Genomic DNA, 57,671 nt, shown 5'->3' on the forward strand with positions numbered 1-57,671 from the left:
AGGCGACAACAAACAGTATTTAGTGAACAGTCGATTGTCTCTAGTCATGCGTGAATTCAATGCAGTGGATATAAACACCTTTATAGACGACGCAATATCAGGTCAGAATTTGACCTTAACTGAACGAGCACTAGATTCAATGACGACCAACGAAACCTTTTGGTTTCGAGATGAATACCCCTATCAAATTCTGACTAATGAACTACTCGGCAAAATTGCCAATCACCGAAAAACATTACGTATTTGGAGCAGCGCCTGTTCGTATGGCCAAGAACCATATTCTATAGCCATGACCGTCCTTGAATATCAGCGCCAGCATCCAGGTGCGTTTTCTCAAGGCGTGGAAATTATGGCGACGGATATCTCCCAGCGAGTATTAAGTTTTGCAGAAAAGGGTATATATGACCAGTTGGCTATTGCCAGAGGTTTACCTGTTGACATGCAAGCCAAGTATTTTTCGGTTGTTGATACCAGTAAGTTAAGTGTAAAACCGGCTTTGCGTGCTTTGGTTAAATTTAAACAGACGAATTTAATGGACAGCTTTTATGCTATGGGTAATTTCGACGTTATTTTTTGTCGTAACGTGCTGATATATTTTGATAACGTCAATAAGGCAAAGATACTGCAAAAACTTTCCGCTTTGTTGCCAGCCCATGGCGCAATCCTGTTAGGAGCCGCAGAGTCAATTGCCGGTGCTGAAGACACTTTGAAAATGGAAAAATGCTCTCGCGGCCTTTATTACTCTAAGCGCAGCTAATTAATTTGTTCAATCCTCTCTAAAAAATCCCAATCTTTTTCTATTTGGCATAGCAATTGCTCATCTGTGAACATTCAAGATAATTAACGCAATCGTTCAGGTATTTGTTTATGGCCATTAACTTAGACCGCTTAGCAGGCTTTCACCACAATGCACTTAAAGTTCGTGCAGATAAGATGGAAGTGATCGCTGGAAACTTAGCAAACGCAAACACACCAGGTTACAAGGCTCGTGATATTGATTTTCAAAGCGCTATGAACAGCGCAATGCAGTCGTCACAAACCACTCAAGCTGGTCCATCAAGCATGGTGAGAACCAACGATAAACATATCGCTGGCTCCTCGGCGCCAAGGTTTGACGTGCAGTTTCGGATGCCAGATCAGCCTGATACTGGTGATGGCAATACGGTTGACGTGCAGGTTGAGCGAAACGCTTTTCTAGAAAACGGCATGCGTTATGAGGCAAGTTTAATGTTACTAAACGGCAAGTTTAGCGGAATGAAAAAAGCACTTAGCAGTGGAGGTCAATAATGAGTTTATTTAATGTAATGGATATATCTAGCACCGGCATGGCGGCAGAAAATGTCCGCTTGAACACCACTGCTAGTAATATTGCCAACGCTAACAGCGTGAGCAGCAGCTATGAAGATACTTACCGAGCCCGTCACCCTGTGTTTGCAGCGGCGATGGACAAGGCCACAGAGAACCAAGCTAAAGGCGTCGGGGTTGAAGTCAAAGGTATTGTTGAAAGCAACAAACCACTGCAAATCGAATATGCCCCGGGTAACCCAATGGCAGACGAAAATGGATACATATACAAATCGAACGTCAATATCGTGGAAGAAATGGCAAATATGATGTCTGCTTCTAAGGCCTACGAGACCAACGTTCAAGTAGCGGATACTACCAAGCGTATATTTCGTAGAGTATTGCAATTAGGTCAAGGTCAATAGTCAGCATAGCTGTCATTAAGAGGATATTTTCATGAACTTATTAGAGCAACAAGGCCTGAATCGCGACCTGTATTGGAATACGGATAAGCAAGTCAAGATTGCGCAAAACGATGATCAAACGCTTAAGCAAGAAGACTTTTTCGCGCTGCTTACTGAGCAGTTGGCGAATCAGGATCCAACTAAGCCAGTTAACAACGACCAGATGGTGGCGCAGATGACATCATTCACTACCGCTGACGGTATCTCTCAGCTTAATGAGCAATTCAGCAGCTTTGCTGCTTCGATGACCTCCAACCAGGCTTTGCAGGCATCTAGTTTAATTGGTCAACAAGTTTTGGTTACCGGCAACATTGGCTTTAAAGATGGTGCTGATGGCTCAATCAGCGGTGTCATTGTTAATGAGCAAACCACCCAGAATACTGAAATTAATATCTACAATACTGCAGGCGAGGTGGTTCGCACAATGCAGATCGGTACGCAACCAGCAGGCAATATTGAATTTAATTGGGATGGCACTGACAACAACGGCAACAGTTTGCCATCAGGTGACTATGCGGTGCAGGTTCAAGGTGATATTTTTGGTGAGGTACAAGCGTTGCCTACCGCAATCAATCGACACGTCGACAGCGTCAGTTTATCTGGCTCAGGTCAAGGTGTTGTTCTTAATTTAGATGGTGATGTCAGTATCAAGTTAGATGACGTCATACAAATTGGTAAATAATAGGGGAATTTAGATGTCTTTTAATATCGCACTAAGTGGTGTATCCGCTTCTCAAAAAGATTTAGATACTACGGCTAACAATATTGCAAACGTTAACACGGTAGGTTTTAAAGAGTCACGCGCGGAATTTGGTGATGTGTATGCTTCGTCTCTTTTGGCCTCAGGTAAAACCAAAGTCGGTGACGGTGCTTTGACTCAAGAAGTATCCCAGCAATTTTCTCAAGGTAGTTTGAGCTTTACCAATAACTCATTGGATTTAGCTATCACCGGCAATGGTTTTTTTGCTACGGTTCCTGAAATTACCTCACGCGACTTTTCGTTTACTCGTGCAGGTCAATTTAAACTAGACAGCAATAATTTCGTGGTAAATTCAGCGGGCGACAATTTACTTGGTTTCCCGGTTAACCCAGACGGTACATCGGCGTCGGTTGCCTTGAGTACGACGGTGCCAGTGCGAATCCCTGACTCATCGGGCTCACCGCAAAAGACCTCTGAAGTTGATTTACGATTTAACTTGCCTGCAGGTGACCAAGTTAGAGATCCCGCCGCTTTTGATCCAACAGACCCTTTAACCTATAGCGCGGCGACGTCGGTTACTATTTATGATTCATTGGGCGATAGCCATGTCATGACCTACTACTTTATGAAGGACAACGATCCAGCTGCGGTAAATGAGTGGTATGTTGCGGCAGCGGTAGACGACCAATTGGTGGATATAACCAATTCGGATGGCTCCGATGCAGACCCAGCTAGCGCTGTTAATACTATGGGCACCGCTACGGGTAATGCTGTTGCAGCAGCGAAATTAAGATTTAGTGATGGTGGCGATTTCATTGGCATAGAGTCTGCTGATGGTCTACCGCAGCCAGATCGAAAAATTATGACCGAGGCGCTTGGGGGCCTAATTCTTTCGAATGGCTCAGATGCAACCCAACAAATCGGCATCGATTTCAATTTAGACCCCCTCGGTGCTAATCCAAACGAACCGACTCAGTTTGCTTCTGCCTTTGAAGTTACTTCCTTAGAGCAAGATGGTTTGCCTGTTGGTCGACTAACGGGCATCGATATTGGACCCGACGGTTTAGTGCGAGCCACATTTTCGAACGGAACCTCTGAACCCATTGTCCGCGTAGCCTTGGTAAGATTCTCAAATGAACAAGGTCTAACGCAGCAGTCGGGTACAGCTTGGAAAGAAAGTATACTTTCTGGTGAGGCGTTGGCAGGTGAGGCAACTACCGGTACCTTCGGTGACATCAACTCCTCTGCGCTAGAGCAGGCGAACGTGAACTTAACCACTGAATTAATCGATATGATCATCGCGCAAAGAAACTTCCAAGCAAACTCAAGAGCCCTTGAAGTCAATAACCAGTTAAACCAGACTATCCTTAACATTCGATAATCTAAAGCGGTGAAAGCCCTCAAGGCTTTCGCCGCTGCTTCCCCCTTTATTACTTATTTTTTCTATTCATTGTATAGCTTCCAAATTTCATTAAACGGATTGGCATTTTAATTGCTTAGTCTTACATATCGTCAATATTTGACATGTGAAGGCAAGTTATATGGATAAGTTACTCTACATTGCAGCAAGCGGGGCCAATCAAGACCTACTGGCCACTGCCGTGCGTGCCAACAATCTGGCGAATGCCCAAACCAACGGTTTTAAAGCGCAGCTTGAACAGGCGCGCGCAATGCCGGCATACGGCGAAGGTTTGCCGTCTCGGGTATTTAGCATGACCGAAAGCCCAAGTAACAACTACGATGGCGGTCCGATGATCACCACCGACCGCCCACTCGATGTGGCCATACAAGGTGAAGGTTGGTTTACCGTACAAAGTCCTGAAGGCGGCGAGGCCTTAACCCGCAACGGTAATTTCAGCATGACCGCCGAGGGCGCCTTGCAGGATTCAAAAGGTAATTTAGTCCTCGGCGAAAATGGCCCAGTATTCTTACCCATTCCGATTCAAAATATCACTATAGCCGGTGATGGCACCATCTCAACTCAACTCCAAGGCGCGCCTCAAAATGCCATTGAAGAAGTGGGCCGTTTGAAACTAGTGAATCCTGAAATTGATCAAATTAAACGCAGAGAAGACGGCCTTTTTGAATTAAAAGACGGCGGTTTTGCACAGCAAGATATTAATGTGGGCGTGCGCTCAGGCATGCTTGAGGGCTCAAACGTCAACGCTATTGAAGAAATGGTGCAGATGATCAGCTTGCAGCGTCATTACGAAATGCAGGTAAAACTAATGAACAAAGCGGATCAACTATCGATGCGCGGCAACATGTTACTCAGATTCATTTAATAGCGAATATTAATCGCTTAAGGTATTTAATATGCATCCAGCTCTATGGATTAGTAAAACCGGTTTAGACGCCGCGCAAACAGACGTTGCGGTAGTATCAAACAACCTAGCCAACGCCAGTACTATCGGCTTTAAAAAAGACCGTGCGGTATTTGAAGACTTGCTCTATCAAAATATCAATCAGCCCGGTGGCCGCAGTTCAGCTGACACTGAATTGCCCTCAGGTTTAATGCTCGGCGCAGGCTCTAAAGTGGTTGCTACGCAAAAGACCCATACCCAAGGGAATTTGCTGACTACGGAAAATGCTCTTGATATGTCTATACAGGGGAAAGGCTTTTTTGAAATACAAATGCCAGATGGCAGTTTGTCTTATACCCGCAATGGTCAGTTTACGCTGAACGATCAGGGGCAGATGGTTACGCCGGGAGCCGGTTTTGTGCTCCAACCAGTCATTACGCTGCCGCCAGATGCACAGCAAATCACCATTTCTCAAGACGGTGAAGTATCCGCGCAGTTAAGAGGGCAGGCCGAGCCACAGGTACTTGGACAGCTTAACATTACCGATTTTATTAACCCTGCAGGCTTACAGCCAGTTGGACAAAACCTGTATGTAGAAACCGCAGTATCGGGTGCGCCAGTGCAAGGTGTCCCTGGACTTGAAGGTTTAGGCACAGTAGCCCAAGGCACCTTGGAAACATCTAACGTCAACGTTACTGAAGAGCTAGTGAACCTAATTGAAAGCCAGCGCCTGTATGAAATGAACTCAAAAGTTATTTCATCGGTTGACCAAATGCTTGGTCAGGTTATTCAGCAGTTATAAGAGGTTTAAGATGAAAATTCACTCAATACTATTGCTTGCTTGCATGATTGGCTTAAGCGCTTGCAACACCACACCGGTGGAACCGATTGCCGCAAACGATCCGTTTTATGCGCCCGCTGTTCCGGTGTTTAAACGTGAGCAAATTGCACAAGATGGCAGCTTGTTTACTGCAGCCATGGCAAACAGTCTGTATTCAGACGTAAAGGCCCGCAGAGTAGGTGACATTATCACTGTGCGTCTGAGTGAGAATACTAATGCAACAAAACGAGCGGGTACGGTATCGTCTAAAGAGACCAACGTAGACGTTCAACCTATTATTGGTTTAGGGGGCAATGCCCTGCAGATTGGTCCTGAGGCTATTCAACTCGGTGTTGATTCACGCAATGAATTTAATGGCGATGCACAAGCTACCCAGAGTAATAGCCTGCAAGGCAACATCTCAGTTACGGTGGTTGATGTTCTGCCTAACCAAAATCTTATAATTCGCGGTGAAAAGTGGCTAACTTTAAACAATGGTGACGAATATATTCGTTTAACCGGCGTCATTCGACCCGCAGATATTACCCCAACCAATGAAGTGCAATCTAATAAAATCGCCAATGCCCGTATTCAATATAGCGGCACCGGCAGCTTTGCAAGAGCCCAAGAAAAAGGGTGGCTATCGCAGTTCTTTTCTTCTACATGGTGGCCATTATGAGTCGTTTAACGAATGTTTATGCTTGGGCGCTAGTGCTAGTTTTTACTTTGAGCGCGGTGTTTCCAGCATACAGTGGACAGCGTATCAAAGATTTAGCCAGCATTCAGGGCGTGCGTTCAAATCAACTCGTAGGCTATGGTTTGGTAGTAGGTTTGCCGGGTACGGGAGAAACCAGTCCGTTTACCGAACAATCATTTAGAACCATGCTCGAGAACTTCGGTATTAGCTTGGATGCTAATGTAAAACCCAAAATACGCAATGTAGCCGCGGTAGCGGTGCATGCAGAGCTACCTGCGTTTACCAAACCAGGCCAAACAATTGATATTACGGTGTCATCAGTGGGCGAGGCAGCAAGTCTCCAGGGCGGTACTTTATTACAAACGTTTTTGCGAGGATTAGATGGCGAAGTCTATGCCGTTGCCCAAGGCTCTTTAGTGGTGTCTGGGTTTGGTGTGCAGGGCAACGATGGCTCTCGAATTGTCAGTAATACGCCAACGGTGGGCACCATTGCCAACGGCGCAACAGTTGAGCGTTCAGTGCCAAGCGGTCTGATGCAAAATGATTATTTGACCTTGAACTTGCATAGTCCTGATTTTAGCACCGCGCAAGCCATGTCTGATGAAATAAACCGACGTTTAGGTGCTGATCCGAAAAATGGCTTTGCTATTGCATCGCCTTTAGATGCGGCATCAGTAAGAGTCACTGCGCCTCGCGACGTTGCCCAGCGTGTAGGCTTTTTAGCGACTATCGAAAACTTCGAGTTTGTGCCAGCAACCGCACCGGCACGCATCGTGGTAAACAGCCGAACAGGCACCATTGTGATTGGACAAGACGTCAGATTAATGCCGGCTGCGATCACCCATGGTGGTTTAACCGTTACTATTTCAGAAGACCCTCAGATAGTTCAGCCTAACGCCTTTGCCGGTGGCGAAACCGCCATAGTCTCTCAATCGATAGTAGATGTAAGCTTAGATGACAGCAGAATGTTTAAATTTGATCCGGGGGTAACTCTCGACCAGTTAGTGCGCGCAGTCAATGAAATTGGTGCGGCGCCGGGCGACTTAATGGCCATATTAGAGGCGCTTCGTCAGGCTGGTGCTTTGCAGGGCGAATTGATAGTTATATAGGCTAGGCCTTTGCAATGAATTGCAAAACGTACATCGAATTATGGCTACTAGGGTCTAACAAAAATAGATAACGGAAATACCATGGACTTATCTTCTAACATGAAATCAAAGCTCGAGATGTCGCGGTCAGTACATGACCTTGGCAGTCTTGATACCTTGCGTTCTGCGGCTAAATCAGGAGATGAGGGCGCACTAGAGGAAGCGGCTAAGCAATTTGAAGCGATATTTGTACAAATGTTGCTGAAGTCTATGCGTAAAGCCCAAGAGGCCCTCGCCGACAAAGACAGTCCATTTAATTCTGAGCAAGTAAAATTTTATCGCGGCATGCATGATCAGCAGCTAGCTACTGATTTGTCTACGCAAGGCAGCATTGGCTTGGCAGATGTCATCGTGCAGCAAATGAGTGTCAATAAAGGTGTAATGCCAGCTGGCGCGGTACGTAACGACGCCGATCTGTCTATTCTTAATCGCAATGCAGCGTTAAGAGCACAATATCGGGAAACTGAAGCTCTGGAGCTTGCTGCACTTAAAACAGCAAACCTAGGTCTTGATCAACAGCTGCAAGAACCATTGAACATACCAACAAAGCGGGCTGCGTTCGACTCACCTAAAGAGTTTGTGCAGTCACTTTATCCTCAGGCACAGGCTGCCGCTGAGCGTTTAGGCATATCTGCAAAGGCGTTGATTGCTCAAGCTGCAGTTGAAACTGGATGGGGAAAATTCATGATCCATCAGGGCGATGGCAATAATGCTCACAATCTATTTGGGATCAAAGCAGACAGGCGCTGGAATGGCGATAAGGCTGTAGTTGACACTCTCGAATTTGAAAACAATCTGCCGCAAAAGCAACAGGCGGCCTTTAGAAGTTACAGCAATTTCTCTGATTCGCTGCACGACTATGTGGACTTCGTGCGCTCGAATCCTAGATACGAGCAAGCATTAGAGAAAACCAGTGCGCCACAAGAATACTTCAATGAACTGCAAAAGGCTGGCTATGCCACCGATCCCCAATATGCCGACAAAATTATGTCGGTATACAATAGTGCAACTATGAGTGAGCTATTACCATGATTCGAAATGCCGACTTATTTTCGATTGCTAAAACCGGTATCAATGCTAGCAACAAGTTGCTCAATACCACTTCAAACAATATCGCTAATGTTAACAGCGAAGGCTACATCAGGGAGCGCACGACCTTTAGCAGCAGCTTAAACGGCGGTGTAGATTTTGGCTTCACTGATAGGGTGTTTGATGTTTTTGCGCAAAACCAACTGCGTCGCGACACCTCCGTTGTCGGCGAAGCTCAAGCCTTTTATGATCGCGTAGAAGGTCTAGACAGAATTTTAGCCAGCGAGGCAAACAGTATTGCCACGGCGATGACGAGCTTTTTTGGCGCCATTCAAACCGCAGCAGATGATCCAACTAACTTACCTTCTCGTGTCGCAATCATGGGACAAGCCTCTGGGGTGATGAATCGAATCAAACAGTTGGGCGAGTTCATGAAGGCCAAAGAAGATGAAGCTGAGCTACAGATACAACAATCGGTTGACCGAGCCAATGGACTGATTAACCAAATTGGCAATTTGAATGAGGCAATTCAGATAGCTAGAGGCTCATCGGTTGTTGATACGCCAGCAAAACTGATGAACCAAAGAGACAAAGCCATTTTAGACCTATCAAAAATTGTTGCGCTAGATGTGCGTAACAGTCCAAATGGGGATGCTGGTTTAGTCGTTAACCTAACTTCAGGTGAGTCATTGGTAATGGCCGACGGCACTTTTAATGTCTTTGCGGTTGGCGGTGAGCCCGACTACACCAATCGTCAGTTAACCTTACAAACCAGTTTTAATTCACCGACTAAAAACGAATCATCCATCAATATATTAGAAGAGAACATTGGCGGCGGTTTAGGCGGCTTATTTGAATATCGAGAAAAAGTCTTAGAGCCTGCTCAGCGAGAGCTTGGAAAGCTCGCGACGACCCTAGCCGATGCAATAAATACACAGAACCGCCAGGGCATGGATATTGATCAGCAGTTAGGCAGTGATATTTTTAAAATCGCCGAGTTTAGGTCAATCAATTATCCTCAAAATAGTGATTTAAGCCTGCAGGTTAAAGGGAGAGTCATTCCTGGTGGCAGCGCTGAAATTACTAATAACGATTACAAAGTAACGGTGTTAAATACGCCTAGCGGCAGTCCAGCTAGTTTTGATGTGGAAGTCATGACCGTTAAAAGCGACGGCAGACCTCAGCTAGACAGCAGCGGTAACCCTATTACCCAGACCTTAACGGTAAATGCGCAATCTGGAGTGTTTAACGCAACGATTGGCGGCATGGAATTAGAGTTTGCAAGCGGCGCTCAATATGCAGTAGGAGACAGGTTTTTAGTGCAGCCAACCCGAGTGGCAGCGGCTAACTTAAGTATGGCAACTACTCGCTCAGAGGACTGGGCCTTTGCAAAACCCATCAGAATAGACACTGGCGCAAACAATTTAGGCGACGCGAAGTTAATCAGTACTAAGATTACAAATTCGAACGTTGATCTAAGTTTTGCTACACAAGGAGCTTCGGCTTTTGATGGTGCGGGGGCATTGCAAACGCTGGCAAATTCTCCGTCAGCCACGTTTGGTGCACCAGTGACTATTCGCTTTACAGCCAATGATGAATATCAAGTCTTAGATAATTCCTCGCCGGCAAACGTCATTAGTACCGTATCGGGAGTCACCGATTTAAATAATTTGATAGGACAAGCAAAAGCTAACGGCTCGCCAGCATGGCCTGCTGAATTTAGCGCACTCACCGATTACCCGGGTTATGACTTATCTTTGCAGGGGGAGCCTAAACCTGGCGACAGCTTTGATATTGCATATAATGTTGATGGTATAAATGATAATCGAAACGCGGTTGAATTCGCACAGCTCCAACAGCTCGACATCGTTCGCCAAGGCAGCGCCTCAAATAATAGCAAAACCACCTTAAATGAAGCCTATGCATCATTGGTTGGGTTTGTCGGTTCAGCAACATCAAATGCTAGTGTGAATTTAGAAGCCGCAAAAGTAATGGAAGCACAGTCTTCCGAATGGTTTGAATCCACTTCGGGTGTGAGCTTAGATGAAGAAGCCGCAAACCTGATTCAATTTCAACAGTCCTACGCCGCAGCTGCACAAATACTTAGTTCAGCACGCGATATGTTCGATACCATATTATCGGTTACTAGGTAGTGTTTAGAGAGACTATATGAGAGTTACAACGAATTTAATATTTGACCAAAATATGCGAGCTATAAATACCAGCCAGGGTCAGCTTTCTGATATTCAGAGTCAGCTCGCTAGCGGTAAGCGTTTGCTCAGGCCATCCGATGATCCAGTTGGTGCGTCTCAGGTGATTCGCCTCACTGAAGAACTTGATAAAATCACCCAATACAGCCGCAACATTGATTTAGCAAGCAGTAATTTAGAACTGCAAGAAACGTCTTTGCGAAGCATTAATGATGTGATGAATCGTGCAAGAGTACTAACTTTACAGTCGGGAAATGGCATATTTTCTCAACCCGACCGAGAAGCGGTAGCGGCAGAGATTGAGCAAATACGCAATCAAGTTATCGATTTAATGAACACGCAGAATGCCAGCGGTGATTTTATTTTCGCTGGTTATCAATCTCAAAAGCAAGCATTTGCCTTTAATCCTGCCGATAGCACAAACCCGATAATGTTCATGGGCGATGACGGCATCAACAAAGTGCAAATTTCTGATAGTGTCAACATTCAAACTACGAGTTCGGGTAAAGAACTCTTTGAAAATGTGCAGGGGCGTCTTAATTTTAATGTGTCAAACGTTAATGGCGCGACCTTAAGTGATTACACGATCCGGAATCAAGGAACCTTCGATTCTTTTCATCGCGCCAATTTTGATCCAGTAAATAACGCCAACAACCAATATGAATTGACCATTAGTGCTGCTAATCAAATTTCAGTGCGAAACGTCGGCACAAATACAGTGGTTGAAACACTGCCATTTGTTGCAGGTGAGCTAACGTTGTTTCAAGGTATAGAATTGAACATTGATGGCGTGGCGGGTAACTCAGTTACGCTTGATTTAAATCGCCCAGAAAAACAAAACATTGCCGAAACACTGCATAAGATGACGCTAGCGTTAAACAATCCAAATCTTAGTGCCCAGGAGTTTTCATCTATCATTGATGATACCTTGGTGGGGATCGACAATGGTTTGAATAAAATGGCCCGAGAAAATTCTTCCATTGGCGCACGATTAAATATTGCCGAATCGGTCAAAAGCTCATTGTTAGATAGCGAAGTGACCAACTCCCAAGCTCGTTCAGCTATTCAAGATCTTGATTATGCGCAAGCATCGTCGGACTTTGCTCGACAAGAGACCGCACTAGAAGCTGCCTTTGCCAGTTTTCCTCGAATAGCCAACCTTTCTTTGTTTAATTTCCTTTAAAACATTTAAGTTTGTGGGTCATTTTGCATGACCCCGGTCAATCCAGTATTTTTTATTAAATTATTTTTTTCACTTAAAAAGTGGCTTTTTTTACCCTAAGCCACTGTTTTACAAACCCCAAAGCAGTGTTCACATTTTAAAGGCGGCAATTTTTTGCCGCCTTTTGCTTTTTTTTTCAAATTTAGATTAAAGGGATCCCCGGCATTGTCGATAAAGTTTTCGAGAGAGCCAGTACATGTACTTTTCAAAAGTTGAAGAGTGATGTTCTACAATTTGTAAACAATACCGGAATCCGTCCGGCTGCCAGCAAGCGCTGGACTGAGAGTGTAGGAGAGACTTATGTCTATGTTCGTCAATACTAACGTTTCAAGCTTAAACGCACAACGTCAGTTATTTAATTCAAGTAATTCATTAAACACGTCTTTTGAGCGTTTATCTTCTGGTATGAGAATCAACCGTGCGTCTGACGACGCCGCTGGTCTTCAGATTACAGACCGTATGACCACTCAAATCAATGGCTTAAACCAAGCCGTAAACAACGCAAATGATGCTATTTCATTGGCGCAAACTGCTGAAGGCGCATTGGGTGAAACGACCAACGCACTACAGCGTATTCGCCAGCTAGCGGTTCAATCACAAAACGGCATTAACTCTGCCGATGACCGTTTAGCACTTCAAAAAGAAGTGTCAGCGTTGAAGTTCGAAATTTCTCGTATTAGTACCGATACTCAGTTCAACAAAGTAAACGTTCTTGACGGTGCGTTTTCTGCTAAGTTCTTGGTTGGCGCAAATGCTAACCAAAACATCTCAGTGAACTTATCTAGAGCTGGTGGCTATGGTGCTTCAAGCTTAATTGGTGCATTGTCTGTATCTTCTGTAGCAGGCGCTTCGGCGGCTATTGCAGCGCTTGATACCGCAATTTCTGCGGTGGGTGCATCACGTGCCGACCTAGGTGCATTAACTAACCGCTTCCAGTCAACTATCCGTAATCTTTCTAACGTAGCGGAGAATATGTCTTCTGCTCGTTCACAGATTTTAGATACTGACTTTGCGAAAGAAACCGCTAACTTAACGAAGAACCAGATTCTTCAGCAAGCTAGCACTACAATCTTGTCTCAGGCAAATCAGCGTCCTCAGGCAGCATTGCAGCTTCTAGGTTAATAGCTCCTGGTAACACAAGTCGGACCCTACTGTTTGGGGAATGAAGCCAGGAGGTAGTAACTTGTATTCACAAGCCAAACAGCACAAAGAGAGCGCTTACTCTTAAACACTGAGCGACTGGCCAGGCATTGCCTGGCCGCCTATTTCCCTCTTTTTTATTCTAATTTAGTTTTATTGCTAAAGGTTTTCGCGTATCTGGACGATAACTTATTCAAGCAGGGCAAAACATCAATAATAAAAACTAAAGACTCTGCATTGCATCCACTATAAAAACAATAGATGCATGTTGGCTCAGGTCAACAATAGCGTTAGGAAGAAAGAGTGAGTCGAAGGCCAAAATAGGTTTTCTATAAAAACCCACCAAAGCGAAATAATAGGGCGGTGATATACCGATTATTACACAGGCTTTGCTGGGGAAAATTTCCTCACCCCATCATCAATAGATGAGCATCCTAATGCAAACAACACAGCAATGCAGATACATGAGTTATCTTTCGTTGCAAATAGAAAAATTTAAAAGCATGTAAACATGCAAAAACGCACATGGCGAGAAGGTTTAGTGCTGCCTGAAAAAGGTAACTCAAGGGAAGTTGAAAAATAATACGCTGAACTGCTGACTGACAAGTTTGATGCCAGGAGGTAGTGAGAGGTATGAGGTCTGGAACATCATACTTGTCTGTCAGCAAAGAGCTTACGCTCTGTACAGCATATATGCTTCATCAAATGTAGTGAACAATTGATGAAAAAGAATCAGTCCATGATTCGCATATAATACGAAGCACATTGTGTGCCAAAACTAAAAATCTAGTCGCTACAATAATAAAATCAGGTGACAGATGAATACTTCAAAAATCGTTAGGAGATTATTATGTCTTTATTTGTTAATACTAATGTTTCATCGCTAAATGCGCGTCGTTATTTAAATGACACATCCACTAATTTAAGTACGGCTTTTGAACGCCTGTCATCTGGTATGCGCATAAACAGCGCCAAAGACGATGCAGCTGGCCTACAGATTTCTGACCGAATGACGTCTCAAATCCAGGGTTTAGACCAAGCCGTACGAAATGCCAATGATGGGATTTCACTATCGCAAACTATTGAAGGTGCGATGACTGAAATCACCAACGCCCTGCAGCGTATAAGAACGCTGGCAATACAGTCACAAAATGGCATTAACTCGTCTGCCGACCGAGCGGCACTGCAAAAAGAAGTGTCTGCCTTAAAAGTCGAAATGAGCCGAATTTCTCAAACTACACAGTTTGGGGGGGTAGATGTGCTTACTGGGGGATTTTCTTCGAAGTTCCTTGTAGGTGCAAATGCTGGGCAAACTATTAGCATAAATGTATCCCGCATCAATGGTTTCGGTACTTCCGGCCTGTTTGGTGCACTTGCCGGCGGCCTTTCAGTGAACACAGCAGGACAGGCTTCTGCCGCGCTAACCCTTATTGACACGGCGATTGAAGTGGTCAATGGGAAACGTGCCGATTTAGGTGCTATTCAAAACAGATTTCAGTCGACGATTCGAAATCTTACAAACATATCAGAAAACGTATCGGCGGCAAGAAGCCGGATTAAAGATACAGATTTTGCCGCTGAAACGGCAAATTTAACCCGCCTACAAATTATTCAGCAGGCGAGCACCACTATTTTAACGCAGGCTAATCAGCGTCCGCAGGCAGCATTATCTTTATTACAGGGCTAATAGCTAAGCTTGCAAAACAGTTTTATTCCGCAGTTTTAAAAGTATATAAGAAAGAGTTTTTGAAGGCTTGAGAGGCCCTCTCCATTGCCATGGAAGGCAGCTTTTAAGTGGAATATAAGAAGTAAAAGTCGACTAACAAGACTGAGAGTGTAGACATTTGGTTGAGAGGCCAGTACTTACGTTCTACAACCCTGCCAGTCGACGGAAAAGTTTGCTCCAACTCCTAACGTGAGCAATTTGGTCGAGCCACCCCATGGCTCGGCCTTTTTTTGTATTAAGGCTTGCTTACTATTTGATACTAAGCATGCACTGTGCCACTTTTCTAAATCATGTTGTCATTAGCTAAAGATATCAACAGCGTGAATGAATCTAACAATAAAAGAATCACACACCCATTGGCTATTAAAGCTTTGCCAAAAGAGTATGCCATAACAAATGGGCGCGGCATCGACATCACCTTCACAATTATTAAAGCGACCTTTAAGTGTTTTCTTATTTTATAAAAATCAGTTATTTAAGATTATTTTATTTTTTTTTTACTCATTTTGCTAAAGATACTGGCGTGGCGGTCGATACCCTTAGTTGAGAGGTAATTCAATCTAAATTTGAATTACTAAAATTGAGGTCTGCTGGATATGGTGTAGTGAACCATAGCCAAAAGAATAAAGAAAAGTAGCCAGCGAGCGCCATGTTTAGTGAAAACAAACGCTGGTTTATGGAGGTAGTATGTCAGTATTCGTCAACACCAATGTGTCTGCGCTTAACGCGCAGCGTCAATTATTTAACTCGAGCAATGCACTTACTCAATCGTTTGAGCGATTATCTTCTGGACAGCGAATTAACCGAGCGTCGGACGATGCTGCTGGTTTGATTATCTCCGAACGCATGACATCGCAAATTCAGGGGCTTAATCAAGCGGTAAGAAATGCTAACGACGGCATATCTTTAGCACAAACCGCAGAAGGTGCTTTAGGTGAAACCACCAATGCCTTGCAGCGTATTCGTCAGCTAGCCGTGCAGTCTCAAAACGGTATTAATTCGGCAGACGATCGAGAAGCCCTTAATAAAGAAGTATCGGCACTCATTTTAGAGTTGTCTCGAATTGGCAGCGACACACAATTTAACAACAATAATATTTTGGACGGGAGTTTTTCTGCTAAATTTTTAGTCGGAGCAAACGGTGGCCAAAATATCTCTATTAATTTGTCTAGAGCTAGCGGCTTTGGAGCCTCTGGTTTGGGCGTTGGCGCAATTACGGTTTCGACGGTAGTGGGGGCGTCAGGTGCCCTTGCCACACTAGATACCGCAATATCAGCAGTAGGTGCAGCGCGAGCTGATTTAGGTGCTTTGAGCAACCGATTTGAATCTACCATTCGCAATATCTCTAACGTGGCTGAAAATATATCAGCGGCACGTAGTCAAATCAAAGACACCGATTTTGCAGCTGAAACTGCAAACTTAACTAAGAATCAGATTCTGCAGCAGGCGTCGTTGTCCATTTTAGCTCAGGCCTCACAGTCGCCGCAGTCGGCTTTGGCGCTGCTGGCTTAACAAGATAGTAGATAGAATCGCTTGATAAAAGTTGCGTTGAACGGGCGGTTCACCGGATAAATTAGGTGCAACCGTCTTTCCTTTTTTAAGGTAGGAGAACGTTATGGATAATATTAATTCGCAGATTGGTCAAAATATTGCTAGAGAACAAGCAAGCATCATAAACGAGAAAACGTTTAATAGTAGTAATTTGGTGGGTATGCAAACTGGGGCGAGTCGATTCACCGCGAGTGAAAACCCCATGGTGGCCCAGCAAGTAAGAAATTTAGATAAAAGTGTGTCGCAGTTACCTGAACAGCAGCGTATCGAAGAGCAGAAAAAGCTAAAGAATAGCGATGCTCAAGCCGATAAGCTGATGAGAGAGGAAACCATTGACTTATCTGCTGCACTTGAGGGCATAGGTAAGTTTCTGCAGTCTAAAGGAACCGCAATATCCTTTAGTGTAGATGAAGCAACCGACAGACAGGTTGTAACAGTAAGAGAAGCGGCAAGTGGCGATGTTATACGGCAAATACCTTCCGAGGAAGTACTAAATTTTGCCGAACGCATTCGCCAATTACAGTCTGATATTGGCAGCCAAACAGGAGTGTTGATAGACAGACAAGCATAATTATGAGGTAGCACATGAGTATTCAATCATTAGGCGTTGGGTCAGGTTTAGACTTAGAGGGTCTGGTTCGCCAGCTTCTAGCAGCAGAACGGGGTCCTAAAGAGCAAAGGTTGAATGCTCGTGAGCAAACGCTCGATCAAGAAATATCGGCAGTTGGCAAAGTAAAGTCCAAGCTTTCTGAATTTGAAGATGCGATGAAAGCACTGCAAGAAGTCGATAATTTGAGTGGACGAGATCCTCAAATTGAAAACCCTTCTGAATCAAACGAACCGTTTACCGCTAGCCCAGGTAATTCTGCCGTTACTGGCGATTATCAAATTGCGATTACGCAAATGGCGCGGGGCAGTCGGATAGAAACTGCCGATGCCGCATATGCGGGCTCGGACGCGGTTGTGTTATCAACAGGAACCGCAGATCTAACCTTTAAAATTGGCAACACGGGCGATCAATTCACCATTTCAGTGGCCGCCGGAACAACGCTTGAAGAATTGCGACAGCAAATAAACGACAACCCAGATAACTTCGGGGTTTCTGCAAATATCATCAATACCGGAACGGCTGCTGGTGGATCAAAGATGGTATTTACGTCGACGGTAACCGGCGAAAATAACGATCTTCAAATTGTAAATACAAACGACAATGCTGAGTTGAATGCATTATCGACCACAGACTCAGCAGAAACTGCAACATATTTAGCACCTGCTCTAATCGCTCAAAATGCGGTGGCAACAGTCGATGGCATTCGGGTAGAAAGTGATACTAATAAGTTTGAAAATACCATACAAAACGTTAGGTTTGATGCCAAGGAGCTATCAGATTTAGACGGCAATGGTGATCCGATTGCTTCGCGTCTTAGCATTGGTTTTGATACCGAAGGCTTGCGCGAAAATATCACCACATTTGTAGATAAATACAATGAGCTGATGGATGAGTTTGCTGACTTAACACGCTACGGCGAAAATGATGATGATAGTGACGGCGCGCTTGCCGGCGACTCGATGGTTAGAGGGATTCAATCAGGACTTTCAAATATTTTAGGCAACAATGTTTCAAACTCGGTGATTGGGAGTTTGTTTGCACTGGGTATTGAACTCACCGCGGAAGGCAAGCTTGAAATTGGCGCGACCGACTTTGGTTTAGGCTCTGGTTCAAAACGACTTGATGATGCCTTGACCGATAATTTTGATGATGTTGCTAAGCTATTTTCAGATACCGACGGTATCGCAACACGATTGATTGCCTTCACTGAAGAATATACCCAAAGCTCTGGATTATTGACCTCTAGGGAAGACAGCATTAAAGGTCAGCAGGGCAACCTGGAGACCGAAAGAGAGCGCTTTGAGTTAAGGATGGAGAGTTTAGAATCTACCTTACGCGCACGTTATTTAAGTTTAGATTCAACCATTGCCAGTTTGCAGTCAACCGGCAACGCATTGTTTGCAGCCTTGAGAACAGGATAGTAGCATGTCATTAAAAGCGATAAACGCATATAAAAAAGGCACATTAAAGCAAGACATTATTAATGCCGACCCCCATAAATTAACCTTAATGTTAATGCAGGGCGCACTCGATAAGTTAGCATATGCTAAAGGCTGCATCGAACGTAACGATCTAAAGGGGCGAGCTGAGCATGTTTCTAAAGCGACCGCAATTTTCATTAATTTACGAGATACCCTTGACTTAGAAGTTGGCGGTGAATTTTCGGAAAACCTGTACTCCTTGTATAATTATTTTATTGAGAAGCTATCTTCTTTATCAAGCGAAAATGGTGTGGATATTATCTCAGAGGTATCGGAGTTGTTTCACCCTATTAAAACCGCGTGGGCGCAAATACCCGAAGAGGCTAAACGCCAAGCTTATGCTCAAGCAAACGCTTGAGGCACTCTGTTGAATCTTAATCATTCTGAAACTCCTCCTGAACTTGCCGCTATCAACCAGACGCTCTCTGAATGCCTAGCGCAAGTTGAGGTGGATGAATCACACTTGAAGATATTCATTGGTCAACGCGCAGAGTTGGTCAATAAATTGCTTAATACTTTGAATAAACCGCAACGTCAGCAATTTGCTGAGCTCGAGGCCAAAATTAACCAAGGGTTAATTGAACGCATATCGGAGCTACGCACTTCTGCTAAACAAGCGTTATCTAACGTTGCTAAATCTTCTAAGGCTATTAAACAATATCAACAAGTGTGACCATGCATAATGACATAAGACTTCACTTAGCAAATAATGAAAAACAGCAATCTGATATTGAATCGCAACTCGCTACTGCTCTGCAGCAGCGTTTTGAGGCCAACATCAAAGCCTTTGCACGCCATATTCCTTCCCTCGCAGAAAAATTACAGCAAAAGCCATTAAGCAGTACGAGTATCTTTGTAGACAAAAATTCGCAAACTAATATTGTCGATGTTCGCAGTGGCAAAAGCTTCTATCATTTCAATGTAGACGACGAGATCAACAAGCAGTGTGACAATTTAGCTGCACATTGTGCATTGGTTGATATGCCAGGGAATAGTCAAAAATCTGTCAACCGAATAAAAACATTTTCAGAATTTGCTGCGTTTAGTCAGCAGCTAAATGCTCGATTAGCCGAGCCAAAAGTAGATGCTTTAGTCATATTTGGAATTGGCAAAGGCCATCATATCCCGTTACTTTTAGATAAGGTAGATAGCGAAAATGTTGTTATTTATGAGCCTAGCTGGGAGCGTTTCTTTTGCTCTTTATACTGCACAGATTGGTATGTGATTTTAGAACAAGCGGCGCAACATTCCCGACGTTTATTTTTACAAATTGAGCAAAATGCTGCTTCGCTGCATCAAGATCTTAACGAATTGGTATCGGCATTTGATGTTCGTCGAATATTGTTTTACAAACACTATAACGAAGCAAGTTTCGATATAGTGATGCAGGAGTTAAGAGCTGGTAACACCTCGGTGTTGAAGCACCCATGCCCAGAGGGTCATGAGCATGGATTTCAACATTGGGTACCTGCTTGGACGCCGTCCTTGGTGCTTTCTGACTGGCAGGAACTATCGACAAACAGCGAGACTTATATTAAGAACTTTGCTGCATTTGAGCGATACTTTCCCAACATTCATCAAAAATTTGCCGATTATCAAGCGCTTGTTTGGCAAGCGATTGTTCATCGCCATAGCGGACAAGTAAATCTATTTAATATCAATACCTGCACCATCCACACTATCGAAGATGTCACGCTGCATGCTCAGGCGATTGCCGCGCACTGTCGCCGCTATCCAAATCAAGATGGCTTGATTTTTGGATACGAGAGCGACAAATTAAAACACTATTTGCACAACACTTTCATTCGGCGCGCCAACACCATTCTGATCAATCAAAAAGATGAAAAAGGTGAACTGCCCGAGCATATAAAGTCCTTAATATTGTTTGGTTTGGAGGCTGGCTATACCTTCGAAGCACTGCTTGAAAGCACACAAATTGACAACTTATTTATTTGCGAACCTAATCCAGATTTTTTCTATGCTTCGTTGTTTGCTATCGATTGGGCGGGGATCCTAAAAAGTATTGACGATAGTGAGAGCCGATTATATTTAAACGTAGGGGAGGCAGGATCTGCTTTATTTACCGATATTAATTCGCAGTTTCTTGCTGCTGGACCGCATTTACTCGCCGATACTTACTTCTTTCAAACCTACGAGAACGAAGCGCTAGCGAGAGTGATAAGAGACGTTCGAGACCAACTAAAAATCACATTTTCTCTGAGCGAAAACTTAGACCATGCAATGTATGGGATTGCCCACACAAAATACGCATTGCATCATAAAATTCCTGCAATGGCGGCGAATGCCCCAAGTTTGATTAGCAAACATGTTAGGCAGCTTCCGTTATTTATAGTCGGAAATGGCCCATCACTAGACAACAACATTCAGATCGTAAAAGAATATCGCGAGCAAATCTTGGTGGTGAGTTGCGGTACTGCGCTACAAGCGCTGCACAGCTATGGGATTACGCCTGATTTTCATGCAGAAGTTGAACAGTGCCGAGCAACCTTTGATTGGGCATCAAGAATTAACGACCCTGATTATTTAAAAGCAATTACCTTAGTGAGCGTGAACGGCATACACCCAGATACTTGCAATATTTATAAAGAAGCCCTGTTTGGTTTCAAACTCGGCGAGTCGTCTTCCAGCTCTGCACTGTCAATTTTTGGATCGGAGCGTTTTTCTATTCTTAAAAAAGCGTATCCGACAGTCACCAATCTTGCAGTCAATTTCTTTTTAGAGCTGGGCTTTACAAATTTATATTTGCTTGGCGTAGATCTTGGTTTTGTTGATTACAACAAACACCATAGCGCTCAATCAGGCTACTTTGAAAATGGTAAACAAATTTACGACTATCAAGATAACCTTGCCAAAAGCCTGCCAGTCAAAGGCAATTTTAGAGAGCGAGTGTACACCAAAGCGGAATTTAATATTTCACGGCAAATGATGGAGCAGGTGTTAAGTAACTTTAAAGCCGATTGCTACAATTTGTCAGACGGTGTTTTCATTGAAGGCACAACCCCGCTTTATGACGATGACGTGCTCATTGCCAACAGCATAATTGACAGACAAGCCTGTTTAATCGATATCAAAAATGCATTCTTAGTGATCGATGCGGATGTATGTGAACTTTACAAACAGGCATTTAGCCAGCGTATTTTAAATCAGGAAATGGATAAGCTCCGTGCAATATGCCGACAAGACTTGTCGAGTAAAGATGATGTGGAGGCACTGGTTGCAAGCTGCCGAGAGCTGGTCACCGACAACATCATTAAAGGTAAGTCATTATTTATCTATTACTTTTACGGCTCATTAAACAATCTTTGTGCGACCCTAAGCAAAGCCTTAATGTCACAGAGTGAATCTCAGAGTTTGGTCCACGCGGAGCAAATTCTTAGCTATTGGTGGCGCTTGCTCGAGGATGCAAAGCTGATGGCAAATCAAGATGACTTTTTGTTTGACACCAGTTCGTCGTTCTCTGAAAAACGAGAGGCCCCTAGATTGACAAAAAGTCACATACCTTGCGTTGTGTATAACCCCGATTTTGCCGAGTATTTGGCGGATGCCGAAGATAAGCGAATTAACATTGCGCAAAGTATTCCGAAATTATCAGCGGGTATGAAGTCTATTGTGTTTATTACATGTCTGGCCGACATGCAGCAATTTAAGAGTGAGTGGCGCGGCTGCACAAAGTCACAGCATAGCTTCAGTCTGCTGGTGGTCTATACCGATGCAAGACTTTACAAATGTATTCAAAAGGAGCTCAGTCAGGTCTTGCCTGAGTGTGCTTGCTTAGTTTATGTGCCGCTGTGGGTCCCCCCTATAAAGTTGCACAATGTTGCACAAGGTATTGAGCCTTTAACTGACCGACACGAAGGGATTCAATTTTTGATAGCAAGATTAGATGATGCTTCGCGTTTTATGCACATAGTATTTCGTTCAAGATTTGATGAAACTGGCTTGATTCGTGCTTATACCAACAAAGAAGATGAATATAGCTCAGACGCCGCAGATTATTTGGCGACCAACCTTGGGCCTCTGCTATCAGTGAAATATGCATACTCATTCAAACGCTACATAGGGTTTGTCGAGTGCTCAAAACCTGAGCCGACTATGTTAGACGCATTGGATAATCGAGGTTTATATATTCCAAGGGCAATGGAGCCATACGAATTATTAGGTGAGTGGTATAAAACTCAGCAGGCCATTGAAATACGTAGCCATTTACAGGAGCACGTGCAAAGTGTTTGATAACAAAAGTATTCTAATAACAGGCGGAACCGGGTCGTTTGGTAAGCGCTTTATCCAACATTTAATTGACAACTATCAGCCTAAACGCCTTATTGTGTTCTCTAGAGACGAGCTCAAACAATTTGAGATGCAGCAAACTTTCAACCAAGACTGTATGCGCTATTTTATTGGCGATGTTCGCGATAAAGAGCGTTTAGTTACCGCTATGAAGAAGGTTGATTATGTTGTGCATGCTGCGGCCTTAAAACAGGTTCCCGCAGCAGAATACAATCCAAATGAATGCATAAAAACCAACATTAACGGCGCGCAAAATGTCATTGACGCCTGCATCGTAAACGGCATTGAGAAAGTCATTGCCCTATCAACTGATAAGGCAGCTAACCCAGTTAATTTGTATGGCGCAACAAAACTAGCGTCAGATAAATTATTTGTGGCAGCTAACAATATTGCTGGTGCTGACGGTCCATTATTTTCAGTGGTTCGCTACGGAAATGTAGTGGGCTCCAGAGGTTCAGTGGTACCCTTTTATCGCAACTTAATTCAACAGGGCGTGACTAAACTTCCAGTTACTCACGAGGGCATGACGCGATTTTGGATCACGCTGGATGAAGGTGTGGATTTCGTTGTAAAAAACTTTTCGCGAATGCAGGGCGGTGAAATTTACGTGCCTAAAATCCCCTCTATTCGAATTCTCGATCTAGTTGAAGCTATGCAGGGCAGCCGCGAACATGAAATTGTTGGCATTCGACCGGGTGAAAAACTGCATGAAATTATGGTGCCTGAAGAAATGGCCCATCATTCTGTAGAGTTTGAAGACCACTATGTAATTACGCCTGCGATTAAGTTCACTGGTTTGCATGTGAATTATGCTGATAATAAATTAGGTGAAAAAGGTAATGTGGTTACGGAGTCTTTTGAGTATCATTCAGGCACCAATCCACATTTTTTAAGTGTAAAAGAATTGATTGAGCTAGATAAACGTACACTATGATTCCATATGGCAAACATAATATTATCCGAGATGATATTGACGCAGTAGTTGACGTTTTGGAGCATCACTTTTTGACCCAAGGCAGCAAAGTCCCTGAGTTTGAAAAGGCGCTCTGTGACTATACTGGGGCCAAATATTGTACCGCGGTTAACAGCGGAACCTCTGGGCTACATGTTGCTTGTTTGGCTCTCGGAGTTGGCATTGGCGACTATCTATGGACATCGCCTAATTCTTTCGCTGCCTCTGCAAACTGCGGTCTGTACTGTGCAGCGAAGGTCGATTTTGTTGATATTGATGCTGTCACCCGCAATATCTGCCCAATTAAACTTGAACAAAAGCTCTTAACTGCACAGCAGCACGGCACTCTGCCAAAAGCTCTCGTTGTTGTTCATTTTGCTGGGCATAGCTGCGATATGGAAACTATTCATGCGCTTTGTAAGCCTTTAAATATTGCGATAATTGAAGATGCTGCGCATGCGCTAGGAGCAATGTATAACCATAAGCCAGTAGGTTGCTGCGAATTTTCAGATATGGCCGTGCTTAGCTTTCACCCAGTGAAATCAATCACGACGGCTGAAGGTGGAGCTATTGTCAGCAACAATAAGATTTTGGCAGATGCATGCGCGCTCTATGCAAAACATGGAATCACCCGAGACATTGATCAGCTTAGCTCAGAGTCTGAGGGACCTTGGTATTATCAACAGTTAGTGCTTGGCTACAACTATCGCTTAAGCGATTTACAGGCAGCTTTAGGTATCAGCCAGTTAAAACGAATCGATAGTTTTATTCAGCAGCGCCGAGAGTTGGCATCGCGTTACTTAGATGCTCTGCCAAACCTGCCGCTAAAACTGCCAACAAAAGACAGCCTGAAAGAAAGTAGTTGGCATTTGTTCATGGTTGAAGTAACCGAGCATGATCGAAAATCAGTGTATGAACAACTTCACCGTTTAGGGATAGGCGTCAACGTGCACTACATTCCAATTCATTGCCATCCCTATTATCGAGATTTAGGGTTTGCACCGACAGACTTTCCTATTTCGGTCGATTTTTATGAGCACGCTTTGACTTTACCGCTGTTCGTTGGCTTGAGCCATGCCGAGCAAGACAAGGTAATCGAAGCGCTGAGAAGTGTACTGCAGTGAAATTCGCGCTTATACCGGCACGAGGCGGCAGTAAGCGTATAGCCAACAAGAACATACGCTTGTTTAACGGCAAACCTATCATTGCCTATTCGATTGAAACTGCTATCGCATCAAATCTGTTTGACCAAATTATTGTATCTACCGACTGCCCAGATATTGCCGCTATTGCTGAGCAATATGGTGCAAATGTGCCGTTTTTGCGTCCTGAGAATATATCGGGGGACCATGCAAGCACCGTCGAGGTCATACAACACGCCATCACATTTATGCAGGCTCGCTATGACGATGTCACACATTGTTGCTGTATATATGCAACTGCGCCATTTTTGACTGTACAGCACTTAACACAAGCAAGAGACGCGCTGCTTTTGCAAAGCACTTCAGTTTCTTCCAAACAGTCATCGATACAAAAATCCTTTGCCTTCTCAGTGACTGAATTTCCGTTTCCTGTGCAGCGAGCCCTAAAGATTACAAACGGCAATATACAGGCAATGTATCCAGAATATCGCAGCACCCGCTCGCAAGATTTGAGCAAGGCATATCATGATGCGGGTCAATTTTATTGGGGCACCTGCGAGGGTTTTTTATCTGAAAAACCGGTCTTTTCAGAACATTCGATTCCTATTATTTTGCCTGCATATCTTGTCCAAGATATCGATACTCCCGATGATTGGACCCAAGCTGAGCTGATGCATCAAGCGCTTCAACTCAAACTAAATGCTTCGATATAAATCTACGCTCAGTTTTGAGTCATCAATGCTAGGGTGTGTATTTCGAGCTTTGTATTAAACGATTTGACGCTAATTTTTTGGCCGAAAGATTTCCAAAGCAAGCCCTTGAAAATTCCCTAATGTCATTATTTGCCCACCCTGCAGTTTTAAAAATCTCAGAAACGCGCTTTATCTGTTGAATTTTCAGGGCATTTATTCGTTCTGGTTGATTTAATAGTGTCATTAAAGCGACGTTTTCGGTAATATCAGTCGCATAAATGCGACGATATGGAAAAAACAAGCGGCCATGAGTGAAATCCTGATCATTAGTGACAATCAAACTCGAATAGACTACCTCAATATCATATTGACGTTTTTGGGTGAGAACTGTCGTTCATGCAATTACTCTGAATGCATTCAAGTTTTTGGTAAGGGTGATAATTGGTCAGCAGTGCTGATTGATGGAGAGATTCCAGAAGTCGCCGAAGATGTTGTCGAAAAATTCCCCGAAAGCCCATTTATCAACGTTGGATTCCAGCTCAGCGGCGAGCGGCAATTTAAGAACGTTGTTGGGTCACTGTTTGAGCCTATCACGTACCCTAATTTAAACGATTTACTGCAAAAAAGCCGAGACTACTATACCGCTAATCGTCCGCTTGACGCGCTGGTATCGGGTAAAACAAAACTGTTTAGAAGCTTAGTTGGCAATAGCTTAGGTATTACCGAAGTAAGAGATCTAATCGAGCAAGTTGCGCCAGTTGAGGCGAATGTGCTTATTCTCGGAGAATCGGGTACCGGCAAGGAAGTCATTGCGCGAAACGTGCACTACATGTCAAAACGTCAAAAGGGACCATTTGTACCGGTAAACTGCGGTGCTATCCCCGGTGACCTATTAGAAAGTGAGCTGTTTGGTCATGAAAAAGGTGCGTTTACTGGCGCCGTGAATTCTCGCAAAGGTCGCTTTGAAATGGCTGAAGGCGGAACGCTATTTTTAGATGAGATAGGCGATATGCCTCTGCAAATGCAGGTCAAACTGCTGCGCGTATTGCAAGAGCGAATTTTTGAAAGAGTAGGCGGCACCAAAACCTTGCAGTGTGATGTGCGAATCATTGCGGCAACCCATAGAAATCTTGAAGAAATGATCGCCACCGGAAAATTCAGAGAAGATCTTTACTATCGCTTGAATGTTTTTCCCATCGAATCCCCAGCACTACGAGAGCGCGCTCAAGATATTCCCTTACTCTTGCAAGAGCTTGTATCAAGGCTCGAAGGTAGTAAGCAAGATGCAGTAAGATTTACACAAAATGCCATGCGCTCATTAATGGCGCATCAATGGGCGGGTAATGTCAGAGAGCTTTCCAATTTAGTTGAGAGATTGTCAATCTTACATCCTAAGCAAGTGATTGACGTAGAGCATCTGCCGCATAAATATCAATACAACGAAGATGGTCAACAGCAACCTCTTGCCGCGGTGCATCAAGACGAGAACGCTGAGCGAGATGCAATCAACGCAATGTTTAAGTACGCTGAAGCAAACCCAGTTAGCACTGAAACACATTTGCCAGTTGCCGCAGATACAACCTTGCCGAATGACGGCGTGAATCTTAAAGAGTACTTATCTGACCTCGAGATAAGTCTGATTCGTCAGGCTCTTGAGAAACAAGATTGGGTAGTCGCAAGAGCAGCTGACCAGCTTGGAATGCGCCGCACCACTCTGGTGGAAAAGATGCGTAAGTATGAGATATCTCGCCAAAAAGAGACCGATGAAAGCGAATAAATATCATAATACGAATTAGTTGGCAGCCATCGCTCAATAATAGACATTTTATTGCGTTGTGAGCAGCGCGAAAGCTTAACTAACGTCGCTTCACTTATATCGTTTCATATTTTATATAAACTGGGTTTATTTTAGATTACCTCGTTATTTTAATGCCGGCTTAAACTTCCCGACTAGTCGTTTGCTTAGTCCACCTCACCTTGTTTAATTTGTGTTCTATCCGCGGTGATTTAGAGTGTGCCATCATTCGTTTTCATGACGCTAGCATTGCGTTAAAAAAACTATGTTAGCATGGCCAATTATGGCTATTACACAGTCTTTAAGCACACCAAATTACGTGTTGAGGTATAAAAATGTCGAGTAAAGGTTATCAGTTTATGTCTTTGTCTGGGATGAACGTCCTAGATAAATCATCAACAGAATTAGAAGCGTTGACGCAAACCATTCTGAAAAATCAAATCCACGGTATTTCGTTTAGCCCCTACACCGAGGGGCAAGGCCCCGGCACGCCAATTACTGAAGAGCAAATAGGCCAGAGACTCGACGTGATTTCTGATTCAGTGCAGTGGATACGTTCATTTTCTTGCACTGAGGGAAATGAACTGATCCCTAAAATTGCTAAGCAGCGTGGTTTGAAAACCTTGGTTGGTGCTTGGTTAAACGATGACCTAGAGAATAACGAAAAAGAAATCAACAATCTTATCGCGACTGCAAAAGCAGGGTATGTGGACATTGTTGCCGTTGGTAACGAAGTGCTCTTGCGTGAAGACTTAACTGAAGAACAGTTGATCAACTACATTCGCAGAGTGAAAGAGGCATTGCCTGACTTTGAAGTCGGCTATGTCGACGCATATTATGAATTTGAAGTACATCCAAAAGTTACCGAGCAATGCGATGTGATACTGGCGAATTGCTATCCGTTTTGGGAAGGCTGTGCGCTTGAGTATTCTATTTTATATATGAAAGACATGTATCGCAGAGCAGTGCGCGCGGGCAATGGTAAAAAAGTCATTATTACCGAAACCGGTTGGCCAAACGAAGGGCCAAAAGAGTGGGGTGCTGAGCCCTCTTATATTAACGCGATGAAATACTTTATTGGCACCTATCAGTGGGCCGAGGAAGACGATATTGACGTGTTTTACTTTTCTTCTTTTGATGAGACCTGGAAAGTTGAAGATGAAGGTGGAGTGGGCGCGCATTGGGGACTGTGGGATAAAGACGGTCAATTCAAATATGGGTAAATTGCAGACATGCAATGGCGTGAGTAAGTCATCATGGTTTTAGAATACGGCAGCGCGATTTGTTATTCGGGCTATCGCGAGGGGCAAAATCCTCGCGAAGGCATCTATCCCTCGCATGAAGAGATTCATCAAGATTTACTGATTCTACAGAGCCAGTGGCAACACCTGCGTCTATATGACAGCAGTACGCACGCTTATCGCGTACTTGAGGTTATTGCCCGTGAAAAGCTTCCGTTTAAAGTAATGCTCGGTGCGGATATTGGAGCTGAGGTGAGCAATCCTAATTGCCCATGGGGTGCTGATTTTGATAAGGCGACACTGGCACACAATCGTGTTGCTAACGAGCAGCAAATCAACGATATGATTGCACTTGCTAATCAGTATTCTGACATTGTTTCTAGCGTTTCTATCGGCAATGAAGCGAGCGTAGAGTGGACAGATCATCTAGTGCCCGTCGAACGCTTGGTGCACTATGCGAAAACGGTAAAAGCGGGAACCAAAGCGGCAGTTACTTTTTGCGAAAACTATATTCCATGGTCAGATAAACTAGCCCCACTTGCAGAAGTGCTCGACTTTATCTCTATCCATACTTACCCAGTCTGGGAATATCAAAGTATAGAAACTGCGATGCAATACACGCTTGAGAACTATTTAAGCGTCGTCGCCAAGTATCCAAACAAACAGGTGGTGATCACCGAAGCTGGCTGGACTACTGCCTCAAATGGCGGCGGGATTGAAATATGGAATGCCTCCCCTGAACTGCAAAAAATCTATTATCAGCAACTCACTCAGTGGAGTCGTGATAAACAGGTTGTGACTTTTATTTTTGAGGCCTTCGATGAGCCTTGGAAGGGCTCTGGAGATGAAAATGAGCCTGAAAAGCATTGGGGCTTATATTACGAAAACCGACAGCCAAAAATGGTTATGCGGCCTAATCTTTAGGCCGCTTTTTTATTTGGCTTAGCTCAAAGAAAATTGAGCGCTGATCTCGCTTGCAGAGTGAGGGCCAATCCATACATCAAACACACCTTTTTCAGCAGTGTGGTGCATGTGAATATTATAGAACTTCAAGTCCCCTGAGCTTATCACGAAGCTTATCGTTTTTTCTTCACCCGGACTCAGATGAGTTTTCCTAAAACCGATTAGCTCTTTAATTGGGCGGGTAACACTGCCAACACGATCGCGAATGTACAACTGCACGGTTTCTGTGGCTTCACACTTTCCTGTGTTTTTAACCTTAACCGATACAGTCAGTTCATCGTCTGCGCCGATGCTATCCTTATCGAGGGCTAAATCTGAATATTCTACATCCGTGTAATTTAGGCCAAAACCAAATGGATAGCGTGCAGTGTAGTGCACATCTAAGTGAGCTGATACCATGCCCAATGAGGTCTGTGCAGCGCGAACCGGCACGTCATTCATGTGAATATAGGTATCTTCGTTAACCGGTTTACCGCCATGCTTTTGTGAATAATACAGCGGAATTTGCCCAACATGTCGCGGCACCGTGACTGGCAAGCGCCCAGACGGAGTTGCTTGACCAAATAACAGCTCTACAATTGCAGGACCGGCCATTGTGCCTGGGTGCCATGCAAACATTAGTGCGTCTAGATGATCCACGATATTTTCAACAATAATGGGTCTGCCAGCCATCACCACAGCAACAATGGGAGTGCCGGTTTGCGCGAGTGCTTTAATCAGTTCGTTTTGTAATCCGGGTAACTCGATGTTTGCCCTGCAGTGCGCCTCTCCCGATAATATAGATTCTTCACCGACAAAGACCAGAGCGACGTCAGCATTTTTTGCACAGCTTATTGCCTCATCAAATAAATCGCTTTCTAAACTGCGGGTAGAGGCGAGCCCTTTTGCAAGGTGTATATTTACATCATCACCAAGATACTGCTGTAGCGCACTCAAACAGGTAATGCTGTGGCGCTCCTCGCCGTCAAATATCCAGGTACCAAGCTGCTCATAGCCGTCATCGGCAAGCGGACCAATAATCGCAACATTTGACAGTGTTGCTTTATTTAATGGTAAAAGTTGCTTTTTGTTTTCAAGTAATACGCAGCTTTCGATGGCTATTTTCTTTGCTAGGCTGCGTGACGCTGATGTAACAAAATCAGCCTCACTTGGCGTGGGTCTGAATAATCCAGAGGTATCATTTGAAAATAATCCGAGTTTAAATTTCAGGTGTAATATTTTACGCACAGCTTGGTCTATTGATGTCATATCTAAGCGCTTATCAGCGAGCAGAGACGGTCCATGATATCGGAAAGTGGCGCTAGACATTTCCATATCGATACCTGCGGTAATTGCAGCATGGGCTGATTCTTCATCATTTTCAGTGAAACCATGGGTCGCTAGCTGCTTTACAGAATCCCAATCGCTAACAACCATGCCAGTATATTGCCACTCGTCGCGAAGCACCGTTTGAAGGAGCCATTGATTGCCGCTTGCAGGTACGCCATTTAGATCGCCAAACGAAGTCATAAAAGTTGCCACACCGGCTTGGTGAGCTGCGAAAAACGGACGCAAGTACACGTTTCTTAGTTCTGTTTCTGGAATATTTGTAGAGGCGTAATCGCGGCCACTTTCTGATGCGCCATAGCCCGCGAAGTGCTTTGCACAGGCAGCTATCGCACCTGCATCGCTTAGCGAGCTACCTTGGTAACCATTCACCATGGCTTGACCAAAAACACTGCATAGATATGGGTCTTCGCCGAAGCTTTCGGCAATGCGTCCCCAGCGCGGGTCTCTACTGACGTCTACCATGGGTGAAAACGTCCAGTTTATGCCGACTTTTGATGCCTCTAGAGCACTAATATGCGCTGCTTGCTCAACTAAATCTGGTGAAAAACTAGCCGCCTGCGCAAGGGGAATAGGAAAAATTGTTTTAAATCCATGGATCACATCTCGACCTATTAACAAAGGTATACCCAGCGAAGTTTCTTCAAGTGCGATGCGCTGTAGTTCATTGATGATATCGGTATCTACCTCATTGATAATTGACCCAACTAGTCCTGCTCGCACTTGCTCAGCTAATTCATCTGAAATAGTCCCACCATTGCCAGAGACCTGACTCATTTGTCCGAGTTTTTGAGTGAGGGTCATTTTTTGGAGAAGGCTATTTACTAACTCCGGGATGTTGCTTGAGTGGGTCATTCAGCTCGTTCCTTGTTTTTTAAACTGCAAAACGTTTTTGCTACGTTTTCATATGGTAGATAAATACAGGGAAAAGGGGCTTTAAACAAGCTAAGGCGGTCTGAATTTAAGGTCAACAGGAAGAAATTAAATATTTTTGTTTGGCGTAATAAAAATTGCTCGCTAGGGTTAATATTGACATTTTATTGACGGCGTCAAAAAAACTAAAATTGCTAACTCATTGAAAATATTATGATAAAAATTGGCATGTAACGTGCAGAACTCCAAGCAAATGTTCATACGAGTTAGAAGTCTATGTCAACTTTATCGTTTATTGCTGAAGACAGCATCCATCGCGACAAAACCGTCGCATATAATATCGTGCCATCAATCCGCGATGTGTATGCCAAACGCACTTCAATTGACGTCGAAAATGATGCCCTTGCTAACAGGAAAACAGACCAACAGGCAGATTCCATAGACCCAGTCGAAAAACTTGACGAAGAAAACAGTCCCCACCGTTTTTCACATCTTTTATCTATTATGCCAGCTGGCGTTGTAGTGATTGATCAAAAAGGGATTGTGTCGCTTGCAAATAAACAAGCGGGTGCTTTACTCGAAGAGCCTTTAGAGGGCGAGCTTTGGCGTGATGTGATAAAGCGAGCTTTCAGGCCTCAGGCCGATGATGGTCACGAAGTGTCTATGCGAAATGGTAAACGTGTGAAAATTGACATATCACCATTAACTGAAGAGAAGGGTCAGCTAATTGTGATCACTGATCTAACTGAAACGCGTCAACTTCAGCATCGTCTTGGTCATATGCAGCGTTTATCATCATTAGGCAAGATGGTGGCTTCATTAGCTCATCAGGTTCGCACTCCTTTATCTTCGGCTATGCTGTATGCAGAAAATATCAAGAGTGTGCAAACTCAGGGCAGCACCACCGAGCGCTTTAGTCAAAAGCTGATACTGCGCTTAAAAGATTTAGAATCTCAGGTGAACGATATGTTGCTGTTTGCCAAAAGTGGCGACAATCACATTGTTAAAGCGATGAGCTCTGAAGATATTGCAAATGTAAGTATGCAAAATGTCGAGCCGCAATTTGCACAATCGGGCGTAAAACTGTCCCTTATTAACAAAGACCAACAGGCACCGGTGCTATGCAACTTAACGGCTTTGAGCGGTGCAATTAGCAATTTATTAGGTAACGCATTACAGGCCCTTGCGCCCAGTAGCATTGAAGAGCACGCCGTCACTCTCGAAGTAGCAAGACAAACCTTTGATGAGAAAGATTACGTTGTCTTTTCAGTCACCGATACTGGGCAAGGTATTGACGAAGCGCATCTGCAAAAAATGTTCGAACCCTTCTATACCACAAAATCTCAGGGCACTGGCTTAGGCTTAGCGGTTGTCAATACGGTAGCGAAGTCGCATAACGGTTTTGTAAGCTGTGCCAATCGCAAAGACCATCAAGGTGCAGTGTTTTCTATCTCAGTTCCAGTCATACCCAATATACAAAATGAGCCCACGCAAAGCAGTACTCGTTTTGATTCAAATATAGTGAAACCAGCAAACGATGCAAACATTCAAGGAGTCAGCGCATGACTAAAACCAAAGTCCTTATTGTAGAAGATGATCATGGCCTTCGCGAGGCGCTCGTCGATACATTACTATTAGGCGGCTATCAAGTTACGCCGGTAGAAAGCGCTGAGTCAGCCATGGTGAAGTTGTCAGACGCAGAGTTTGATATTGTGGTTAGCGATATTCAGATGCAGGGTATGGACGGATTGTCGTTGCTCAAAAATGTCAAAAATAAGTATCCGCAGTTACCGATGATTTTGATGACGGCCTATGCAAACATTAACGACGCCATTCACGCTATGAGAAATGGCGCTACGGATTATTTGTCGAAGCCTTTTGCGCCGCAAGTCCTTTTGAATTTAGTCGGGCGCTATGCACCAGCACAAAAAGTAGAATCTACCACGCCTATCGTGGCTGACGAAAGCAGTATCAACATGCTCAGCCTTGCGCGCAAAGTGGCAAAGTCAGAAGCAACAGTTATGGTGCTTGGACCGAGCGGTTCAGGTAAAGAGGTCATTTCTCGCTACATTCACGATCAGTCAAATCGAAGTGAGTGTCCGTTTGTAGCAATTAACTGTGCGGCAATTCCAGAGAACATGCTAGAGGCCACACTATTTGGTTACGAAAAAGGTGCATTTACTGGCGCAATTCAAGCATGTCCTGGTAAGTTTGAGCAAGCTCAAGATGGCACCATACTGCTAGATGAAATTACCGAAATGGATATGGCGCTGCAGTCTAAGCTACTGCGTGTATTGCAAGAGCGTGAAGTGGAGCGTCTCGGTGCTCGCAAAACAATCTCTTTAAATGTACGGGTGATTGCAACGAGTAACCGCGATCTAAAACAAGCAGTTGCGAGCGGTAAATTCAGAGAAGATTTATATTACCGCTTAAACGTTTTTCCGATTACGTGGCTACCTTTGGCTCAGCGTAAAGGCGACATTGTGCCATTGGCAAATCATTTAATTGCGCGTCATAGCAAACAGCAAAAGCTGGCCATTGCCAAGCTTACAGCCTCAGCTCAGCACAAATTGTTGAATCATACTTGGCCGGGCAATGTTAGAGAGTTAGAAAATGTAATTCAGCGTGCACTCATACTGGCAGAAAATGCTGAAATTGATGCCGTTGACCTACTTATTGAGCCAGCAAATAGCACGATGGCGGTGCCGCAAAATCAATATTTTGCTCAAGTTGATGACGAAGATTCCGATAACAAGTTATTAGGCTCAGAGCTTAAATATCAAGAACATCAAATTATTTTAGACGCGTTGCAGGTATACAACGGTAAGCGCAAAGACGTAGCCGAAAAGCTCGGTATAAGCCCGAGAACGCTGCGTTATAAACTCGCAAAAATGCGCGAGTCAGGCATCGAGGTGCCAAACTAACCACTTTTTTTGTAAGCAGAAAGATATGGATATCGATCCCTATTGCCGCTCACTTGTTGAGCGGCTTTTTTTTGCATGTGTGTTGCTGGCGCTCAAACCGCTGGGCCGATCAATGAAATATGCAGTTATGTGCAAAGTGGTGATTTCTAGAGGTATCTACTAAAACACTCCAGAGCTGAGCTCGATAGCTCAATGTATCGCAAACAATCCAGCCACTGCAGTTCGTTGCCTGCCTAATATTACAATTATTGCCGCTTGTTCAATAAGTGGCATTTTTATTGCTAACTTACTTGTAGTCGTTACAAAAGTAACAAAAAAATGACAGGTGAGGTTCTTCTTATGGATGTTAAAGCAAATTCGCTGTACCAAGAAATGCAGGCAATGGCAATGCAGGCAAGTGCGCCAGCAGCTCCAATGCAACGCATGGAAATAAGCTCTTCTGGGAGTGAGTTTTCAGACATGCTAGGACAAGCGCTTAACAATGTAAATGGCTTGCAAAGAGAGTCAAGAGGGTTGCAGCAACGCTTTGAAATGGGCGACCCTGATTTAAGTCTTGTCGACGTTATGGTAGCAAAAGAAAAATCTGGTATTGCATTTGAGGCAACCGTTCAGGTGCGCAATAAGCTTCTTGAAGCTTATAAAACCATTATGAATATGCCGGTTTAAGAAGGGACTAAGTAGTGGCTGAATCAGCAAGTACCGAAATAGCAGTATCTCAGGACATTAGCGAACGAGAGGTAGCAGACGCGAGCAAAAACCCTGTATTAGAGGGTTTGGCAAACGCCGACACTATTCGTCAAATGACGATGGTGATCACCTTGGTCATTTGTGTGGCTATCGCTATCTTCATCTTTCTATGGTCGAAAGAGCCGACCTATCGTCCTCTGGTGCAGTTGCCGCCACAAGAGATGATTGAGACCTTAGACTATCTTGATCAAAACCAAATTAAATACAAAATTGAAGGCAGCACTATCTTTGTGGTGGATAGCCAGTTTAAAGATGTTCGCATGGGCATGGTGCGCCAAGGGATCAGCACTCAAGAATCTGGCGGTGCCGACATCATCATGCAGGATATGGGCTTTGGCGTAAGCCAGCGCGTTGAGATGGAACGCTTAAAACATGCTCGCGAGCAAATGATCGCGCGCACCATTGAGGATATGACTGCGGTGAACAAAGCGCGAGTGTTATTAGCTATCCCAAAAGAAAACGTATTTGCTCGCAAAGAAAAACAAGCCAGTGCGACGGTGGTAATTACCACAGCGCGGGGCACTATGCTTTCGGGCGAAGAAGTTGACTCGATTGTTGATATCGTTGGCTCAGCTGTGCAGGGTATGGAGCCCAGCCGTGTTACGGTTACTGACAGCAATGGACGACTATTGAATTCTGGCTCACAAGATTCGATGAGCGCAAGAGCACGTAAAGAATACGAAATTGAAAAGAAACGAGAAGAAGAATACATACAAAAAATTGACTCGATTTTAATACCTGTGCTCGGTCTTGGGAATTACACCGCCCAAGCTGATGTTAGCATGGACTTTACAACGGTTGAGCAAACTCAGCGTCGCTACAATCCCGATTTACCCGCTGTACGCAGTGAAATGATTTCGGAGCAGAACAGTGTAGGGTCTATCATAGCAGGTATACCGGGTGCGCTAAGCAATCAACCACCTTTAGATAGCGATATTCCAGAGCAAGCGGGCGGCGGTGCAAATGGTGCAACAGTGCCAGGCAATAGCAGTAAAGAACAAACTCGTAACTTTGAACTAGATACCACCATCAGCCATACCAAAAAGCAAACCGGCGTGATTCGTCGCTTGAGTGTATCGGTGGCGGTAGATCACATGAACAGCACTAACGCAGCGGGCGAAAGTGTCTCTACGGCGATGTCTCAGCAAGAACTACTTAATATTCGACGCCTATTACAGGGCGGCATTGGCTTTGATGTTACCCGCGGCGATTCTCTGGAAGTTGTGAGCATCCCGTTTAACAGAATACAAACCGGTGTTATCGAAAAACCTGCGCTCTGGGAACAAGAGTTTTTTATGCCAATATTAAAATTGGTAGTAGGCGCGGCGGTAATTATCGTATTGATTCTTGCGGTAGTACGACCAATGCTTAAACGCTTAATCTTCCCCGAAGCTGATATGTCAGCGCTGACAAGTGACGATGATATCGAACTTGATCTTGGTGACGAGACCATGAGCATGTTGAACGATGAGTTTGATGAGGCAAAAGTAGGCTTTGCTGCTGACGGCTCCTTAACACTGCCTAATTTAAATAAAGACGAAGATGTATTGAAAGTTGTCCGCGCCCTTGTGGCTAATGAACCAGAGCTTTCTGCGCAGGTTGTGCGTGGATGGTTATTAGAAGACGAGTAACAAGACTATGGCTGAAAATACAGAGCTACAAAAAACGACTGAAGCACCTCCAGCTTACGACGTAGGTAAGTTGGATGGCATTGAGAAAGCCTCAATTTTACTCCTGAGTTTATCAGAGGACGATGCGGCGCAAATATTGAAATTCATGCAGCCAAAGCAAGTTCAAGCGCTTGGTTCGGCAATGGCGGCAATGGACGATATGACGCAGTCAAAAATCAATGCCGTACATAAGCACTTTATTGAAGAAATCCAAAATTATTCAACTATTGGCTTCAAGAGTGAAGACTTCGTTCGTCGAACTCTGGTTACGGCTCTGGGCGAAGATAAAGCGGCGCACCTGCTCGATCAAATATTGGCAGGGGCAGGAGCAAAAGGTTTGGAGTCCTTGAAATGGATGGATTCAAAGCAGGTAGCGAACATTATTCGCAACGAGCATCCGCAGATTCAAACGATTGTTATGTCTTACCTTGAGCCGGAGCAATCTGCTGAAATTATGGCGCAGTTTCCTGAAAAGGTGCGCTTGGATTTGTTGATGCGTGTGGCGAATTTGGAAGAAGTTCAGCCCGCGGCCTTACAAGAACTCAACGAGATTATGGAAAAACAGTTTGCAGGTCAGGCCGGTGCGCAAGCTGCAAAAATGGGTGGCTTGAAATCCGCCGCGAATATTATGAATTATCTCGACACCAACGTCGAGGCACAGCTGATGGATGCGATACGCGAACAAGACGAAGAAATGTCGCAGCAAATCCAAGATTTGATGTTTGTATTTGACAACCTCATTGATGTCGACGACCGCGGCATTCAGGCAATCCTGCGCGAAGTACAGCAAGAATCGTTGATGAAAGCCATTAAAGGCGCAGATGAAGAGCTACGTGCTAAAATTACAGGCAATATGTCTAAACGAGCTGCTGAAATGCTCGTCGACGATATGGAAGCAATGGGGCCTGTACGGATCAGTGAAGTCGAAACCGCTCAAAAAGAAATACTTTCTATTGCTCGCAGACTGTCTGATGCAGGTGAAATTGTGCTTAGCGGCGGCGGTGGTGAAGAGTTTGTATAAGCATGATTAATTCTGAAACGCCTCCATTAGATGACGTGAAACTCTGGGACCTGCCAAGTGTTGAAGATATTCAAGATGACGACAGCACTCAAACTAACGCATTTAATAGACCCCTTAATAAATGGAAGTTTGAAGCACCCGAGCAAGAAGAAGACGTGCAGCCTCTTACTGCTGAAGACATCGAGCAAATACGCAAGGCAGCCTTTGAAGAAGGCGTGAGTGCCGGACACGAGCAAGGTTATGAAGACGGCCATGTGCAGGGTTTAGAAGCCGGTAAAATTGAAGGATTGGCGTTAGGGAAACAAACTGGTTTAGAGCAAAGTAAAGCTGAGGCAGACGAGGCCGCGAAAGTTCAACTAGATGCTCTGCAATCGATTCTTGAGCAACTGCAAGCCCCTTTAGCGCAGGTTGATGCTGAAGTGAAAAATGAGCTGGTGCTCTTAGCAATCAGTTTGGCGAAAGCGATTATCAAAACGGAAGTGAGTCAATCTACTGAAAGCTTGCTGCAAGTCATCAGCGAAAGTATGGCAGTCTTGCCAATTCAAGAAAGCACCTATCAAATTCATCTTCAGGCTGACGATTTAGCATCACTGCAACAGCAGTTTGATGAACAAACGCTACAAAATAAACGCTGGCAACTGCACGCCAACAATGATCTGGCACGGGGTGGCTGTAAAATTGTCAGCCACAGTAATGCAGTCGATATGTCGATTGCTCGTCGCTGCGAACAAGTATTTGACCAAGTATTGTTAGAACAAGGACTCGTTGATGACCCTCGCGCTAGCTGAACATATTCAAAATATCCGCGAATCTATCTCAAGCTCTAGGCCGATAGCATCTGGAAAATTAGTCAGAGGCGTTGGTTTGACCCTTGAAGCCATAGGCTGTCAAATTCCAATTGGTGGACGCTGCCGAGTGCAGACTATGTCAGGTAAGGTAGAAGCTGAGGTGGTAGGTTTTGCGAATGATGTAACGTTTTTGATGCCAATTGAATCGATTAAAGGCATTGTGCCGGGCTCATTGGTTGAGCCGATTACGCATGATGCGGGACTTGGCGTCGGCGACGGTTTGTTAGGAAGAGTGATTGACGGAAATGGCGACCCATTAGACGGTAAGGGGCCCATACGATTTGAAAAACGCGTCTCTACTCAAGCGCCTCCAATTAATCCACTGCAGCGTAAACCGGTTTGTGAGCCATTAGATGTCGGGGTAAGAGCAATTAACTCTATTTTGACCGTTGGTAAAGGTCAGCGCATGGGTTTATTTGCTGGCTCCGGCGTGGGTAAAAGCGTATTGATGGGTATGATGACCAGAGGTACAACTGCGGATGTGGTGGTGGTAGGCTTAATTGGCGAACGCGGCCGTGAAGTAAAAGAATTTATTGAAGATATTTTAAGCGAAGCAGATATGGCGAAAGCCGTGGTCGTTGCCGCTCCGGCGGATACTTCCCCGCTAATGCGCCTCAAAGGCAGTGAAACAGCCATCACAATTGCTGAATATTTTAGAGATAAAGGGAAAAATGTACTCTTACTAATGGATTCGTTAACGCGTTATGCCATGGCGCAGCGAGAGATTGCCTTAGCGGTGGGTGAACCTCCAGCTACTAAAGGCTACCCGCCTTCGGTATTTGCCAAACTGCCGGCGCTGGTTGAGCGAGCGGGTAATGGCAATCAGTACCAAGGCTCCATAACGGCATTTTATACGGTATTAACAGAAGGCGATGATTTGCAAGATCCGATTGCAGATGCTGCACGCGCAATATTAGACGGTCACATTGTTCTATCGCGCTCTCTCGCGGACTCAGGGCATTATCCCGCGATTGATATTGAGTCATCTATTTCAAGAGTAATGCCGCAGGTCGTCACTGCGGAACATGAACAAAATGCGCGCAGCATTAAACGCGTATATTCGGCATATCAGCAAAATAAAGATCTTATTAATTTGGGGGCTTATGCAAAGGGCTCGGACCCTACTATTGATTTGTCCATTGCTGCGGCGCCAACCATAAATGCATTTTTACAGCAAAGCACCAAGCAAATTATTAGCTTCGAGCAAGGCTCAGAGGCTTTGCAGCAATTAGGGAAAGGCCTGCAGCAAGCAGGACAAGGCCAATAAAATATGGCAACGGTTAAGCAGTTGGCTCTAGTTGCTAATCTTGAAAAAGAAAAGGAACATAAGCTAGTACGGCAATATCAGCAGGCCAAGCAAAGCGTTTTTGAAAATCAACAAAAACTCGCTAGCCTAGAAAAATATCGAATTGACTATATGCATTTAATTAAGCAAAAAGCCAGCGAAGGGCTTGCTGCAAAAGCCTTGATCCAACACCAAAGTTTCGTAGGCAAATTAGACAAAGCATGTGAACAACAAATCAACGTGATCAATCAAACCACCCTTGTTGCTGAGCAGCGCAAGCAACAGTGGCTTGCCCAAAAAACCAAAGCTCAAGCGATTCATACCCTCATGCAAAAACTGAAGCTCAAACAGACACAGCTTGAAGCCAAACAAGAGCAGAAGCTGTTTGATGAACTGGCTAGTCAATCTCTATTAAAACTAAGAACGTCAATCACTTAGCACATGTTCTTAACTTGGTACGCCATTTGCAATGTTCTCAGTAAGTAATAATTTGGAACGACTGTAGCTTATTAAAAAGCTATTAATAACAGTGGTTTACACATTAATTAGACTAGGACATTCTTGTCATGATGCAACAATTTGCCACCTCTTCATCAAAAATTGCCGTTAATACCCTAGAGATGGGTATCAATAGTGCCGATCCCGCTAACAATGATACCTACAGATCATTTGAACAATCTCGTAGCGCTTTCGAAAAAGCTATTGCGGATGCAGAGCAAAGTGCGTTTGTAACTGCTGGCGATATTTCAAAAGGCAGTGGTGTATTTAAAGAACAGTCATATGTGCAGCCGGTAATTAGAGAAGCAGCTGCAACAGACAAGCGCTCGCAAACAAGTGAAGCACTTGAGAGTGCTCAAAAGGCTGAGGCATTAGAAGGCGAATCTGAACAGTTAAAGCCAAGCTCAATTGATACACAAAGCAAGCCCGCTGATGCTGCAAGTACGCTAAGGGCAGAAGATAAGCCTGAAAATGCGCTGGCGGTAGCAGATGAGCTAGGAATAGACTCAGATGGCAGTAAGTACACAGCCAACGAATTTGATTATATAAATTTTGTTACAGATATTAAGAGTCTTACCGAAGACACCTTAAATAATGATATTACGCCTGAATCATCATTGCTTACTGCTGGGATCGCGGCAAATGAGCAAAGCCTCGACTTATCTAATATCAGCCTAACGGAGGATGAGCTGCAAATCATTTTGGATGCGCAGCAAGCAGGCCTTGATTTACAAGACAGCTTGAGCGAAGAGCAGTTGTTAAAGCTTAGCAATGCAATCAGCAGTATGCTCAGTCAGTTTCATGAGCAAAGCGAGTCGTCAAATACGCAAAGCGCAGCCGCAAGTGAGCTTGATGCTTTAGATATAAAATTATTAGAAACAATGATCGTTCAAGCGCCTGTTTCAAAGCAAGAGGTATTCACAAGCGACGATAAGTCCATTGAGGTAGCGCTTGAAGTAGAGCCACCAAAAATTAATGAAGCGACAGACACTGCGGCTTTGCAAAATGAGGTCGCTGTTGTCAATACGCTTGCAGGTGATGGGATACTGGTCGCAGAGACTGGTCTTAGTACTGAGCCAAACATAGACGAAACGTTGTCAAATAAACAAAGCGAAATAAAACAAAACACAGCAATCCCAGTTGATCAGGCAACGTTGCAGTCTTTTGAAACCAAAGACCTTGAGTCTTCAATAGCGAACGATACAAAAAGCGACGCTGAAATAAGATCAGCCGACCGAGTCACAGCCGATGTCGTGACAACGAATATTGTCGCGAAATCAGAGGTAATAAAAACTGACACTCAAAACAAAACAACCAGCGAGAATAGCGACGCTGTGCTCAAACAAATCGTAGCACTCGACGAACGTTCGCAAACCAATATCATTGAAAACATTAAGTCCAGAGTCGAGAAGTTTGTGGCAGACCTGTCTGGTAATAGTAGCAAAGGCAGCGAATTTGTTGCTGCCATGCAGACGGGTTTAAAAGAATTAAAAGAACAAATGCAAAGCGGTCGTGAGCCGGGTATCGATTTAAAAGCACTAATTTCTGACGCTATGTTGCAATTGAAAGTCGAGATTCCAGCACAAACACAGGCAAAAGTTGACACTGTCTTAAATCAGTTTGCGGGTTTGATGAACCTAGCGAACGCGGTTAATCAATCGTCTCAAGCCCAAGCTCAACAGCTATTTGGGCTAACTGAGACACAAATAGTAAAAGAATCTAATGTATTGCACACAGAAGGTACGAAACTTGCTCAGCATACACCAACGAACTTTGATAAAGCGGTAAACATATTTAAACCAGAGGGTCAGCAGCATTTGGCAGAAAAAGTGAGATGGATGATTAACGGCCGTAATCCGGCTGCCGAAATCCGTTTTGATCCGCCAGAGCTGGGCGCTATGCAGATAAAAATAAATATGAGTGCTGACACTGCTGCGGTGAGCTTTACGGTTCAGTCTGCCACAGCCAAAGAGGCTTTAGACCAAGCATTACCGAAGCTAAGAGAAATGCTGCAAGAACAGGGTATAGAACTTGGCCAATCATCGGTTCAGCAAGAGGCCAAGGGGCAGTCACAGCAAAACAATGAGCAGACCAGCGGTGGACAAGGAGCCAGCAATAGCGAATTGGCTGGCGGCCAAGCAGAAGTAGAAGCAGATTTACCACCTGTATTTGAACAAAGGATCAGTGGCGGTAGTCTGGGCGGCATTGATTATTACGCATAAGTTTATCACTACATTTTTATAGCAATATTATTATTTTTTAAAGGATAGCAAAGCATGGCAGAGCCAGAATTGACGGCAGAAGAAGGCGGTAAGAAAAAAAGTAAGCTAGTACTGATTATTATTGCAGTAGTCGTGTTAGCTGGCGGTGGTGCTGGTGCCTACTTCTTTTTGTTTGCTAGCGATGATCCGAGCGGAGCAGCGGTGCAAACAAGCTCAGGTGGCTCAAGCGCGCCAGTGAGCGAGAGCGGAGACAAAGCTCTTTATGTGGCAATGCCAAGACCTTTTCAATTCAATGCTCCTGGTATCACCCGTGAACGCTTAGTGCAAATTGAAGTGCAGTTGATGGTAAGAGGACCCGACAATGAGGAGTTGGCGAAGCGCCATATTCCAATGATTGAAGGGACCTTACTGAGAGTATTTAGCTCCGCCAACGCAGACGATCTAGTTACCGAATCAGGTAAAACCGAGCTGCGTGATAAGTCTACATCGCAAGTAAGACAAGTTATGAACGATCTCGAGAAAAACCCAGTGATCGAAGAAGTCTTATTTACAGGTTTTGTAATTCAATAACTCAAATTGGGAAGTTAAGTGAGCGATTTATTATCACAAGACGAAATTGATGCGCTATTGCACGGTGTCGACGATGTTGAGGAAGATGAAGTTGAAGAGGTAGAGCACGACGGCTCCGCCTTAGAATATGACTTTTCTTCTCAAGACCGGATCGTGCGTGGACGTATGCCGACCTTAGAGATTGTTAACGAGCGCTTTGCAAGGCACATGCGCATTAGCTTGTTTAATATGATGCGGCGTAGCGCTGAGGTTTCGATCAACGGCATTCAAATGATTAAGTTTGGTGAATACATTCATACTCTGTTTGTGCCAACTAGCCTGAACATGGTCCGGTTTAGACCGCTCAAAGGCACCGGTTTAATCACCATGGAAGCCCGTTTGGTGTTTATCATGGTAGACAACTTTTTTGGCGGCGACGGACGTTACCATGCCAAAATTGAGGGCCGCGAATTTACACCTACAGAGCGTCGTATTATCCAAATGTTGCTGAAGCTAATTTTTGAGGATTACAAAGAAGCTTGGGCACCAGTAATGGATGTGTCCTTTGAATATTTAGATTCAGAAGTGAACCCTGCAATGGCGAATATTGTCTCGCCTTCTGAAGTGGTCGTTATTAGTTCATTTCATATTGAGCTTGATGGCGGCGGCGGCGATTTTCATGTCTCCCTACCATATTCAATGCTTGAACCAATACGCGATACGCTTGACGCGGGCGTGCAAACCGACAAAGAGGATACCGATTTTAGGTGGAGTAAAGCTTTGCGTGACGAAATCATGGATGTACAGGTAGGCGTTTCTACCCACTTCCTTGATATTGAAGTTACCCTTGAGCAGCTCATGAATTATAAAGAAGGGGATATTATCCCCATTCATATGCCAAAAACCGTCACTGTTTCGATTGAAGACTTGCCAACCTTTAGAGCAAAAATGGGTAAATCCCGAGACTGCATAGCATTACAAATTGCGAATAAGATCCCAAGACCAATCTCGGTAAAGTCTGAGCTTAACTCCTTTACCAAAAACGGTAAGAAAATCGATAGTGATTCAGAACTACAGGTACTTGAAGAAGATTTATTAAGTACGCTTGAACGAAAATAACAGAGGAAATAACAATGAGTGAAGAAGGCGACGGCTTAGACGCATGGGGTGAAGCAATGGCAGAGCAGGCTGAAGCAGAGGCTGCTGAAACGGTCACTGAAAAACCTGCTAGGGTAGAAACTGCAAAGCTCGATGAGCTCAAAGAAACCAACAGTATGTCTGAAGAACAAGAGACCAAGCTAGATACCATATTGGATATCCCGGTGACCATCTCTATGGAAGTCGGTCGTACCAATATTAGCATACGAAATTTACTGCAATTGAACCAAGGTTCGGTAGTGGAATTAGATCGGGTTGCCGGAGAGCCATTAGATGTTTTAGTAAATGGCACGTTGATTGCTCATGGAGAAGTAGTGGTCATCAACGATAAATTTGGTATTCGGTTAACGGATGTTATTAGTCAAGTCGAAAGAATTAAAAAGCTTAAATAGCTATAAAATTAAAAACCTCATAAAAACAGGGGTTTACACCCTGTTTTTATCCTCTATTTGGATGCCAGTGCAAGCTCAAGTTGCGACAAACGAGTTTGGTGGGCTGTCCTCTTTCATCTCTATCTTCCTTTCGCTGGTACTCGTGATCGCCATTATTTTTGCGCTCGCCTACTTAATGCGACGGTTTAATGTCACTCAAGCCGGAAATGGCCAAATGAAAGTCGTCGCTAGTATGATGGCTGGTGCCAAAGAAAAGATCATGGTGATTGAGGTCGGTGATGAACAACACTTAATTGGCGTCACCGCACACAACATCAATCACCTTGCTACTTTAAACTCGCCCTTAGAAACCAGCGCTAAAAATACACCTTTAGACGGGAAAGTTGGTTTTCAGCAGAAACTCGTGCAGGCGATGGCGCAAAGCATCACCGGCAGTAAAGCTAACAGCGTAGATACTACAGCTAAAAAAAACAAAGATGCATCAAGAGGGGCAAATCATGATTAGGTTTAGCACTGTAATGAAGCTGTGCGTATTGTTGGTCTTGGTGTTAGGTTTCAGTACCGATGTATTCGCCCAACAAAGCGGTATATCGGCGGTTACTGTCACCACTAATGATGATGGTTCGCAAGAATACTCAATGACCTTACAAGCGCTGTTTATAATGACAGCCTTGAGCCTTATTCCCGCCTTTGTAATGATGATGACCTCATTTACCCGCATCATTATTGTGCTGTCGATACTGCGCCAAGCAATTGGTTTACAGCAGTCGCCATCGAATCAAATACTGATTGGCGTGAGTCTGTTTTTGTCGATGTTTATTATGGCGCCTGTGTTTGAAGAAATAAACGTGAATGCCCTGCAGCCATATTTAAATGAAGAGATGACATCTTTACAGGCATTTGATCAAGCGAAAGAGCCAATGCGTCAATTTATGCTCAGCCAAACCCGCGTCACTGACTTAGATACTTTTATTCGCATTGGCGGCTATGAAGGGCAGTTTTCTTCGCCTGAAGAGGTCCCTCTTACCGTGTTAATACCAGCATTTGTGACAAGCGAACTAAAAACCGCGTTTCAAATTGGCTTTATGTTATTTATTCCGTTTTTGATTTTAGATTTAGTGGTAGCGTCAATTTTAATGGCAATGGGTATGATGATGCTCTCGCCAATGATTGTGTCTTTACCTTTTAAGCTAATGTTGTTCGTGCTAGTCGACGGTTGGAATCTGATTTTTGGCACCCTTGCCAACAGTTTTGGCATGGGAGTCTGACGTGAGTCCTGAGGCTTTTGTTGAAATTATGCGTGATGCGATGCTGGTTATTATCGTGATTGTCAGTGCGATTATTATGCCAGGCTTGCTTATCGGTTTGGTAGTGGCGGTGTTTCAAGCGGCCACGTCAATCAATGAACAAACAATGAGTTTTTTGCCTAGGTTGGTTGTCACCCTACTAGCACTTAGCTGGCTAGGCAATTGGCTGGTCACTAAGATGATGGATTTTACTAACAACATTGTTCTTAGTATTCCGTCTGTGATTGGCTAAGCCGAACGATATGGATTTACTCAGCGCCACTATCATGGATCTTATCAGCGACTATATGCTTTCGTTTATGCGCATATCGGGGCTGTTTATTGCCATGGTAGGGATCAGCGCTCGCACCGTGCCGCCTCAGGTCCGTAACTTATTGGCGATATTATTGACACTCATGATTGTGCCGATGCTGCCGCCGGTGCCTATCACCGACATTGTATCTTTAGGCACTTTTTTTGAAATTCTAAAACAGCTAATTGTGGGCATTGCCATCGGCTTTATTTCGATGATGGTGATAGATACCTTTGTCTTGGCTGGGCAAATCATTGCGATGCAAACCGGCTTGGGCTTTGCGTCGATTGTCGATCCGGTCAATGGCGTGAACGTGACTACTATTGGTCAGTTTTATCTTATTTTAGCGACCTTAATTTTTTGGACGGTTGACGGGCATTTATTGCTAATTAATATGATTGTGATCAGTTTTGACGCATTTCCCATCGACGGACCATGGTGGACAGGTGAACAATTTAGACAAATTGCGCATTGGGCAGGTTGGATGTTTGTATCTGCGGTAACCATCGCGCTAGCACCAATTGTGTCACTTCTGATTGTCAACTTGGCCTTTGGCGTTATGACCAAAGCGGCACCTCAACTCAACATCTTCAGCTTGGGTTTTGCTATTGCTCAAATCACCGGTTTGATTGTGATATGGATCACCTTATCCAATCAGGTTTATCACTTCAATATATTGTGGCTGCGCGGACAAGAGTTCATGTGCAAGCTGCTGTTAACCTGCTGAGGACGCTATGGCTGAAAATCAAGACGCGCAGGAAAAAACAGAGGAACCGACCCCGAAAAAAATTGAGGACTCCCGCAAGAAAGGGCAGATAGCGCGTTCCAAAGAATTATCTACTGCCTTGGTGCTGCTGGCCAGTGCAGCGGCGATGATTGCGATAGGTCACCACATTGCGATTGCGATGTATGAAGTCATGAAGCGCTCGTTTACCTTATCGCGAGACGAGACCTATGACCTTAATCATATGTTCCAACTCTTAGAGGTTTCTGTCACAGAAAGTGCCGGCCCAATGCTAGGCTTTATGATCATATCAATGCTCGGCGGGATCTATGGTTGTGTGGCCATGGGCGGATATAATTTTAGTTGGGAAGCAGCCGGCCCAAAAGCCAGCAAGATGTCGCCGATTAGTGGCTTTAAACGCATGTTTGGAACCGAAGCCTTAGTTGAATTACTCAAAGCCATTGCCAAAGTATTGGTGGTTATATTCATGGCCTATATGGCACTGATATTGTTTAAAGATGAAGCCCTACACCTTGATATAGAGCTTTATCCGCTTAATCTGTTTCATGCCATGAACATGATTGAATGGGCATTTTTGTTATTGTGTGCAGCGATGATCCCGATTGCCATGATTGATATTCCATATCAAAACCATAAGCACAATGAAGAGATGAAGATGACACTTCAAGAAGTCAAAGACGAGCGTAAGAATTCAGAAGGTGACCCACAGGTGAAAAGCCGTGTGCGTCGTCTGCAGTATCAAGCTTCAGCTAATAGAATGATGCAAGATGTACCAAAAGCGGATGTTATTGTTACCAACCCAACGCATTTCTCTATTGCCATTCAATATGAACAGGATGGTTCTCGCGCACCTGTAGTCCTGGCAAAAGGCCTAGATGAATTAGCGATGCACATTCGTAAGATTGGTAAGGCTCACGAGGTTCCAATTATTGAATCTCCGGCGCTTGCTCGTGCTATCTACTACTCAACTGAAGTGAATCACGAAGTGCCGCAAAAACTGTTTATGGCAGTTGCGCAGATACTCGCTTATGTTTACCAGCTTAAAGCATATAAATCTGGCAAGGGTAAGCGACCCAAAGCGCTTAAGAAAGACCTTCCGATACCGCCGGAGTTGAGACGTTAGGCAGTTTAGGTTTAGCTGTTATTGTGGTCTGTTCACTAGGATTTATGCAGTTTAGAGAGGGAAGTTATAAAAAAACGCGCTAGCTCAAATGTTTGATGCTAGCGCGTTAAATATTGCTGTGAGTATTACTTTTTAGACATTCTGCGTACCGCAAAGATAGCCATGGCTAAAAGAGCCAATCCTTGAGGTGCTGGAACAGGAGTAACGCCCGTACATGCTGGATCGTTAGGGTTAGCAGTACAAAAATCAATGGTTTCTTGTAATTTAGCGTTTGCAAAATCGGTAACAAAATCGGTAATGACTTGGTTATCGTTAGTATTAAAGGCTGCTAAACTAAATATTGCGCCGCCATTATCTACCGCTAATTGCTCAAAGTTGCCGCCATTTACTGTCGCGTTACCAGAGTTTGTGGTTACAACATTAAACAGCGCGCTATTGGCTTTGAGAAACCCATCAGTATCAGCCCACGTTGTGCTTGAACCATTGTGCGGCTCATCAGTAAGTAAGATGATATTTGTGATTGCATCGTTTCGGAAACTAAATGCGCCCACGTTACCAGGATATGCATTAGGCGTGTTCAATGCGTACGCAATAGCATCGTAAGCAGGCTCAGTGCCGCCTGAGGCAATAAGATTCCCTGCTGCTAAAGCAAAAGCGGTAGGGTCAGTAAGGTCGGTAAGTGTGCGCGGTACAACTCCGCCGTTACCATAACCTACAAGACCAAAGCTAGCGTCTACCAGACCGCCGCCGCTCAAAATACTGGCAAACAAGCCAATGTTGTTTCTAAGATTGGTTTGCACGTTACCCATCGAGCCAGATTCATCAACGATGAATATTACGTCTGTTTTGATAGTTGCAGCAGATACCGTCAACGACAGAAAAGTCATTGTGATAGCGGCTGTTTTTATAAGTGTGTTTACTAAAGTTTTCATGATTCCATGTCCTATTTAGACTAGCAGTTTATGTAAAAATTTATTAAATTTGATGTCATTAATTGTTGACAGTTTAGATATGCATAAAATATTCCAGTTTTTAATTGCTATAAATATCAAAGCTTTAAGCTTTTCTATTTTTCATATCGCAGTATTTTGTAAAGTAATCTGACAGTTTTTCCCTGTCTATTAAAAGAGTGACGAGGGTTCTTTTTGCAATGCTCAAATTGCAAAGACGGCGGTAGCGGCTTGGATGCTGGTCTCCTCAGTACTTATGATTAAGCTAACAACAGTGGAGCAAATATGTGTAAAACAAACTGACGCTCACTTTGCTTTAGTCTGTTTCGTTTAATCGGGGTAAAATTTTACTGAATCGCTATCCGACATTTTTACGATTCATTACTGGATTCAATAGACCCTAATAGTTTGTTTTAGCATTGCAAAAGAATCTGTCATTTTTATAATCAAAAAGCAGCGCTGCAGCGTAATCATATTACTGAGCAAAAAGGCATGGAATTTTATGAAAATTGTAATCGGCGTGTTAGCTATTTTACTTTTATCGGCTTGCGTGAACTTACCGGGCCCCTCACAAGAAAAGGAAGCGGATTACGGCACATTCCCTGATGATTACCAAGATATCGCGAGAACTTACCTCATGGCAGAGTTAAGAGACCCGCCCTCGATTGAAATTAAGAATATTTCTGAACCTATGAAGCGATGGATTGGTGATAAGTTTACCGGTATCGGCTACGGCTACTTGGTTTGCGTGGAGGTCAACTCCAAGAATGTTTTTGGCAATCTTACTGGTTTTAGAAACGATGCATTGCTGATTAGAGATGATACTGTTATCGACTATATCAAAGATGGTGAGCTGTTAAGTGGCATGAAGTTGTGTGACTAGAGAAAAGTAGGGTGCTGACCGGCAACTCCAGTAAACTCTATGATGTAGATGACAGCAGTGGTTGTTATTAACCGTGTATTTTGAGTGCGAAGATATTCTTAAATGTGCGCACAAGGCCCGAAAATTAGCCTTGAGCGCATCTAGTTCGCTTACTTAAGATCCATACCTTGAATGATTTCATGTGCTATTTCAGGTGTGGTGACTGTCGGTTTCTCGTGCAGGTCACCTTTTAGTTGACCCTTACGATGTTTTAGAGCTGCATTGAGCTTTTTAACTGCTTGAGAAATTGCTGGGTACATGACTGCATTTTTGCCTTTTACGGCAACGCTGGCTCCCTCATATTTTGTGGCAACTTCGGCGCTAAACTCTCCGTGCTCTTTGGTTATAAACACATCTAATGCGATAAGGGTAGGAAAGTGGCTGGCAATTTTTGAAAATTTAGTTTGAATATCGTCTTTGAGTGACTGAGATATATCGCAATGATGACCTGACACGTTTATCTTCATAGTTTTTCCTTTTTGCTTTGATTACATTTGGTTCGCTTGCTTTTTTTGCTTTCTTCATTGTTAAGCTTGGGACAAAATTCGCAAAATACAAGCTATTAAAACAATCTTTTTATTTGCTCGGTTCTTATTCTGAAAACGATGGCCAAGCGCTAAATAGCGAAAGTCTGCACGAACAAAGCCATAAGCCAATTACGAGTGCTTAAACATAGAGCCAAATATTCGTTTAAGCAGCCCTAGATTAATGTGAGCATCGTTATTTTGCGGACCACTATCTGTCATCGACCCATTTCATGATTATAATAGTGTTTGTTTTGCTATAATTGCAATTTACGGTCAACAATCAAAGGATAGGATGATGAAAAAAGCCTTAATTATACTTCTCGCGTTAGGAGCACTCATTGCGGCTGGTGCATGGTATTTGCTCAGCGGTGCGGGCGACATGATTAAACAACAAATTGAGCAGCAAGGTAGCAAATACCTAGGTACATCGGTGTCGGTCCTTAACGTTGATTTAGCATTAGCAGATGGTCGTTTGACAATTAACGACTTAGATGTAGAAAATCCGCAGGGCTTTAGTCAATCCGATGCTTTTAGTCTTGAGTCTATTACCCTTGATTTAGGAAACATCACCAGCGAGCCGTATACGGTGCAAACAGTCAGCTTAAATGCGCCAGAAATTTTGTATGAAGTAGATGCATCAGGAAACGGCAATTTATTGGTTTTAAAAGATAATTTAATGAAGAATTTACCAAAGGCAAAAGAGCAACCGGCTGAGCAAGCGCCAGGCGCGAATCCCTTAGTGATTGTCGAGAACGTGACGGTTAGTAAAGTACGTTTAAAGCTAAATTTTGAAAACTTAGATACGGGTGACCTGCAAATAGACCAAAAAGTTTATGAAATTGAGCTTCCCACCTTTAACGCGGGCTCGGTTGGCAAACCCAATGGCCTGCCGGCAGATCAAGTAGGCGCTGCAATTGTCAATAAAATGCTAGACAATATTATCGCGCAAGCCAAAGAAGAAGCCAAAAATCGTTTAGCCGACGAGGCCAAGAAAAAAGCCAAAGAAAAGTTAGACGAGGAAAAAGAAAAGTTGAAGAATAAAGCAGCGGATAAACTTAAAGGGCTATTTAACAATAGCTAGCTTATTCATACTAAAACGCTTAAGTGGGTAGCAAGTAGCTGCCCATTTTCTTATCTGTTATGCGCAAATAAATGCGCCTCGCTTAACACTAAAAGGAGTCATAACGTGTTACAAATCGTTTTTATCGCTATTGTGGGAACCTAGTTTTATAACTTATTTGAAGTACCCATAGCGAAAAAGATTGGATATTGTTTGTTATCTATTCTTGCATATTTGATTTTGTTTTTCGTGCTCTCAACGATCATTGGCATTGTGCTAATTTCACTGGGTTTCGATGATGCATTTAAAGACTTCAACTTTGTGATCACCATCGGCGTATCTATCATCAGTTTTGGCGCTTTGTATGCCGCGCGAGAATACATATTGAAAAAGCGCGCTACCGGCTTAAAAGCAACGCATATTTCAAATTAAAAGCTTGTAAAGTCATCATGCATGGCAGGCATTGAATTTCTCTAAAGCCTTTGAGCGAGATACTGCTTTACATTGCTGGTAGATGGTAACGGTTGCGATAGTCTCAAATACTTCAGTTCATGCTCGTTGTTTATAAGCGCAAGCATCAGCAAAGCTCTCAAGCGTTTAAGCGATGGAGTTTTCGCGTGGGTTTTGTATAAAAATCAAGCAAAAAAGCAGTTCATATAAAAAAGCGCGAAAGACTGGCACGTAAGTTGTAATACCCCTCAGTAATTACTCTTAGCTGTCAAAAAATTGTTATATGCAACTAGCTTCTTATTTCCAGCGCGTCGATAAAAATCAGTTTAAGCAGTTTACCACTGGCTTAGGTGCACCTATTGTCGTGCTTGCCCTTATGGGCATGGTGATTCTGCCCATGCCGCCTATTTTGTTAGATGTATTGTTTAGCTTCAATATCGCCCTTTCCCTCGTGATTATTTTGGTCTGCATATTTACACAACGGCCTATCGATTTTGGCATTTTTCCGCTTGTGCTGCTGGTAGCGACAGTTTTACGACTCGCTCTGAACGTGGCGTCGACTCGTGTGGTTTTACTCGAAGGGCATGAGGGTGGAGATGCTGCGGGTAAAGTAATACAAGCATTTGGTGAGGTGGTTATTGGCGGCAACTATGCAGTTGGTGTCGTTGTCTTTGCAATTTTGCTCATTATTAACTTTAAGGTAGTAACCGCTGGTGCGGGTCGCATCTCAGAAGTGAACGCCCGCTTTACCCTAGACGCAATGCCAGGTAAACAAATGGCCATTGACGCCGACTTAAACGCCGGCTACATCGACCAAGATCAAGCTAGAAAACGTCGTGAAGAAATTACAGCAGAAGCTGACTTTTACGGTTCAATGGACGGTGCATCTAAATTTGTTAAAGGTGACGCCATTGCAGGTCTTTTCATCATGCTGATCAATATTGTTGGTGGCTTGTTTATTGGCATGTACCAGCACGATTTAGATTTTTCTAACGCCATGCAAGTGTATACCATGCTCACCATTGGTGATGGTTTAGTGGCGCAAATTCCGTCACTTTTACTTTCGGTTGCTACCGCGATTATTGTTACCCGCGAAAACGACAGTCAAGAAATGGGCGATGAGATACGCGAACAGCTTTCGAACAAAAAAGCCTTATATATAACGGCCGGTATCCTCTTCATTATGGGCATTGTTCCGGGTATGCCTCACTTTGCATTTTTATCGTTTGCAGCAGTTGTAGGTGGTTACGCCTTCATGCGTGAGAAAAATCTCAAGAAAGCTATTGCCGAAGCAGCGCGCGTTGAAGCCATGCCTGAAGCAAAAAGCGGTGTACCTGAAGTCAAAGAACTTGGTTGGGACGATGTCCAACAAGTAGATGTGATTGGCCTAGAAGTTGGCTATAGGCTGATTCCTTTAGTTGATAAGTCGCAAGGCGGTGAACTGCTTACACGCATTAAAGGTGTTCGTAAAAAACTGTCTCAAGAACTTGGCTTCTTAATTCCGCCCGTGCACATTCGTGACAATCTAGACTTTATGCCAAATGCCTACACTATTTCAATGTTAGGGGTGAGCGTGGGCGACGCTGAAGTCACTCATGACTGTGAATTGGCAATCAACCCTGGACAAGTTTTTGGCACCCTCGAAGGCACACCAACAAAAGATCCTGCTTTTGGATTAGAAGCGGTATGGATAAAAGCTAGCCAGCGTGAGCATGCGCAAACGCTTGGCTATACCGTGGTTGACTCGGCTACCGTTATTGCCACGCATTTGAGTCAGTTATTGACCACCCATGCACATCAACTGTTGGGTCATGAAGAAGTCCAGCAGTTGCTCGACATGCTAGAAAAAACCCACCCTAAATTAGTTGAAGGATTAGTACCTGACATCTTGCCTTTAAGCACGGTGGTCAAAGTACTACAAACCTTGTTGTTTGAAGGTGTGCCGATTAGAGACATGCGCACAATTGTACAAACGCTTTGCGAGTATGGGCCGAAAAGTCAAGACCCAGATGTATTAGTGTCCGCGCTGCGGATTGCGCTTAAGCGTTTGATCGTGCAAGAAATAACCAGCGGAGCACAAGAAATCCCAGTTATCACTTTAGCACCCGATTTGGAACAGATGTTGCATAAGTCATTGCAAGCGGGTGGTGAGGACGGCGCAGGGATTGAGCCGGGACTAGCAGAAAAGCTGCAAGAGTCTTTGTCGCAAGCATATCAACAGCAAGAAATAGCGGGTGAGCCTGCAGTGCTGTTGACATCAGGGATGCTGCGCCCTGTGTTATCCAGATTTTTAAAGCAGTCAGTTAGCGGATTACATGTATTGTCGTACCAAGAAATTCCAGACGACAAACAGATAAAAATTGTGTCATCGGTCGGTCAATAAACTGACACGCGATGAACACTAAAGAGCTTAAAATAATGAGGAATGTATGAAGATTAGACGTTTTTTTGGCAAAGATATGCGAGAAGCCCTCAAGCAGGTAAAAGAAGAGCTTGGTGGCGAAGCAGTTATTATGTCTAATAAAAAAGTACCTGGAGGAGTCGAGCTTGTCGCTGCGGTTGACCCTGCTCCCCAGAAAGCTCCAGAAAAACCCATACTCAAAACTACTCGACCTTCGCCAACCTTAAGCGAAGTGATTGGTGATGACATTCCCGATAGTTTGCAAGCGCTTTTAGATAAACAGCAAGGTGGTGGGGCTTATTCAAGATCCCTTCAGCAAAACACACAAAAGCAAACGCAGCAGGCCACGGCCCTGCAGGCAAGGGCAGACGCGAGAGCAGATGAATCGATGGTGCGTTCGCCCGCATTTGTTGAGCCTATAGATGATGATGTGACCTTAGAGAAAAGCCAAGCCGCAAGTTTGACGCCTCCTCCTAGCGTCCTTGAACCCGATCAAATGGACGTCATCAGAGCCGAGTTAGAGTCGATTAAAAACGTGTTAAAATTTCAAGTGTCTGAATTGGCCGATGAACGCAAAAAGCGTAACAACCCTACACATCATTACCTTCAAGAGCAGTTGCTTGGCATGGGCATAGGCCCACAACTCGCGCGCCAGTTTGTTGATTTTTTACCGCATAATGTGGATGAGAAGCAAGGTTGGAAGTACTTACTAAACCTGCTATCGAATCGTCTGCATGTGGGCGGCAATGATATTCTGAGTCAGTCGGGGGTAGTGGCACTTGTTGGCCCTACCGGCACCGGGAAAACGACCACATTGGCCAAGTTGGCGGCAAAATATGCACAAAAATATGGTGCTGATCAAGTTGCCATGATCACAATTGATACTTACCGAATTGCCGCGTTTGAGCAACTAGCAACCTACGGCCGAATTATTGGTTGCAGCGTCAAAAAAGCGCAAAACGCAGAGGAGCTCAATCAAATACTTTCGCAAATGCGCAATAAAAAATTAGTCTTAATCGATACCGCTGGCTTTAGTCAAAGAGACGCTCGCTTGATTGAGCAGCTTAACGATTATCAAGCTGGGCTGTCGGTTAAAATTCGCAAGTACCTCGTATTACCTGCCGGTGCACAGTACCAAGTGCTTAACCAAACGGTTAAGGCTTATCATGCTACTGACTTACAAGGCTGCATATTCACCAAGCTTGATGAGTGCTATAGCTTGGGCGAAGCACTCAGCGTAATTATCGAAAACGACCTGTCACTCAGCTATGTGACCGACGGTCAAAGAGTACCCGAAGATATTAAACTTGCAGACGCTGCAAATCTGACCTTGGTGGCCGCAAAACTTTATAAAAAGTACGGCATGCCTTTACAGGGTCAGGAGACTGCCGCTTTCGCTGGTGGCCTATGATAATCGATCAAGCGAGTAGCTTAAGAAAAATGAATAAGTCCAAACAGATAAAAGTGATTGCGGTGACTGGCGGTAAAGGTGGTGTGGGTAAAACCAATATCACCTTGAATATGGCCGTTGCTGCCGCCAAGCAAGGTCAGCGTGTCATGGTGCTAGATGCTGATTTAGGTTTAGCCAATGTTGACGTGATGTTGGGCTTGCGGGTGGATAAAAACTTATCTCACGTACTGTCCGGCGATTGTACCCTAGATGAAGTGCTGGTAACCGGTCCATACGGCGTCAAAATTGCGCCGGCAACCTCGGGCACCAAATCAATGGCCGAACTAGGACCCCATGAGCATGCGGGTTTGATCCGCGCCTTTAGTGAGCTTAAAACCCCAATCGATATGATGTTAGTGGATACCGCGGCCGGCATCTCTGACATGGTGGTGAGCTTTTCACGGGCAGCTCAAGATGTGGTAATTGTGGTGTGCGACGAACCAACTTCACTTACCGATGCTTATGCATTAATCAAAATTTTAAACCGAGAACATGGCGTGTTTAAGTTCAAAGTAGTGGCCAATATGGTGCGCTCTGAGCGAGAGGGTCGTGAGCTCTACAGTAAGCTATCAAAGGTAACAGGGCGGTTTTTAGACGTAGCCTTGGAGCTAGTGAGTATTGTTCCTTTTGACGAAAACGTACGCAAAGCAGTCAGAAAGCAAACTGCATTAGTTGAAGCTTATCCGGGGTCGCCGGCAGCTAAAGCCATTTCAAAACTGGCTGAAAGCGCAGCGACATGGCCGATTCCCACACAAGCAGGCGGACACTTAGAGTTTTTCATTGAAAATCTCGTGTCTTTGCATGAGTAGGTAAATAAGAGTGAGTAATAAAGTGACCGTATATCAACAGCAAATAGATAAGAACCAATTGGTCGAGCGTCATGCTCCGCTCGTGAAACGGATTGCCCATCACTTGATGGCCAGACTCCCTGCAAGCGTGTTAATCGATGACTTGATCCAATCGGGCATGATTGGCTTGCTCGAGGCGGCTCGTAACTTTGATGGTACAAAAGGTGCAAGTTTTGAAACCTTCGCAGGTATTCGTATCAGAGGCGCGATGCTCGATGAAATCAGAAAAGGCGACTGGACACCTCGTTCAGTCCATAAAAACTCCCGAGCGATTACCGAGGCTATCAACAATGTTGAGAAAGCTACAGGTAGAGACGCCAGAGATACTGAAGTAGCCGAAGTTATGAATGTCTCGGTTCAAGAATATCATCAGATGCTCAATGAGGTAAACGCCGGCAAGCTAGTGGGCATTGAAGATTTAGGGGTCAGCGAAGATGTGCTGACGAATGAAGAAAGCAAGGGCGCTGACAAACCATTTGAAGAAATGATGCAAGGATCGTTTCAGAAAGCGCTCGCGCGGGCGATAACTACTCTACCAGAGCGTGAAGCGATAGTGCTGTCGCTGTATTACGACGAAGAATTAAATTTGCGAGAGATTGGTGAAG

The 57,671-nt window shown here is 44.2% G+C and carries 53 protein-coding genes (2 of these 53 running past the window's edge); 50 read left to right on the top strand and 3 right to left on the bottom strand.

The features are described from left to right. From AB9H30_RS00730 to AB9H30_RS00855, 26 genes are all read left to right on the top strand, one after another. Positions 1-757: the 3' portion of a protein-glutamate O-methyltransferase CheR gene (locus AB9H30_RS00730; RefSeq protein ID WP_371192659.1), read on the top strand. Its footprint begins 86 nt before the window's first position; only the last 757 of its 843 coding nucleotides appear in the window; its start codon lies beyond the left edge, outside the window; it ends in the stop codon at positions 755-757. Positions 758-867: 110 nt separating this feature from the next. After that, a complete protein-coding gene (gene flgB / locus AB9H30_RS00735; protein ID WP_371192661.1) occupies positions 868-1,287 on the top strand; it encodes a flagellar basal body rod protein FlgB in 420 nt (139 codons plus the stop codon). Next, positions 1,287-1,709 (top strand): flagellar basal body rod protein FlgC, encoded by a 423-nt coding sequence (gene flgC / locus AB9H30_RS00740; RefSeq protein WP_371192662.1) that lies wholly within the window; start codon positions 1,287-1,289, stop codon positions 1,707-1,709. Before flgB ends, flgC begins: the two co-directional genes overlap by 1 nt. Positions 1,710-1,740: 31 nt before the next feature. Further along, entirely contained in the window at positions 1,741-2,430 is a 690-nt protein-coding gene (locus tag AB9H30_RS00745; RefSeq protein ID WP_371192663.1) for a flagellar hook assembly protein FlgD, read from the top strand. A 13-nt stretch (positions 2,431-2,443) separates the two neighbouring features. Next, positions 2,444-3,829, top strand: a complete 1,386-nt coding sequence (gene flgE / locus AB9H30_RS00750; protein ID WP_371192664.1) for a flagellar hook protein FlgE — start codon at positions 2,444-2,446, stop codon at positions 3,827-3,829. Positions 3,830-3,989: 160 nt separating this feature from the next. After that, entirely contained in the window at positions 3,990-4,733 is a 744-nt protein-coding gene (gene flgF, locus AB9H30_RS00755; protein WP_371192665.1) for a flagellar basal-body rod protein FlgF, read from the top strand. Positions 4,734-4,764: 31 nt separating this feature from the next. Then, positions 4,765-5,553, top strand: coding sequence for a flagellar basal-body rod protein FlgG (flgG, locus tag AB9H30_RS00760; protein ID WP_371192666.1), 789 nt, complete (start codon positions 4,765-4,767; stop codon positions 5,551-5,553). A 10-nt stretch (positions 5,554-5,563) separates the two neighbouring features. Then, positions 5,564-6,250 (top strand): flagellar basal body L-ring protein FlgH, encoded by a 687-nt coding sequence (gene flgH / locus AB9H30_RS00765; RefSeq protein ID WP_371192667.1) that lies wholly within the window; start codon positions 5,564-5,566, stop codon positions 6,248-6,250. Further along, the gene (locus AB9H30_RS00770; protein WP_371192668.1) at positions 6,247-7,377 is read left to right on the top strand and encodes a flagellar basal body P-ring protein FlgI; all 1,131 of its coding nucleotides are present in this window, start codon (positions 6,247-6,249) and stop codon (positions 7,375-7,377) included. Before flgH ends, AB9H30_RS00770 begins: the two co-directional genes overlap by 4 nt. Positions 7,378-7,458: 81 nt before the next feature. After that, positions 7,459-8,448, top strand: coding sequence for a flagellar assembly peptidoglycan hydrolase FlgJ (gene flgJ / locus AB9H30_RS00775; protein WP_371192669.1), 990 nt, complete (start codon positions 7,459-7,461; stop codon positions 8,446-8,448). Then, complete coding sequence (gene flgK, locus AB9H30_RS00780; RefSeq protein WP_371192670.1) at positions 8,445-10,598, top strand: flagellar hook-associated protein FlgK; 2,154 nt, start codon at positions 8,445-8,447, stop codon at positions 10,596-10,598. Before flgJ ends, flgK begins: the two co-directional genes overlap by 4 nt. A 16-nt stretch (positions 10,599-10,614) precedes the next feature. Then, complete coding sequence (gene flgL, locus AB9H30_RS00785) at positions 10,615-11,838, top strand: flagellar hook-associated protein FlgL (RefSeq protein WP_371192671.1); 1,224 nt, start codon at positions 10,615-10,617, stop codon at positions 11,836-11,838. 339 nt (positions 11,839-12,177) lie between these two features. Beyond that, positions 12,178-12,999, top strand: a complete 822-nt coding sequence (locus tag AB9H30_RS00790; protein ID WP_371192672.1) for a flagellin — start codon at positions 12,178-12,180, stop codon at positions 12,997-12,999. A gap of 868 nt (positions 13,000-13,867) precedes the next feature. Then, the gene (locus AB9H30_RS00795) at positions 13,868-14,704 is read left to right on the top strand and encodes a flagellin (RefSeq protein WP_371192673.1); all 837 of its coding nucleotides are present in this window, start codon (positions 13,868-13,870) and stop codon (positions 14,702-14,704) included. A 726-nt stretch (positions 14,705-15,430) separates the two neighbouring features. Next, positions 15,431-16,255 (top strand): flagellin, encoded by an 825-nt coding sequence (locus AB9H30_RS00800; protein WP_371192674.1) that lies wholly within the window; start codon positions 15,431-15,433, stop codon positions 16,253-16,255. Between the two features lie 103 nt (positions 16,256-16,358). Then, positions 16,359-16,865, top strand: coding sequence for a flagellar protein FlaG (locus AB9H30_RS00805; RefSeq protein ID WP_371192675.1), 507 nt, complete (start codon positions 16,359-16,361; stop codon positions 16,863-16,865). A 14-nt stretch (positions 16,866-16,879) separates the two neighbouring features. Then, complete coding sequence (gene fliD, locus AB9H30_RS00810) at positions 16,880-18,325, top strand: flagellar filament capping protein FliD (RefSeq protein WP_371192676.1); 1,446 nt, start codon at positions 16,880-16,882, stop codon at positions 18,323-18,325. A 4-nt stretch (positions 18,326-18,329) separates the two neighbouring features. Next, complete coding sequence (gene fliS, locus AB9H30_RS00815) at positions 18,330-18,743, top strand: flagellar export chaperone FliS (protein WP_371192677.1); 414 nt, start codon at positions 18,330-18,332, stop codon at positions 18,741-18,743. A gap of 9 nt (positions 18,744-18,752) precedes the next feature. Continuing rightward, entirely contained in the window at positions 18,753-19,058 is a 306-nt protein-coding gene (locus AB9H30_RS00820; RefSeq protein ID WP_371192679.1) for a hypothetical protein, read from the top strand. A gap of 2 nt (positions 19,059-19,060) precedes the next feature. After that, the gene (locus tag AB9H30_RS00825; protein ID WP_371192681.1) at positions 19,061-22,636 is read left to right on the top strand and encodes a 6-hydroxymethylpterin diphosphokinase MptE-like protein; all 3,576 of its coding nucleotides are present in this window, start codon (positions 19,061-19,063) and stop codon (positions 22,634-22,636) included. Further along, positions 22,629-23,627, top strand: coding sequence for a UDP-N-acetylglucosamine 4,6-dehydratase (inverting) (gene pseB, locus AB9H30_RS00830; RefSeq protein ID WP_371192682.1), 999 nt, complete (start codon positions 22,629-22,631; stop codon positions 23,625-23,627). The genes AB9H30_RS00825 and pseB overlap by 8 nt, the downstream gene beginning before the upstream one ends. Beyond that, on the top strand, positions 23,624-24,769 hold the full coding sequence (pseC, locus tag AB9H30_RS00835; protein WP_371192684.1) for a UDP-4-amino-4,6-dideoxy-N-acetyl-beta-L-altrosamine transaminase: 1,146 nt from the start codon (positions 23,624-23,626) through the stop codon (positions 24,767-24,769). Before pseB ends, pseC begins: the two co-directional genes overlap by 4 nt. Continuing rightward, on the top strand, positions 24,766-25,500 hold the full coding sequence (pseF, locus tag AB9H30_RS00840) for a pseudaminic acid cytidylyltransferase (RefSeq protein WP_371192685.1): 735 nt from the start codon (positions 24,766-24,768) through the stop codon (positions 25,498-25,500). Before pseC ends, pseF begins: the two co-directional genes overlap by 4 nt. 286 nt (positions 25,501-25,786) lie before the next feature. Next, positions 25,787-27,256, top strand: a complete 1,470-nt coding sequence (locus AB9H30_RS00845) for a sigma-54 dependent transcriptional regulator (RefSeq protein ID WP_371192686.1) — start codon at positions 25,787-25,789, stop codon at positions 27,254-27,256. A gap of 353 nt (positions 27,257-27,609) precedes the next feature. Continuing rightward, positions 27,610-28,497, top strand: a complete 888-nt coding sequence (locus AB9H30_RS00850) for a glycosyl hydrolase family 17 protein (protein ID WP_371192687.1) — start codon at positions 27,610-27,612, stop codon at positions 28,495-28,497. 33 nt (positions 28,498-28,530) lie between these two features. Further along, positions 28,531-29,439 (top strand): glycosyl hydrolase family 17 protein, encoded by a 909-nt coding sequence (locus AB9H30_RS00855; protein ID WP_371192688.1) that lies wholly within the window; start codon positions 28,531-28,533, stop codon positions 29,437-29,439. Between the two features lie 18 nt (positions 29,440-29,457). On the opposite strand, the gene AB9H30_RS00860 is transcribed toward AB9H30_RS00855, so the two are convergent. Further along, entirely contained in the window at positions 29,458-31,659 is a 2,202-nt protein-coding gene (locus AB9H30_RS00860; RefSeq protein WP_371192689.1) for a glycoside hydrolase family 3 N-terminal domain-containing protein, read from the bottom strand. Positions 31,660-31,953: 294 nt separating this feature from the next. Here AB9H30_RS00860 and AB9H30_RS00865 point away from each other — a divergent pair, with 294 nt between their 5' ends. The 17 genes from AB9H30_RS00865 to flhB all read left to right on the top strand — a co-directional run bounded on the left by AB9H30_RS00865 (position 31,954) and on the right by flhB (position 48,458). After that, positions 31,954-33,243 carry a PAS domain-containing sensor histidine kinase gene (locus AB9H30_RS00865; RefSeq protein WP_371192690.1) on the top strand — a complete coding sequence of 430 codons (1,290 nt, stop codon included), beginning with the start codon at positions 31,954-31,956 and terminating at the stop codon, positions 33,241-33,243. Continuing rightward, on the top strand, positions 33,240-34,601 hold the full coding sequence (locus AB9H30_RS00870; protein WP_371192691.1) for a sigma-54-dependent transcriptional regulator: 1,362 nt from the start codon (positions 33,240-33,242) through the stop codon (positions 34,599-34,601). Before AB9H30_RS00865 ends, AB9H30_RS00870 begins: the two co-directional genes overlap by 4 nt. Before the next feature lie 339 nt (positions 34,602-34,940). Then, positions 34,941-35,267 carry a flagellar hook-basal body complex protein FliE gene (gene fliE, locus AB9H30_RS00875; protein ID WP_371192692.1) on the top strand — a complete coding sequence of 109 codons (327 nt, stop codon included), beginning with the start codon at positions 34,941-34,943 and terminating at the stop codon, positions 35,265-35,267. A gap of 14 nt (positions 35,268-35,281) precedes the next feature. Continuing rightward, positions 35,282-36,979, top strand: a complete 1,698-nt coding sequence (fliF, locus tag AB9H30_RS00880; protein WP_371192693.1) for a flagellar basal-body MS-ring/collar protein FliF — start codon at positions 35,282-35,284, stop codon at positions 36,977-36,979. Positions 36,980-36,986: 7 nt separating this feature from the next. Next, a complete protein-coding gene (gene fliG / locus AB9H30_RS00885; protein WP_371192694.1) occupies positions 36,987-38,039 on the top strand; it encodes a flagellar motor switch protein FliG in 1,053 nt (350 codons plus the stop codon). 2 nt (positions 38,040-38,041) lie between these two features. After that, positions 38,042-38,827 carry a flagellar assembly protein FliH gene (gene fliH / locus AB9H30_RS00890; RefSeq protein ID WP_371192695.1) on the top strand — a complete coding sequence of 262 codons (786 nt, stop codon included), beginning with the start codon at positions 38,042-38,044 and terminating at the stop codon, positions 38,825-38,827. Then, a complete protein-coding gene (gene fliI / locus AB9H30_RS00895) occupies positions 38,808-40,154 on the top strand; it encodes a flagellar protein export ATPase FliI (protein ID WP_371192696.1) in 1,347 nt (448 codons plus the stop codon). Before fliH ends, fliI begins: the two co-directional genes overlap by 20 nt. Positions 40,155-40,157: 3 nt before the next feature. Continuing rightward, positions 40,158-40,610 carry a flagellar export protein FliJ gene (fliJ, locus tag AB9H30_RS00900; RefSeq protein ID WP_371192697.1) on the top strand — a complete coding sequence of 151 codons (453 nt, stop codon included), beginning with the start codon at positions 40,158-40,160 and terminating at the stop codon, positions 40,608-40,610. Between the two features lie 128 nt (positions 40,611-40,738). Further along, the gene (locus AB9H30_RS00905) at positions 40,739-42,892 is read left to right on the top strand and encodes a flagellar hook-length control protein FliK (protein ID WP_371192698.1); all 2,154 of its coding nucleotides are present in this window, start codon (positions 40,739-40,741) and stop codon (positions 42,890-42,892) included. A 54-nt stretch (positions 42,893-42,946) separates the two neighbouring features. Beyond that, positions 42,947-43,462 carry a flagellar basal body-associated protein FliL gene (fliL, locus tag AB9H30_RS00910; RefSeq protein WP_371192699.1) on the top strand — a complete coding sequence of 172 codons (516 nt, stop codon included), beginning with the start codon at positions 42,947-42,949 and terminating at the stop codon, positions 43,460-43,462. A gap of 18 nt (positions 43,463-43,480) precedes the next feature. After that, on the top strand, positions 43,481-44,560 hold the full coding sequence (gene fliM, locus AB9H30_RS00915) for a flagellar motor switch protein FliM (RefSeq protein WP_371192700.1): 1,080 nt from the start codon (positions 43,481-43,483) through the stop codon (positions 44,558-44,560). 14 nt (positions 44,561-44,574) lie between these two features. Next, complete coding sequence (gene fliN, locus AB9H30_RS00920) at positions 44,575-44,991, top strand: flagellar motor switch protein FliN (protein WP_371192701.1); 417 nt, start codon at positions 44,575-44,577, stop codon at positions 44,989-44,991. Further along, positions 44,951-45,496 (top strand): flagellar biosynthetic protein FliO, encoded by a 546-nt coding sequence (gene fliO / locus AB9H30_RS00925; RefSeq protein WP_371192702.1) that lies wholly within the window; start codon positions 44,951-44,953, stop codon positions 45,494-45,496. The genes fliN and fliO overlap by 41 nt, the downstream gene beginning before the upstream one ends. Continuing rightward, positions 45,489-46,259, top strand: a complete 771-nt coding sequence (gene fliP / locus AB9H30_RS00930; protein WP_371192703.1) for a flagellar type III secretion system pore protein FliP — start codon at positions 45,489-45,491, stop codon at positions 46,257-46,259. The genes fliO and fliP overlap by 8 nt, the downstream gene beginning before the upstream one ends. A gap of 1 nt (position 46,260) precedes the next feature. Beyond that, positions 46,261-46,530 carry a flagellar biosynthesis protein FliQ gene (fliQ, locus tag AB9H30_RS00935; protein ID WP_371192704.1) on the top strand — a complete coding sequence of 90 codons (270 nt, stop codon included), beginning with the start codon at positions 46,261-46,263 and terminating at the stop codon, positions 46,528-46,530. Between the two features lie 10 nt (positions 46,531-46,540). Then, complete coding sequence (fliR, locus tag AB9H30_RS00940) at positions 46,541-47,317, top strand: flagellar biosynthetic protein FliR (RefSeq protein WP_371192706.1); 777 nt, start codon at positions 46,541-46,543, stop codon at positions 47,315-47,317. Between the two features lie 7 nt (positions 47,318-47,324). Next, positions 47,325-48,458 (top strand): flagellar biosynthesis protein FlhB, encoded by a 1,134-nt coding sequence (gene flhB, locus AB9H30_RS00945; RefSeq protein WP_371192707.1) that lies wholly within the window; start codon positions 47,325-47,327, stop codon positions 48,456-48,458. A gap of 125 nt (positions 48,459-48,583) precedes the next feature. On the opposite strand, the gene AB9H30_RS00950 is transcribed toward flhB, so the two are convergent. Continuing rightward, positions 48,584-49,390 carry a VWA domain-containing protein gene (locus AB9H30_RS00950; protein ID WP_371192708.1) on the bottom strand — a complete coding sequence of 269 codons (807 nt, stop codon included), beginning with the start codon at positions 49,388-49,390 and terminating at the stop codon, positions 48,584-48,586. Positions 49,391-49,910: 520 nt separating this feature from the next. Here AB9H30_RS00950 and AB9H30_RS00955 point away from each other — a divergent pair. Then, on the top strand, positions 49,911-50,291 hold the full coding sequence (locus AB9H30_RS00955) for a hypothetical protein (RefSeq protein WP_371192709.1): 381 nt from the start codon (positions 49,911-49,913) through the stop codon (positions 50,289-50,291). A 149-nt stretch (positions 50,292-50,440) separates the two neighbouring features. On the opposite strand, the gene hpf is transcribed toward AB9H30_RS00955, so the two are convergent. Further along, positions 50,441-50,797: a ribosome hibernation-promoting factor, HPF/YfiA family gene (hpf, locus tag AB9H30_RS00960; protein ID WP_371192710.1), complete on the bottom strand. Its 357-nt coding sequence runs from the start codon at positions 50,795-50,797 to the stop codon at positions 50,441-50,443. A gap of 355 nt (positions 50,798-51,152) precedes the next feature. Here hpf and AB9H30_RS00965 point away from each other — a divergent pair, with 355 nt between their 5' ends. The 6 genes from AB9H30_RS00965 to AB9H30_RS00990 all read left to right on the top strand — a co-directional run. Beyond that, complete coding sequence (locus AB9H30_RS00965) at positions 51,153-51,938, top strand: hypothetical protein (RefSeq protein ID WP_371192711.1); 786 nt, start codon at positions 51,153-51,155, stop codon at positions 51,936-51,938. Positions 51,939-52,130: 192 nt separating this feature from the next. Then, positions 52,131-52,349: a hypothetical protein gene (locus tag AB9H30_RS00970; RefSeq protein ID WP_371192712.1), complete on the top strand. Its 219-nt coding sequence runs from the start codon at positions 52,131-52,133 to the stop codon at positions 52,347-52,349. Between the two features lie 301 nt (positions 52,350-52,650). After that, positions 52,651-54,750, top strand: coding sequence for a flagellar biosynthesis protein FlhA (gene flhA / locus AB9H30_RS00975; RefSeq protein ID WP_371192713.1), 2,100 nt, complete (start codon positions 52,651-52,653; stop codon positions 54,748-54,750). A gap of 46 nt (positions 54,751-54,796) precedes the next feature. Continuing rightward, positions 54,797-56,179 (top strand): flagellar biosynthesis protein FlhF, encoded by a 1,383-nt coding sequence (gene flhF, locus AB9H30_RS00980; protein WP_371192714.1) that lies wholly within the window; start codon positions 54,797-54,799, stop codon positions 56,177-56,179. Beyond that, a complete protein-coding gene (locus AB9H30_RS00985; protein WP_371192715.1) occupies positions 56,176-57,027 on the top strand; it encodes a MinD/ParA family protein in 852 nt (283 codons plus the stop codon). Before flhF ends, AB9H30_RS00985 begins: the two co-directional genes overlap by 4 nt. A 10-nt stretch (positions 57,028-57,037) precedes the next feature. Next, positions 57,038-57,671, top strand: partial view of an RNA polymerase sigma factor FliA gene (locus tag AB9H30_RS00990; protein WP_371192716.1) — the 5' portion only. 95 nt of this gene lie beyond the right edge of the window; only the first 634 of its 729 coding nucleotides appear in the window; it begins with the start codon at positions 57,038-57,040; its stop codon lies off the right edge, out of view.

Source organism: Glaciecola sp. SC05, from assembly GCF_041380235.1.
Classification (GTDB): domain Bacteria; phylum Pseudomonadota; class Gammaproteobacteria; order Enterobacterales; family Alteromonadaceae; genus Glaciecola.

Coding starts and splice junctions, on each gene's coding strand:
- flgB (WP_371192661.1), top strand. CDS start 868: ATGGCCATTAACTTAGACCGCTTAGCAGGCTTTCACCACAATGCACTT.
- flgC (WP_371192662.1), top strand. CDS start 1,287: ATGAGTTTATTTAATGTAATGGATATATCTAGCACCGGCATGGCGGCA.
- AB9H30_RS00745 (WP_371192663.1), top strand. CDS start 1,741: ATGAACTTATTAGAGCAACAAGGCCTGAATCGCGACCTGTATTGGAAT.
- flgE (WP_371192664.1), top strand. CDS start 2,444: ATGTCTTTTAATATCGCACTAAGTGGTGTATCCGCTTCTCAAAAAGAT.
- flgF (WP_371192665.1), top strand. CDS start 3,990: ATGGATAAGTTACTCTACATTGCAGCAAGCGGGGCCAATCAAGACCTA.
- flgG (WP_371192666.1), top strand. CDS start 4,765: ATGCATCCAGCTCTATGGATTAGTAAAACCGGTTTAGACGCCGCGCAA.
- flgH (WP_371192667.1), top strand. CDS start 5,564: ATGAAAATTCACTCAATACTATTGCTTGCTTGCATGATTGGCTTAAGC.
- AB9H30_RS00770 (WP_371192668.1), top strand. CDS start 6,247: ATGAGTCGTTTAACGAATGTTTATGCTTGGGCGCTAGTGCTAGTTTTT.
- flgJ (WP_371192669.1), top strand. CDS start 7,459: ATGGACTTATCTTCTAACATGAAATCAAAGCTCGAGATGTCGCGGTCA.
- flgK (WP_371192670.1), top strand. CDS start 8,445: ATGATTCGAAATGCCGACTTATTTTCGATTGCTAAAACCGGTATCAAT.
- flgL (WP_371192671.1), top strand. CDS start 10,615: ATGAGAGTTACAACGAATTTAATATTTGACCAAAATATGCGAGCTATA.
- AB9H30_RS00790 (WP_371192672.1), top strand. CDS start 12,178: ATGTCTATGTTCGTCAATACTAACGTTTCAAGCTTAAACGCACAACGT.
- AB9H30_RS00795 (WP_371192673.1), top strand. CDS start 13,868: ATGTCTTTATTTGTTAATACTAATGTTTCATCGCTAAATGCGCGTCGT.
- AB9H30_RS00800 (WP_371192674.1), top strand. CDS start 15,431: ATGTCAGTATTCGTCAACACCAATGTGTCTGCGCTTAACGCGCAGCGT.
- AB9H30_RS00805 (WP_371192675.1), top strand. CDS start 16,359: ATGGATAATATTAATTCGCAGATTGGTCAAAATATTGCTAGAGAACAA.
- fliD (WP_371192676.1), top strand. CDS start 16,880: ATGAGTATTCAATCATTAGGCGTTGGGTCAGGTTTAGACTTAGAGGGT.
- fliS (WP_371192677.1), top strand. CDS start 18,330: ATGTCATTAAAAGCGATAAACGCATATAAAAAAGGCACATTAAAGCAA.
- AB9H30_RS00825 (WP_371192681.1), top strand. CDS start 19,061: ATGCATAATGACATAAGACTTCACTTAGCAAATAATGAAAAACAGCAA.
- pseC (WP_371192684.1), top strand. CDS start 23,624: ATGATTCCATATGGCAAACATAATATTATCCGAGATGATATTGACGCA.
- AB9H30_RS00845 (WP_371192686.1), top strand. CDS start 25,787: ATGAGTGAAATCCTGATCATTAGTGACAATCAAACTCGAATAGACTAC.
- AB9H30_RS00850 (WP_371192687.1), top strand. CDS start 27,610: ATGTCGAGTAAAGGTTATCAGTTTATGTCTTTGTCTGGGATGAACGTC.
- AB9H30_RS00855 (WP_371192688.1), top strand. CDS start 28,531: ATGGTTTTAGAATACGGCAGCGCGATTTGTTATTCGGGCTATCGCGAG.
- AB9H30_RS00860 (WP_371192689.1), bottom strand. CDS start 31,659: ATGACCCACTCAAGCAACATCCCGGAGTTAGTAAATAGCCTTCTCCAA.
- AB9H30_RS00865 (WP_371192690.1), top strand. CDS start 31,954: ATGTCAACTTTATCGTTTATTGCTGAAGACAGCATCCATCGCGACAAA.
- AB9H30_RS00870 (WP_371192691.1), top strand. CDS start 33,240: ATGACTAAAACCAAAGTCCTTATTGTAGAAGATGATCATGGCCTTCGC.
- fliE (WP_371192692.1), top strand. CDS start 34,941: ATGGATGTTAAAGCAAATTCGCTGTACCAAGAAATGCAGGCAATGGCA.
- fliG (WP_371192694.1), top strand. CDS start 36,987: ATGGCTGAAAATACAGAGCTACAAAAAACGACTGAAGCACCTCCAGCT.
- fliH (WP_371192695.1), top strand. CDS start 38,042: ATGATTAATTCTGAAACGCCTCCATTAGATGACGTGAAACTCTGGGAC.
- fliI (WP_371192696.1), top strand. CDS start 38,808: ATGACCCTCGCGCTAGCTGAACATATTCAAAATATCCGCGAATCTATC.
- fliJ (WP_371192697.1), top strand. CDS start 40,158: ATGGCAACGGTTAAGCAGTTGGCTCTAGTTGCTAATCTTGAAAAAGAA.
- AB9H30_RS00905 (WP_371192698.1), top strand. CDS start 40,739: ATGATGCAACAATTTGCCACCTCTTCATCAAAAATTGCCGTTAATACC.
- fliL (WP_371192699.1), top strand. CDS start 42,947: ATGGCAGAGCCAGAATTGACGGCAGAAGAAGGCGGTAAGAAAAAAAGT.
- fliN (WP_371192701.1), top strand. CDS start 44,575: ATGAGTGAAGAAGGCGACGGCTTAGACGCATGGGGTGAAGCAATGGCA.
- fliO (WP_371192702.1), top strand. CDS start 44,951: ATGTTATTAGTCAAGTCGAAAGAATTAAAAAGCTTAAATAGCTATAAA.
- fliP (WP_371192703.1), top strand. CDS start 45,489: ATGATTAGGTTTAGCACTGTAATGAAGCTGTGCGTATTGTTGGTCTTG.
- fliR (WP_371192706.1), top strand. CDS start 46,541: ATGGATTTACTCAGCGCCACTATCATGGATCTTATCAGCGACTATATG.
- flhB (WP_371192707.1), top strand. CDS start 47,325: ATGGCTGAAAATCAAGACGCGCAGGAAAAAACAGAGGAACCGACCCCG.
- AB9H30_RS00950 (WP_371192708.1), bottom strand. CDS start 49,390: ATGAAAACTTTAGTAAACACACTTATAAAAACAGCCGCTATCACAATG.
- AB9H30_RS00955 (WP_371192709.1), top strand. CDS start 49,911: ATGAAAATTGTAATCGGCGTGTTAGCTATTTTACTTTTATCGGCTTGC.
- hpf (WP_371192710.1), bottom strand. CDS start 50,797: ATGAAGATAAACGTGTCAGGTCATCATTGCGATATATCTCAGTCACTC.
- AB9H30_RS00965 (WP_371192711.1), top strand. CDS start 51,153: ATGAAAAAAGCCTTAATTATACTTCTCGCGTTAGGAGCACTCATTGCG.
- flhA (WP_371192713.1), top strand. CDS start 52,651: ATGCAACTAGCTTCTTATTTCCAGCGCGTCGATAAAAATCAGTTTAAG.
- flhF (WP_371192714.1), top strand. CDS start 54,797: ATGAAGATTAGACGTTTTTTTGGCAAAGATATGCGAGAAGCCCTCAAG.
- AB9H30_RS00985 (WP_371192715.1), top strand. CDS start 56,176: ATGATAATCGATCAAGCGAGTAGCTTAAGAAAAATGAATAAGTCCAAA.